Below are 53,208 nucleotides of genomic sequence, written 5' to 3'. Positions count from 1 at the left end.
GCGAAATCCGACCCCGAGACGGCGATGCCGCAGGCGATGCGCAGGGTGCGATAGGCGGTTTCGTCGCCTTCGCTCCAACCATCGACATCCGCTTGATCGCCGATCCCCCGGGTGAGCGCAACGCCGGCCTTGGCAAATCGGGCATCCTTGGCGCCCGCGCCTGCATCCCCATCCCAGCTGACCGTGACACCCGGGCTCTCGACGGCGGCAATCCCCACAGGTGACCGAAGCCGGTACATGATGAGCCGCTTCAACAGACCCTCGGCCTGTTCCCTATCCGTCTCGACAAGAAATCCGTCGTGGTCCTGCCAGATCATGAAATCGAACAGGATCTTGCCCTGGGGCGTCAGGAGGGCGCCGGGGCGGGCTTCATCTATAGCAAGAGCGCTGAGATCGGTGGTGATCAGGTTCTGCAGAAACGGCGAAGCATCTGCTCCGCTCACCCGCAGGAGCAATCGGTCTTTGAGAAAGAGTTTGGGCATGGAAAACCTGTACCGTTGGTCAATGGACCACAGGTAAGTCGTTCAGGCGCAAACCGCAAGATTTCGCGATGTCGCGGAGGTTAGGCGGACTTATTCGCCGGGGGAGAAGAATTTCCATTTTCCGTCCGGCGTGATGCCGACGCGATAGAAATTATAGCCGCCGAACTCAAGCATGTCGGCATAGTCGCCGGCCGTCACGAGGCGCATCAGATCGACTTTTTCCGGCGCGGTGAGCGTCTTGATGTCCTTCTGGGCGAAGTAGGGCCAGACGTACATCTCGTCCGGCGTTCCCTGGCCGACATGGGCGAAGCCCGATGAAAGCACGTCGAGGAGGATCGAGAGAACCTCGATACCGTCGGGGTCACCGGAGAGATCGTGAAGCGATTTTATCGGATCTTCGCTCGGATCGTCAGCGCTGACCTGTGTCTGGTTGGGGCCAACGTTCATCAGCGGACGCAAGCGTTCCAAGTCGCCGGAAGCGGCGGCTTCGACGATCGCCTCTCGCAGCTTGCGCACCGGTTCCGGCGCCTTGCTGATGTCGAAAAGCATTTCGGCTTTGCCTGCACCGCTTGCCGGTGCCGAACTGCCGCTTGTTCCCGCCTGGTTGTTCACCAGCGGGTCGGGCATGGGAATACTCTTGGAGGGCGCCTCGAGCGCCTGCTCGACGGGCTTGCCAGCTTCACCAGGAAGCGACTGCGCCGGAGCAACGGGCCGAATGGACTCGCTCGAGAAAGCAAGGGCTGGAAGTGGCGAGACGATGCTGCCAACGAGCATTGAAGCGGCCAGGAGCGAGGCGATCGAACGTCGCAGGTCGTTGCCCGAATCGGTAAACATCGGAGGTCTCGTGCGGTTATTGCAGGGTGCGACTCGGAGAAAATTCACCTGCAAGCATGCGGTCACGCAATGATTCGAGCAAGGCTTCAGCGCCTTGTTCTCCCATGATGCGGATAGTTTCGCGAATAGCATGGGCAATTGCAGCATCGGCAATGATTTCGGGCTCGATACCGTCGGCCATGCCGTCGGCCCAAGCTTCGTTCTGGTATTCCAGAGCGGCCTGCATCTTTTCGTGGACGATCATGTCGTCGATGTCGTTGAGGCTTGGTTGCATTGTTTCCTTCCTCGAAACGTCCATGTCCTTACCGCTCCCTTAACATCTTTAACAGCCTTTTCCCTAAACAACACGGTTGGCTGTGGAAAGGGGTTAATTATCCGCTAATTTCCGAAGCGGGCGGTAATTTCCGTGGCGAGTGTTGCACCTTCGTTACGGTATCGCTCTTCCGCCACCACGGCCTGCGGCGTGCAGCCGGTATAGACCGAGGCGAATGATCGATACCCACGGTTGAACGCTGCGGTCAGCTTCTCCTTTCGTTTCGTTTCATCTTTTGCTTCCGCATCCAGCAGTTGCTGCATGTTGGAGCGCCAGGCATCCTCCTTGCCGGGATTGCATAAATTACGCAGGTAATGGACGGAGCCGAGGATTTCGGCGAGCCGCAATAGCTGGTCGTCGTAAGGGGCCTTGGTTTCAGTCACAGGCGGCGGCGCGACCGGCGTTGGGTCGGCCTTAGGCTGCGCCTGAAGAGGTTGGACGAGGCTCGCGAGGATCATCGGCAATGCCACCCAGATGCCGCGGCCTGGAGGCGAAAAGACAGCGGATCCCCTGCCGCCACACGCGGATAACGCGCGCGCGCGATCGAGTAACAGCTTGATCTTGCCCCTCATTTCTTCCCGCGACTCCCTTCCCACCCCAAGGGTTAGTCGGCCCAAGTGGCGGGAACAAGGCACTGTTAACGTTTTCAACGCTTATCTGAGCGCCCCTAAGATGCCAGGGCGTCGCCAGCCTTTCCTAAGACCTGCTGCGCTCGAGGCGCTCGATGCATTCGAGAACGCTCGCAGGCACCGGCAGCAGGCGGATCTCATCCGGGCTAAACCAGCCGATTTCTGCCGCGTCGTCGGCGGCCTCTGCGATCGTATCCTCATCGGCATCGACGAGAAAGACGGACAGGAAGAAGTGGCTGGTGAGGGTCCCATCCTTGGCGTGGGTCGGCAGGTCGTAGGTCTCGAAGAGGCGGGGATTGCGCGCGAGGATTCCTGTTTCTTCGGCAAGTTCGCGCAATGCCGTATCCGCCGCACTTTCGCCGGGCTCGGCGCGTCCGCCTGGAAACGCATACATATCCGCTGAGGGCGGATTGCGGCGCAGCACCAGAAGAAAGCGACCGTTGCGCTCGAGGATGGCTGAGGAGGCGGCACGGGGAAGGGATGTCATGGGGGGCTTTTATTCATCGGAGCGTTTTGCTTAAGGTGGCATGCAAGCGTGAAAGTTTCCAGATCGTGTGTTGTGCTTTCGCTTCTGTCTCGGGCTCGCCGGCCCACAAGGTAAAAGCGATCAGCGCCCGCTAACGCAGCCATGGATACACGATGACCTACGGACTTTACGCCTTGGCGGCGATCGCGGAAATTGCCGGATGCTTTGCGTTCTGGGCGTGGATGCGGCTTGGCAAGCCGGTCTGGTGGCTGGCGCCGGGCATGGTTTCGCTGGTGCTCTTCGCATGGCTGCTGGCGCTTGTACCGAGCCAAGCGGCGGGGCGAACGTTTGCCGCGTATGGCGGCATCTATGTCGCAGCCTCGGTGCTCTGGCTCTGGTGGATCGAGGGCCGGGTGCCCGACCGGTGGGACGTTTCGGGCGCGGCGATCTGTATTGCGGGAACTGCTGTCATTCTGCTCGGTCCCCGCGCGTGATCTCCTATCCTTGACCCGGACGGTTCCAGATGCCAGACAAGGGCATGTGCGGACGATTTGCATTGCAGGCATTGCCCAACGACGTGCGCGAAGCGCTCGGGCTTATGGAGCTCGACGCTTTCCCGGCGCGCTACAACATCGTCCCGACGCAGCCGATCCTCGTCGTCATCGCCGGAGACCGCCAGGAGCCGGGCAGCAACCGCCCGGACCGCCGCGCGCTCCTGGTGCGCTGGGGGCTGACACCGTCATGGGTGAAGGATCCGAAAGAGTTTCCGCTGCTGATCAACGCGCGCGCCGAATCGGCGATCGGCAAGGCCTCTTTTCGCGCGGCGATGCGCCATCGGCGCATCCTCGTGCCGGCGTCGGGCTTCTACGAGTGGCATCGTCCCTCGAAGGAGAGCAAAGGCAAGTCACAGGCCTATTGGATCCGCCCGCGCCAAGGGGGCGTCATCGCGTTTGCTGGGTTGATGGAGACCTGGTCCTCGGCCGACGGCTCAGAGGTGGACACCGGGGCGATCCTCACCGTGCCGGCCAACCAGGCGATCGCGCCGATTCACGACCGCATGCCTGTGGTCATTGCGCCCGAGGATTTTTCCCGCTGGCTCGACTGCCGGAGCCAGGAGCCGCAGCAGGTGGCCGACCTCATGAGGCCGGCGCAGGAGGATTTCTTCGAGGCGATCCCGATTTCCGACCGCGTGAACAAGGTGGCCAACATGGGCGCCGATCTCCAGACCCCTGTCGTCCCCGAGCCGTTGGCGCAACCGGCGAAAAAGCCAAAACCGGATGACGGCCAGCTCAGCCTCCTCTGATCAGCGTCCTCTTTCCCGCCCCCATTCTTTCCTCCCCGGACCCTCTCCATGCCCATTTTGACCGCCGCCATCGCCGGCTTTTTTCTCGGCGCCTCGTTGATTATCGCCATCGGTGCGCAGAATGCCTTCATCCTTCGCCAGGGGCTCCTGCGCTCGCACGTGTTCGTGCTTTGCCTGATCTGTGCTGCTGCCGACGCGGTGCTGATCGCCGCCGGCGTTGCCGGGCTCGGCACGCTCGTGTCGCGTTCGCCGATGCTGATCACCATTGTAACGCTCGGCGGCGCGGTCTTTTTGGCGGCCTACGGCTTCAAGGCATTCCGCCGGGCGATGCAGCCGCATTCCCTCGTGGAAAATCGTGAGAACGCCATGCCGCTGAAGGCGGCGATCGCCACCTGCCTCGCCTTCACCTTCCTGAATCCGCACGTCTATCTCGATACGGTGCTTCTGCTCGGCAGCCTTTCGGCCGCATACGAGGGCTGGGCGCGGGTCGCCTATGGCGCAGGCGCGGCGATTGCTTCGTTCGTGTGGTTTTTTGCGCTTGGTTATGGAGCGCGTCTGCTCCAGCCGGTCTTTGCCAAACCCGCGGCTTGGCGGGTTCTGGATCTCATTATCGGCATCGTCATGAGCCTGCTCGCGCTCAGCTTGCTCATGCATTTCGTCAACGGCGGCTGAGGCGAGTTCAGGAAACCTGTGACGCCATTTCCCCGCCGGAACTGCGTATGAAAAACGCTAGGCCGCCGTTGTGCTCGGCTTGCTCTTCTTGAGCATCAGATGCGCGGCAAGAACAGCCTTGAGGGCGAGGGGTCGATAGTTGGCGAGGAGGTCGGTTTTCGCCTCTCGCTTGGCCGTATTTTCCTTCTTGGACGTCATGATCGTTCTCCTTCCTAAAAGTTGTCGAAGGACAACATGGTTATCGGAAAACGTGACGAAAGAGCGGCATTTTGATATCAGCTTTTGTAAACATGCATCATAATCCGGGAGGAGGGCAGCTATCCTCGCGGTATGGTTAAAGAAAAGTTACGGCAGATGTGGCCGCGGATATCGTCGTTTGCGTCGTCGACAGCAGGCTAAAATCCAAACCTAATGTATCAGCGAAGCCTTGATGGTCGACCAATTGTTAAGAATCAAGATCACAACAGCGACCACGCTAAGCAGCGCGGTCATTCTTGCCATCGTGGGCAAACTGTCGACGCGGCCCTTCAATTCCCCAAAGTCTTTAGAGGACGGGATCGTCTCGACGCGTCCTTTGAGGAACGAGATGTCGGCACGGGTTGAGGAAAGTTCGCCAAGGATTTTGTCGAGCTTTCCGTCTATCTTTTCGAATTGTTTTTCGAGCGCAGTGACACGTACTTCCATGCCGTCAAATGTGCCACCGCCACCGCCAGTTTGCAACGGTGCCTCCGACGCGACATTTTCCAATGCGCCTGTAGACGCCGGCCCATTGCGCGTCCCTCTAGGTGAGGCCATGCGTGCCGATAAAAGCAGGATTATACGATCAAATATGCCGGCCGATGTCGTCGTTCGCGTCGTCGACCGTGGGATCCGCCGGGCCGTTGATCGTAAAGGTGCCGTATTTGCGCTGCCAGGAGCGGGCGCCGAAGGGGAGCGACAGAAGGTAGACGCCGACCGTCACCACCATGACTTCCCAGGTATAGCTCATCAGAAGCGCGACGTAGACGACCACGGCCAGCATCGCCGGCAGGACCAGATCGCGGCGGATACGGCTTCCCTCGGTCTTTCCTGACCAGACGGGCAGGCGGCTCACCAGCAGGAAGGCAATGAGTACGGTGTAGGCCGCCGCAAAATACGCAAATGTCCTAGTTGGAGCGATGCCGAGAAAGCCGACATAGACAGGCAGCAACACCAGCATGGCCCCGGCCGGCGCGGGAACGCCGACGAAATACTCCGACTGCCAGGACGCCTTGTTCTCGCGCTCGGCCATGACGTTGAAGCGCGCGAGCCGGAGACCGGCGGCGATCGCATAGATCAGCGCCGCGATCCAGCCGAGCGAGCGGGCCTGGTCGAGAACAAAGACGTAGATGACGAGGGCAGGGGCGACGCCGAAATTGACGATGTCGGCAAGCGAATCCATCTGGGCGCCGAACTTGGAGGTCGCCTTCATCAGCCGCGCCACGCGTCCGTCGATACCGTCGAGGAAGGCGGCGAGCAACACCATCATAACGGCGAGCTCATAGCGGTTTTCGAAGGCGAGCCGGATACCGGTCAAGCCCGCGCAGATCGCCAGAACCGTGATCAGGTTCGGCACCATCAGCCTGAGCGGGATTTCCCTCAACCGCGGGCCGCGTGCCTCCTCGTTCGGACCGTATGGCTCGAAGGGCGGAAAGGGCGTCTTCATGTCGCTCTCCTTGCCTTCTTCAGTCGCGCCGGCTGGTCGTCGGGCCCTTGGCGGAGCCGAATTCGGCAATCACCGTCTCGCCGGCGACGGCGGTCTGGCCGAGCGTTACCCGCGCCACGGCGCCCGCCGGCAGGAATACGTCAAGGCGCGAGCCGAAGCGGATGAGGCCGAAACGTTCACCGGCTTGCAAGGGCTCGTTCGGCTGAGCGAAGCAGAGGATGCGGCGCGCCACGAAGCCGGCGATCTGCACGACGCCGATCGCGCCATGCGCGCTCTCGATGACGAGGCCGTTGCGCTCGTTGTGCTCGCTTGCCTTGTCGAGCTCGGCGTTGAGAAAGCTGCCGCTGCGATAGGCGATCGTCTGGATGCGGCCGCGCATCGGGGCGCGGTTCACATGGCAGTTGAAGACATTCATGAAGACGGAGATGCGCAGCATCGGCTCGTCGCCGAGATTGAGCTCGGATGGCGGCACCACCATCTGCACGCTCGAAACCTTGCCGTCCGCCGGCGAGATGACGAGGTCGTCGTCCTGCGGCGTCATCCGCTCGGGATCGCGGAAGAAATAGGCGCACCAGAGCGTCAAGATCAGCCCGATCCAGAAGAGCGGCGCAAACAGCCAGCCCAAGATCAGCGACGCTGCAAGGAAGGCTGCTATGAAGGGATAGCCTTCTTTGTGCACCGGCACGATCGTGTTGCGGATGGTGTTGTACAAGCTCATCGACGACGGGCTCCTTCAATTGAACGTTGACGCTGAGTACAGGCAAACGGGGCAGGGAGCAATGCCGGGCGGGCGCTGGCCCCAGGCGATCGCACCTTGTCCGTGTCAGGTCGCTGGCGCCAGGCGGTCGATGACGCCGAGGTCGTCGCTTTCGCGGACCTGCTTCAAGTGTTCCGCAGCCTCCGTCGCCTCGCGCTGGCGGTTCCACATGGAGGCATAGAGCCCGTTTTGCGCGAGAAGTCCCGCATGCGTGCCGCGCTCGGCGATCTCGCCGCTCTTCAGCACGATGATCTCGTCGGCGCCGATTACCGTCGACAGACGGTGGGCGATGACCAAGGTCGTGCGGTTCTTGGAGACCACGTCGAGGGCTGCCTGGATCTCGCGCTCGGTCGTCGTGTCCAGCGCGGAGGTCGCCTCGTCGAGGATAAGCACCGGCGGCGCTTTCAGAACGGTGCGGGCGATCGCCACGCGCTGTTTCTCGCCGCCGGAAAGCTTCAATCCGCGCTCGCCGACCCTTGTCTCGAAACCTTCCGGCAGCTGCCGGATGAAGCCGCCGATCTGGGCGATGTCGGCGGCGGCCAGCACCTCGGCATCGCTTGCACCCGGGCGGCCGTAGCGGACGTTGTACGCGATGGTGTCGTTGAAGAGCACCGTGTCCTGGGGAACCATGCCGATCGCCGATCGCAGGCTTTTCTGCGTGATCGAACGCACGTCCTGCCCGTCGATGGTAATGGCGCCGCTTTGCACGTCGTAGAAGCGATAGAGCAGCCGTGACAGCGTCGACTTGCCGGCGCCGGACGGACCGACCACCGCCACGGTCTTGCCGGCGGGCACCTCGAAGGAGATACCCTTGAGGATCGGGCGCGCGGCGTCGTATGCAAAGTGTACGTCGCGAAAAGCGATCGCGCCCTGGTGGATGGTGAGCGGCCGCGCGTCCGGCGCGTCGACCACTTCCGGCTGGACTTCGAGGAGGTCGAACATCTCTTCGATATCAGTCAGCCCCTGGCGGATTTCGCGGTAGACGAAGCCGATGAAGTTTAGCGGCACGGAAAGCTGCAGCAGCACCGAATTGATGAAGACAAAATCGCCGACGCTCTGCTTGCCTGAAATCACGGCGAGCGCCGAGAGTACCAACATCACAGTCGTGCCGAGGCCGAAGATCACGCCCTGGCCGAAGTTCAGCCAGCCGAGCGAGGTCCAGACGTCGGTCGCAGCCTTCTCGTAGCGTGCCATCGACTGATCGAAGCGCCGTGCCTCCATCTCCTCGTTGCCGAAATACTTGACGGTCTCGAAGTTGAGCAGCGAGTCGATCGCCTTGGTATTGGCGTCGGTGTCGCTGTCGTTCATGTTGCGGCGGATGGCGATGCGCCAATCGCTGGCCCTGACCGTGAACCAGATGTAGAGCCAGACGGTCAGTGCCGTGACCGTGAGGTAGGAAAATCCATAGCCCCACCAGAAGATGACGGCCGTCAACAGGAACTCGACGAAGGTCGGAACGGTGTTGAGGATGGTGAAGCGGACGATCGTCTCGATGCCCTTGGTGCCGCGCTCGATGATGCGCGAAAGGCCGCCGGTCTTGCGCTCGAGGTGGAAACGCAGCGACAGCTGGTGCATGTGCACGAAGGTGCGGAAGGCGAGCTGGCGCACGGCGTGTTGTCCGACGCTCGCAAACAGCGCGTCCCGCAGCTGGTTGAGGGCGAGCTGGATCAGGCGCGTGACGTTATAGGCGATGACGAGGGCCACCGCGCCGAGCATGAATGTCGGCAGCACGCCCGCCATGTCGATCTTGCCGTTCAGCGCGTCGATCGACCACTTGAAGAAATAGGGGACCAACAGCAGCACGAACTTCGAGATCAGCAGGTAGACGCTGGCCCATACCACCCGCATCTTCAGATCCGGTCGCCCCGCCGGCCACATGTAGGGCCAGAGATTGATCAGGGTATACAGCGGGTTGCTGCTGTCTGCCGATATGGTTTTCTTGCGGTCGGCCATTCGCGTCTCCGGCGATATGTATTGGCGGTCGGGCACTGACGCCGATGTCGCGCGGGCCTGACCGTTCAGAGGCTCGCGCTGGTGCAACGGGCCTTAAGTTGGCGGCACGCTTATCCTATTTCCGCGCACCGGAAAAGAAGCGGCCGGGCATTAAGGCCCGGCCGTTCATGCACTTTCGATGCGGGTGTCACGCCTACAGCGATTTCTTCCACGGCCGCTTGCGGTGAAGTTCCTCGGCGTTCGGCAGCGCGTCTTTCGGCAGGCCGAACACCTGGCCAGGCAGGATGCGATCGGGATTGCTGATCTTTTCCTGGTTGGCCAGATAGATCGTCGTGTAGCGGACGCCCTGTCCGTAGATGCGGCGCGAAATTTGCCAGAGCGTGTCGCCGTGACGGATGATGACCGCCCCCGGGCTTTCGGCAAGCGGCGCCTGCTGGAAGGTCTTCGGCTCTCCGCCGTTCGAGGCCGCCTCGACGGACGTCTGCGCATCCGGAGCCTTGGCGACTGGCTTGGTGACCGCTGCGATCATCTGGTCGAGATTGATAAGCGCGTCGCCCACCGATTTCGCATCCTTCGGCAGCGCCTGCAGGACGGCCAGCGCCTTGGCGGCGGCTGTCGAGGCGTTCGCGGAAGCGGTCTTCAGATCGGTGGTGGCGTCGATCGCGGGGCGGAACTCGCCAAGAGCCTTGAGCGCGATTTCCGTCGCGGAGCGGGCGGCCGCCAGTTCCTCTGGCCCCGGAACCTTGCCCTCGGCAAAGAGGCCCTTCAGCAGGCCGAAGGCCTTGCCGGTATCGGCCTTGAGCTTGCCGAGTTCGCCTTCCTCGAGAGGCACCAGCGCTGCCGGCGAGGCCGCGCCGGGCGTCGCGCCCGGCTGGGCGGCAACCGTCACCTGGTTGCCTTCCGGCCGGTTGAAGTCAACGCTCGTGCGCACGGTGACATTTCCGGCGGTATCGACGATGTCGACGCGGATCTTGTGATCGCCGACTGCAAGCGGCATGACGCCGTCGACGACGAAATGGCCGTCGCCGCCGGCGGTGATTTCGCCGATCAGCTTTTCATCGGCATAGGCGCGAACCTTCGCGTTCGGCCGCGCAGTGCCCGCGACAAAGATATGATCGTTCTCGATTTCGACGGCGTTCACGACGACAGCCGCCTGGCCGCCCGTCGCTTCAGGGGCAGAAGGCGTGGCAGCCGGCAGCATCTTCGCGGGCTCCGCTGCTGCAACGGTCGCGCCGTCCGCAGGTGCTTCCGCCGCGCCGGCATCGGTTGCCTGAGGCGACGGCTCGCCGTTTGCAACACGCGATTGCTTGGCTGTAGGCGCCGTGATGATGCGGCTTGCCTTCCCCGGCTTGGACACCATGGCGAGCAGCTGGCTCTTGTCGTTCTTGGGTACGGACACGGTCGCGACTTCTTCTGAAGCAACCGCGTTGCCGTCCTTGCCGATCGACTTGAGGACCAGTTCGTGGTCACCGGCGGCGAGCGGATTGTCGAGGACGGCGGCGAAATCGCCGGTCGGTCCGACTTCCACGGTGGTGACGACGGTGTCTCCATCCATGATCTGCAGCTTGGAGCCGGGCTCGGCGGAGCCGGCAATGACGGTAGATCCGTCCGGCTCGACACGGAGCACGTCGAAGGCCGGGCGTACCGGACCGGCGTCCGCCTGCTGTACCGCCGGCGCCTTGCCGGAGAGCAGTGCGGCCGCCTGCTCGGTCGCGGCGAGCGCATCTGGAATATTTTCAGGCAGCGAGCGAATGACGACCAGCGCCTTGCCGGCGCCATCCCGGGCCTTGTCGGCGAGCATGGCGGCCGCCGGATCGGCGCCTGCCGGCGGAGCGAAGTCGACGATTGCCTGCAACGCATCCACGACCTTGGCCTTGGCGGCGGCAAAAACATCTGCCGCCGGCCCCTTGCCGTCAGCAAACAGTGCCTTAAGTTCGCTGATCGATGCGGCTGCCGCCGTGGTCAGGCTGCCAAGCTTCTGGGTGGTGTCGCTTGCCTGCTGCGTTGCGTCGGTTGGCTTTGCGGCATTGTCGGCGTTTGCGTTCTTGACCTCGGAGCTGGCCTGGTTGGCGGCATCACCGATCGGCTTTTCGTCCTTGCCAATTCGCGGCAACACGAAAAAGATCATCAGGATGGTTGCGACTACCAGCACAAACAGTGCCAGCAAGCTGGCGCGGTTTTTCATCATCATTCGACTCCAAGGCGACGCGTTCGTCGTTATCTTTAAAAGTGCTAACGATTCTCGTCGTGTTTACAAGCATTCGCCGGTGTTTTCAGGGAGCTCAAACACAGTTTTTCCCTCTAAATTCCTTGACTGAGCACCTGCAGCATAGTTGTTTGCACAGATGACCGACGATTCTGCGCCCATTCAATCCATCTGCGTCTACTGCGGCTCCCGCCCCGGACGCGACCCATCCTATATCGCCGCGGCCCGCGAACTGGGCAAAGCGATTGCCGAGAGCGGCTTGCGGCTCGTCTATGGCGGCGGAACGAAGGGCATCATGGGCGCCGTGGCAAGCGGCGTTCTATCGCATGGCGGTCAGGTCACGGGCATCATCCCGGAGTTCCTCGTCGACATGGAAGCGACGCGCCATTCTCTCGGCCAGCTGGACGAACTCATCATAACGCCGGACATGCATACGCGCAAACATCGCATGTTCGAGCGCTCCGACGCCTTCGTCGCTTTGCCTGGTGGCATCGGTACGCTCGAGGAGATCGTCGAGATCATGACCTGGGCGCAGCTGGGCCAGCACGAAAAGCCGATGGTCTTCGCCAACATCAACGGCTTCTGGAATCCGATGATGGAGCTCATCCGTCACATGACGGAAGCCGGGTTCGTGCATACGGCGCACCGCGTGCAGCCCCTGGTTATCGACGCGGTGAGCGACATCGTTCCCGCCATCCGCAAGCATGCGGCTGAAAGCCGGGGAAGCCGCAGCGGCGAAGATGCCGTGATCTCCAAGCTCTAACGCAATTCCAGGAAAAGTTGACGCGGTTTTCCGTACGGAATTGCGCAGAAACACACGAGCCGCTCAGATCTTTGGAAAACGCGCATCGCGCCGTCGCGTGTCAGCGCGCGCGGCTTTGCTGCAGCATCGACCAGGTGTAGAGGACGAGCCCCGCCCATATCAGCGGAAAGGCGATCATCCGTGCCGTCGTCATCTGCTCCCCGAAAATGAAGATAGCGATGATGAAGATCATGGTCGGCGCGATGTACTGCATGATGCCGATGGTCGAGAGCTTCAGGAGCTTGGCGCCGTTGGCATAGATCATCAGCGGCACGGCGGTGACGAAGCCGCAGCCGATCAGAAGCGCGGTGTCTGAAGGTCCGGCTTTTAAGAAGTGGCCGCCGCCGCTGGCTTGCAGATAAATTATGTAAAGCAGGGCGGGGATTCCGAGGATCAGGACTTCGAGGAAGAATCCCTGGTTCGGTCCGAGCGGCAGAGTCTTGCGAAAGAAGGCATAGAAGCCCCAGGATATGGCAAGCGTCAGCGCCACCCACGGCACGCCGCCGCCGTTGACGGCGAGAACGATCACGGCAACACCCGCAAGCGCGATGGCGGCGATCTGCAAGGGCGCGAGCTTCTCCTTCAAGAGGACGGCGCCGAGGAAGATGCTGAACAGCGGATTGATGAAATACCCCATCGCCGCATCGAGCGAGTGCCCGCTGCCGATCGCCCAGACGTAGGTGCCCCAATTGACGGTGATCAGCGCCGCCGTCAGTCCGCCCATCGCCATCATCCGCGGCGTGCGCAGCGCGGTGGCGATGTCGCCCATCCGCCCGCGCAGCAGGAGCACCAAGCCGGCAAGCGGCAGCGACCAGACGATCCGGTGTGCGATGACCTCCGCCGGCGAAATATGCGCAACCGCCTTCATGTAGAAGGGCAGGAACCCCCAGAGCAGATAGGCGACGAGTGCAAAGGCAAAACCGCTCGGCGTGTCTTCGTTCTTGGCTACCGGAACCGTTGCATCGACAGACATCGGAGCTTTCCTTGTTTGTTCCGGAGCGCTTCGGCTTCTCGTCGAAGCGCGGAAACTCTTTATGTGTTTGTTTTCGCGCAATTCCGACCGAAAGACGGCGTCAGGCCATCGTGGAATTGCTAAGACTACCGGTCGCGATAACTTAAGCGGCGTGAATAGGCCAATTCATTTCATTGAACCGACGTGAACATAGATTGAACATGCCAGAGCAGTTCCAGGAAAAGTGTGAAACGGTTTTCCGTCCGGAATTGCGTGAAAACAAAAAGATAGAGCGGATCTGCGATTCAAAGAAAAGCAGATCTGCTCTCGCGTCGCGCGTCATTCGCGACGCGTTATGGCGCTGAAACATTTTGATTTTCGCGCAACTATTCACTCGGCGGCGATGCGTCCGGCCATGTGGCGGTTCTTCATCAGTTTGTAGACGACGGAATCCATCAGCGCCTGGAAAGAGGCGTCGATGATGTTTTCCGATACGCCCACAGTCCACCAGCGCACGCCGTCGCCATCGGTGGATTCGATGAGGACGCGTGTGATCGCCTCCGTGCCGCCGTTCAGGATGCGCACCTTGAAGTCGGCGAGCACCAGGTCGGCGATCTCTTCCTGGTATTTGCCGAAATCCTTGCGCAGCGCCAGATCGAGCGCGTTGACCGGCCCGTCGCCTTCGGCAACGGACATGACGGTATGGCCGTCGATGTTCAATTTCACCACGGCTTCCGAGACCGTCTTGACGCGGCCATGGCTGTCGAAGCGACGCTCGACCATGACGCGGAAGCCTTCGATCGAGAAGAATTCGGGGATCGTGCCGAGCGTCCGCCGGGCGAGCAGCTCGAAGCTGGCGTCGGCGGCCTCGTATGCGTAGCCCGAGGATTCGCGCTCCTTGACGATACCGATCAGCCGGTCGAGCCGGGGGTCGTCCTTGGCGACCTCGATACCGCGGCGCTTCAGGGCGTTGATGAAATTGGCCTTGCCGCCCTGATCGGAGACCATGACCTTGCGGAAATTGCCGACGCTCTCCGGTGGCACGTGTTCGTAGGTGCGCGGGTCTTTCAACAGCGCGGAGGCGTGAATGCCGGCCTTGGTCGCGAATGCGGACGCGCCGACATAGGGCGACTGGGGGTCGGGGGAGCGGTTGAGAAGCTCGTCGAAGGCGTGCGACAGGTCGGTGAGGCCGAAAAGCTTCTCGGCATCGATCGCCGTTTCGTAGAGCTCGGAATAGGCCGGCTTCAGCGCAAGGGTGGGAATCAGCGTGATCAGATTGGCGTTGCCGCAGCGTTCGCCGATCCCATTCAGCGTGCCCTGGATCTGCCGGACGCCGGCCTCGACCGCGGCGAGCGAGTTGGCGACGGCCTGACCGGTGTCGTTGTGGGCGTGGATGCCCAGCGCGTCGCCCGGCACGCCGGACGCGATCACCGCTTCGATGATGGCGCGGATTTCCGGCGGCTGCGTGCCGCCATTGGTGTCACAGAGGACCACCCAGCGCGCGCCAGCCTCATGCGCCGTCTTCGCGCAGGCAATCGCGTAGGCGGGATTGGCCTTGTAGCCGTCGAAAAAATGCTCGCAATCGACCAGCGCCTCCTTGCCGGCGGCAACGGCTGCCTTGACGCTTTCGGCGATGCAAGCGAGGTTTTCCTCGTTCGAACAGCCGAGTGCTACTTCGACATGATAGTCCCAGCTCTTGGCGACGAAACAGATCGCATCGCTCTTTGCCTGCAACAGGCTGGCAAGGCCCGGATCGTTGGAGGCCGACACCCCCGGGCGCTTGGTCATGCCGAAGGCGACGAAGGATGCATTCTGCGTGCGCTTGCTGTTGAAGAAGGCGGTGTCGGTCGGGTTCGCGCCCGGATAGCCGCCCTCGACATAGTCGAGGCCGAAATCGTCCAGCATCCCCGCAATCGCAATCTTGTCCTCGACCGAGAAGTCGATCCCGGGCGTCTGCTGCCCGTCGCGAAGCGTCGTGTCGAAGAGATAGATGCGTTCTTTCATGTCGTTTCCTCCCGGCAAGCGGGTGTGGTTGTCTTATCTTCATTGAGGGGCGCTGCCCCTCATCCGGTGCCGCCACCTTCTCCCCGTTTGACAGGGATAAGGGCTATGCAGCGCTTAGACCTTCCCGGCAAACCTGTCCGTCGCCCGGATCAGTTGGTCGAGAATGCCGGGCTCCGAAAAGGCGTGTCCGGCGCCCTCGATCAGATGAAAATCCGCCTTCGGCCAAGCCTTGTGCAGCGCCCAGGCATTCGTAGCGGGGCAGGGCATGTCGTAACGGCCGTGGATGATGACGCCCGGAATGTCCTTCAGCTTATAGGCATCGCGGATCAGCTGTCCCTCGTCGAGCCAGCCGGCGTTGACGAAGAAGTGGTTCTCGATGCGCGCGAACGCGTGAGCGAACGCGTCGTCGCCGAACTTGCCGCTGGTCGCAGGCTCCGGCAGAAGCGTGATCGTCTCGCCTTCCCATAGGCTCCAGGCGCGCGCCGCTTCCATCCGCACCGCCTTGTCGGCGTGCGTCAGCCGGCGGTGATAGGCGTGCATCATCTCGTGACGTTCGTTCTGTGGGATGGGCGCGAGAAAGCGCTCCCACTTGTCGGGGAACATTTCCGAGACTCCGAACTGATAGTACCAGTCGAGTTCCGCCTTGGTCAGCGTATAGATGCCGCGCAGGATCAGTTCGGACACGCGCTCGGGATGCTTTTGCGCATAGGCAAGCGCCAGCGTCGAACCCCAGGAGCCGCCGAAAACCTGCCATTTTTCGACCCCCGCCATCTCGCGCAGCCGCTCGATATCGGCCACGAGATGCCAGGTCGTGTTGGCGTTGAGGTCGGCATGCGGCGTGGACTTGCCGCAGCCACGCTGGTCGAACAGGGTGACGTCGTAGAGCGCTGGATCGAAGACGCGCCGATGCGCCGCCGAAAAGCCGCCGCCCGGTCCGCCGTGCAGAAAGACCGCTGGCTTGGCGCCCGGCGTGCCGGAGCGCTCCCAATAGATGACATGGCCGTCGCCGACGTCGAGATGGCCCGAGGCATAGGGTTCGATCGCGGGATAGAGGGTGCGCAGGGTGTCTGTCATATCTTCAAACCTTCGGAAGGCCAGTTTTCGGTGTCATGGTCGGGATGCTGGAACGAGATGATCTGTTCCTGGCGGGCGATATCGTCCACCTCGGCGCGCTTCGGCTGGTCGAATATCTGCTCGACCCAGCTGATGCGCGATCCGTTGTTCACCTGGATCCGCGGCATCAGGTCGGAGCGGTCGTCGAACGCGCCGATCGCAAGTTCGATCCCATTTGGATGGCGGTAGGTGAGCGGCGTGCCGCAATTGCGACAGAAGCCTCGTTCGATATTGATGGACGACTGGAAATAGCTCGGCTCGCCGCGCATCCACTCCAGCCGTTCGGTCGGCACGGTGACCAGCGGCCCGAAGAAGCCCCCGAACGCCTTCTGGCACATGCGGCAATGGCAGATGGAGGCACGGCCCAATTCGCCGCGGGTGCGAAAGCGTACGGCGCCGCATTGGCAGCCGCCTGTCCGCGTGGCTTCAGTCATCGATATTCCTCCGGTGGCCATGTTTGGGTGTCGTGGTCGGGGTGTTGATAGGAAACGATGTCATGGACGAAGGATGCCGCGTCGGCATCTTCCTCGGTCCGATGGCCTGGAAGGGTGTGCAGGCCATCGACGAAATTGATCTTCGCCTCGATGCCGAACTGCTCGGTGGGCGGAAGTGCGGAGGGATCGTCGAAGGTACCCGCCGCGATTGCAACGCCGTCCGGCGCCTCATAGGTCAGCGGCGTGCCGCAATCGCCGCAGAAGCCGCGTTCGGCGAAATTGGAGGATCTGAACTTTTTCAGTTTGCCGCGGGTCCAGGTGAGTTCGGCGCCCCGCGTCGAAACCAGCGGCGCGTAGTAGGCGCCAAACGCCTTCTGGCACATGCGGCAATGGCAGATCGAGGAATTCGGCAATCGCCCGCGTACCCGAAAGCGGACCGCGCCGCACTGACAGCCGCCGGTGTAGGTGTGGGTCATGAGCTATGCCTTCCTACGGTTCGAAGGATGTGCAGGCAAACATTGTCGAGGTCGTGGAGAACGTCGTCGTTCCAGAACCGCAGCACGGTCCAGCCGTCATGTTGCAGGCGCAAAGTCCGGGTCGCGTCGTAGATGAGTGCGCGGCCATCGCCATGCTGCGTGCCATCCAGTTCGACGATCAACTGTTCGGAAGGGCAGGCGAAATCAACGATGTAGCCGGCAATCGGCATCTGGCGGCGGAAGCCGAGGCCCATGAGGCGGTGCGCCCGCAGCTCGTTCCAGAGTTTCAGTTCCGCGTCGGTCAATGCTTTCCGCATGCGCCGGGCGTTGGCGCGAACCTTCGGCGAAACCGGCGAGTGCGGGGTGGCTGAGTTCACCGCTTCAACTCCCACGTCGTGACACGCTCACCCGTTGCCGGATCCTTGCCGTCCTTGAGCTGGACCCCCTTGGCGGCGAGATCCTCGCGGATCTTGTCGGCTTCTGGGAAATTTTTCGCTTTCAGCATTTCGAGCCGCATGGCCACCAGCGCGTCGACCGCCGAGGCAACCGCTTCGTCGATTTCAACCGTCTTCGGCAGGACGCCCAGGAGTGCCGCGCTCGCCGCAAAGACGGGAAGGGCGGCGGGATCGGCGTTGGCGGTCTGCGCCAGCGCATGCAGCGCCTGGATTGCGGCGACCGTGTTAAGATCGTCCGCCAGCGCCTCGATGACCGCGGCATCGGGCTCAGCCTCGGCTGCCTCGCCGGCCGGCCATTTCGCGAGAAGCCGCTCGGCTTCCTCGAGCCGCTTCACGGAAAAATCGATCGGCTCACGGTAGTGCGTCATCAGCATCGCAAGCCTCAGCACGTCGCCCGGCCATTTGCGGCCGCCGAATTTCTCGGTGTGCAAGAGTTCGTAGATGGTGACGAAGTTGCCCTCGGATTTCGACATCTTGCGGCTTTCGACCTGCAAGAAGCCGTTGTGCATCCAGACATTCGCCATCACGTCCGTGCCGTGTGCGCAGCGCGACTGGGCGATTTCGTTCTCATGATGCGGGAAGATCAGGTCGAGGCCGCCGCCGTGAATATCGAAGACCTCGCCGAGATAACGGCCGCTCATAGCCGAGCATTCGATGTGCCAGCCGGGGCGTCCACGGCCCCAGGGGCTTTCCCAGCCGGGCTCGCTCCCTGTCGACAACTTCCACAGCACGAAATCGCCCGGGCTTTTCTTGTGAGCGTCGACGGCGACACGCGCGCCGGCCTGCTGTTCATCGAGGTTGCGCTTCGAAAGCTGACCGTAGTCGGCCATGGATTTCGTGTCGAACAGCACTTCGCCCGCCGCCTGATAGGCATGGCCGTTGGCGATCAGCCTTTCGATGAGGTCGATCATCTCAGGAATGTTGTCGGTCGCGCGCGGCTGGACGGTCGGCTTGAGGCAGCCGAGGGCCTCGGCATCGTCCAGAAATTGCGTCTCGGTCTTTTCGGTGACAGCGCGGATGGCGTCGTTGAGCGGCAGGCCGGGATAGTCGCGCAAGGCGCGTGCGTTGATCTTGTCGTCAACGTCGGTGATATTTCGCGCGTAGATGACGCTCTTTGCGCCATAGACATGATTGAGCAGCCGGAAGAGCACGTCAAAGACGATGATCGGCCGCGCGTTGCCGATATGGGCAAAATCGTAGACGGTCGGGCCGCAGACATACATGCGGACGTTCTTCGGATCGATCGGCGTAAAGTCGACCTTTTCGCGCGTCAGCGTGTTGTAAAGCTTGAGCGTAGTGCCCATTCAAAGTCTCCCAAACGAATGTGCGGCCCGGGCCGGGTCGTTTGTCTGCTCAAGACTTTTCAGGAGACGAAAACGGCCAGGCCAGCGGGAATGCTAGCGAATAATCTTCCGGCAATTAATGCAGACGACCGTTTTCATGGCGCGTTTTATGGCGCGGTTGCGAAGATTGGTCAAGGGGGAGCAAGCCAGGCTCCCGCCCGAAATCACTCCGGTTCGCGGTAGTCGACGAACTTGCCTTCACGCACAAGATAAAGCTTGCCGGTCTCGGCAACCTCGTCGGAGACGAGAGGTATGAGCTTGGCGGCGACCTCGGAGGGGTGCGGAAGCGTTACCGGGTCTTCGCCCGGGACGGCCAGCGCCCGCATCGCGGTGCGAGTCGGGCCTGGATTGACGCTGTTGACGCGGAGCGTCGTACGCTGCGTCTCGCCGGCCCAGATACGAACCAGCACTTCGACAGCAGCCTTCGACGCGGCATAGGGTCCCCAGAACGGGCGACAGCTGTGGGCGACGCCGGAGGAAAGCACGATGGCGCGGCCGGCCTCGGAGCGCATCAGCAACGGTTCGACCGAGCGGATAAGACGCCACGTCGCCGTGACGTTGACGTTCATCACCTTCTCGAAAACCTTCGCCTCGACGTGGCCGATCGGCGAGATCGTACCGAGCATGCCGGCGTTGGCGACGAGGATGTCAAGCTTGCCCCAGCGCTCGAATATCGAGGCGCCGAGGCGGTCGATCGCGGCCATGTCGGCAAGGTCGAAGGGCACCAGCGTCGCCGAGCCTCCGGCGGCCTTGATCGCATCGTCGAGATCCTCGAGCCCGCCGACCGTACGGGCGCAGGCAATGACATGCGCGCCGGCCTTGGCAAGTTCGAGGGCCGTGAAATAGCCGATGCCGCGCGAGGCGCCGGTGACCAGTGCTATCTTGTCCTTCAGGTTGACGCTCATGCCAGTATTCCGTGATCGCGGTGAAAGGGAAGGGCGATGGCACGGCCCATAACAGGGAACGGCCGGGCTCTCAACCGCCCATGGCATAATTCCCTGAGCGCTGCGTCGATGCCTCTAGAACAACTAACCCCTCGAACCGGGTAAGCATCAAGCGGCCACGCATGCGGTCGCTTTGTTGGCCCGGATATCAGCCGTTGCTCGCCATGACGGCAAGCTTGCGCACATTGCCGGCGCTCTCCTGGTCGAGGAGCCGGGTCGGATAGTCGCCGGTGAAGTAGTGATCGGTAAACTGGGGCGATTTCGGATCGCGCGACTGTCCGCCGACGGCACGATAAAGCCCGTCGATCGACAGGAAGCTCAGCGAATCCGCGCCGATGTGGCGAGCCATCGCATCGACGTCGGCATACTGGTTGGCGAGCAGGTTGTCGCGGTCCGGCGTGTCGATACCGTAAAAGTCCGGGTGAAAGATCATCGGGCTCGCGACACGGATATGCACCTCGGTCGCGCCGGCTTCGCGGATCATCTGCACGATCTTGACGGAGGTCGTACCGCGCACGATGGAGTCGTCGACCAGCACCACGCGCTTGCCGGCAATCATCGCCCGGTTGGCGGAATGCTTGAGCTTCACGCCGAAGGCGCGGATCTGCTGCGTCGGCTCGATGAAGGTGCGGCCGACATAGTGGTTACGGATGATGCCGTATTCGAAGGGAATGCCGCTTGCCTGGGCATAGCCGAGCGCTGCCGGCGTGCCGCCGTCAGGCACGGGAACCACGACGTCGGCTTCAACAGGCGCTTCGGCGGCAAGGTTCATGCCCATGTTCTTGCGCGCCACATAGACGCTGCGGCCGCCGACCACGGAATCGGGACGCGCGAAATAGACGTATTCGAAAAGGCAGAGACGCTCAGGCCTGGTGACGTCGGGCTTGCGGGCGTCGATGGTGACCGAGCCGTCCGGCTGGATCTCGCAGATGACGACTTCGCCGTTTTCAACGTCGCGCACATATTTTGCGCCGATGATTTCGAGCGCGCAGGTCTCCGAACAGAAGATCGGCTTGCCGTCGAGTTCGCCCATGACCAGCGGACGGATGCCGATCGGGTCGCGTGCGGCGATCAGCTTGGTGCGGGTCATGGCGAGCATCGAGTAGCCGCCTTCCATCTGGCGGATGGCGTCGATGAAGCGGTCGGAGGATGAGGCCTGCTTGGAGCGGGCGATGAGATGCAGCACGACCTCGGTGTCCGAAGTCGACTGACAGATCGCGCCGTCGGCGATCAACTGCCGGCGCAGCGTCAGGCCGTTGGTGAAGTTGCCGTTATGGGCGATCGCGATGCCGCCGACTTCGAGTTCGGCAAAGAGCGGCTGAACGTTGCGAAGCGCCACCTCGCCGGTCGTCGAATAGCGTGTGTGGCCGATCGAGATATAACCGGGGAGCTTCGCCAGGGTCGCGGGGTCCGTATAGTGGTCGCCGACGAGGCCCATGCGCTTTTCGGTGTGAAACTGCTTGCCGTCGAAGGTGACGATGCCGGCCGCTTCCTGACCGCGATGCTGGAGCGCATGCAGCCCGAGCGCGGTCAGCGCCGCCGCATCCGGGTGCCCCAGGATGCCGAACACCCCGCATTCCTCATGTAGCGTATCGCCGTCGAGTTCATCCTGGAATGAAGCGGAATGGGGGAGGATCATGGCAGCGGGCCTTTTCTCTCACTTTGGGATCGGTCCGCGCAGCATCGCGGCTCTCGCATCAAAAATAACGGAAAATCCGGCCGGAAAGAATGCCGGCCGGATGTCTGTCGTTTCGTCCCGCTCAAATGGCGATTGTTGCGCCGCCGGTCAAGCGTTGAATCGGATCAATTGCTCGTCTGCGGCGCTGGCGCCGCTGGTGCGTCGTCTGAAGGCGGTGCCTCGCTCGTCGCGCCTTCGCCTTCCTCGTCCTGCGATGGCTGCCCCGGAACGATCTTCTCGACCTTGGAGCGGACAACCTGCGCGATCTGCTCGGGCAGGGCGGATTCCAGCTTCACGACCATGGAGTCGAGAAACGGTTTGGACTTGGCGTTGTTGACCCAATCCGGGCGATGCGGCTGATCGACCAGCCAATTCCAGAAGGCGACGGCCACGACCAGGAGAAGCACGCCGCGCGCGGCGCCGAAAAGGAAGCCGAGGGTGCGGTCGAGCGCGCCGATGCGGCTGTCGATGATGAAATCGGCGACCTTCATCGTGATGAAGGAGATGAGGATCAGCGCGATGAGAAAGACCACGGCGGCGGAGCCGACGATGGCGATGCTATCGCTATCAGTGTAGCGCTTCGCATAGGGCAGGAGCGTCGGATAGAGGTAATAGGCGGCCGCAGCCGAGCCACCCCAGCTGACGATCGAGAGAATTTCGCGGGAAAAGCCACGGACCATGGCCAGTACGGCCGAAAAGAGAACGACGCCGATAACAATGCCGTCGAAAATCGTAATGGGCATTTACATTTTACTCCAAGACTTGCCGCAACCGCGGCTGCCATCCGCCACAACGCATATCATGCCGGCATCGCGGTTGCGACGAGGCAAATCAGTCTTCATCCTGCGCTTGTCGAAGCGCTCCCTTCGATCCGGCGATGCGCGCAACCAGATCCGGCAGGCTTTCGATCTCGGTCCACCGTCCGCCCGAGCCTTTCGGCAGATCGGCGGTGGCGACGGGAAGAAGCGCTGCAGAAAATCCCAGCTTCTCGGCTTCCTTGAGGCGCTGGGGGGTGTGCGCAACCGGCCGGATTGCACCCGACAGGCTGACTTCGCCGAAATAGACGCAATCGGCAGGCAGGGCAAGACCGGCCAGCGATGAAACCAGCGCTGATGCGACCGCAAGGTCGGCCGCCGGTTCGCTGATACGATAGCCGCCCGCGATGTTGAGATAAACATCATGGCTGCCGAGCCGCACGCCGCAATGGGCTTCGAGCACAGCGAGAATCATCGATAGCCGCGCCGAATCCCAGCCGACGACGGCGCGGCGCGGCGTGCCGAGGGAGGTGGGGGCGACGAGCGCCTGAACCTCGACCAGGATCGGGCGCGTGCCTTCCATGCCGGCAAAGACCGCGGCCCCCGGCGCCTTGGCGTTGCGTTCGCCGAGAAAGAGTTCGGAAGGGTTGGCGACTTCCCTAAGGCCCATGTCGGACATTTCGAATACGCCGATTTCGTCGGTGGGGCCAAAGCGGTTCTTGACCGTGCGCAGGATGCGGTAGTGATGGCCCCGGTCGCCCTCGAAATAGAGAACCGCATCGACCATGTGCTCGACCACGCGCGGCCCGGCGATCTGGCCGTCCTTGGTAACGTGGCCGACAAGCACCATGGCCGCACCGGTCTGCTTGGCGAATCGGATCATCGCCTGCACGCCGGTGCGCACCTGCGTAACCGTTCCCGGCGCGGACTCGGCAAGCTCGCTCCACAGCGTCTGGATGGAATCGATGATCACGAGATCCGGACGTTTGCCTTCGGCAAGCGTGGCCAGGATATCCTCGACATTCGTCTCGGCGGCAAGCATCACGTCGGTGTCGGCGACATTCAGCCGCTGCGCCCGCAGCCGCACCTGGGCCACCGCCTCCTCGCCGGAGACGTAGACGATCTTGTGGCCGCGCCGCGATAGGGCCGCGGCGGCCTGCATCAAAAGCGTCGATTTGCCGATGCCCGGATCGCCGCCGACCAACACCGCCGAGCCGCGCACGAAGCCGCCGCCGGTTGCCCGGTCGAGCTCCGAGATGCCGGTGTGGATGCGCGGTGCTTCCTCGATCTCGCCCGATAGCGAGGTCAGCGCCGCGGGCCGGCCTTTTTTAGGCACCTTGGTCGGGCCGCCGCCGATGCCGCCCATCGGGTCTTCTTCGACGATCGTGTTCCATTCGCCGCAGCCGTCGCATTTGCCAGCCCAGCGGTTGTGAACCGTGCCGCAGTTCTGGCAGATGAATTGGGTGCGGGCTTTCGCCATCAAGTCTGCTTTCGAAGTCAAAGGCTTCGCCGGACGGGCGAATCATCGGTGAATGCTAGATAATGGCTTTCCGCGTCCATCAAAACTAATGATTTTCGCATCAACGCCGCCTGTGTCACCATGTTTCGCTTGAAGTTTTTCAATCGATGGTGGGCGGAATGTTCGACTATACGCTTGCGCACTGGCTGACGTTTCTGTCCGCCGCGGTGCTGCTCAACCTGTCTCCCGGGCCGGATATCGCCTTCATTCTCGGCCACACGATCAGCAGCGGAACGCGCTCGGGCTTTGCGGCATTGTTCGGCATATGGAGCGGCGCGTGCATTCACGTCGGCATGGCCGCCGCCGGCCTTTCGGCGATCCTGGCGACTTCTGCACTCGCCTTTTCCTTGGTGAAATGGGTGGGCGCCGCCTATCTGATCTGGCTCGGCATCCAGGCCCTGCGGTCGAAGGGCGAGAGCGCCTGGATCAAGGAGGCCGGTGCACCCTTGCCTTGGGCGAGGCTCTATCGGCAGGGCGTCATGGTCTCGCTGCTCAATCCGAAGGTCGCCATTTTCTTCCTCGCCTTCCTGCCGCAGTTCGTGGTCCACGGCGCGGGGCCGGCATGGGCGCAGCTGCTTCTGCACGGCAGCCTGATCATCGTGGTCGCAGCCTTCATCGAACCGCCGCTTATCCTCGTCGGCGGCCGGCTTGCCTCATCGCTCCGCAACAACCGGCGTCTCGGCCTCTGGCTCGACCGCGGCCTGGGTACGATCTTCGTGGCGCTGGGATTGCGTCTGGCGACGAGTTCGCAATAAGGACGAAGCATTCGTCGAATGCATCAGAGACCAGCGTCTGCGAAATCGTCCGGAGCAATGTCCTGACGGCCATGCACGACGCGGACGACCAGCAGCGACCTCTCCGTCACTCGGAAGTAGAAGCATCGATCTTTATAGGCGAATGCCCGTAGACCGGGCGCGAGCACGCTCCTGTCGACACCGGTCAGGCCAAGCTCGGCCACAGATCGGGCCTTACGGTCGAGATCGGTGATGAATTGGTCGGCGGCGGCCGGATTTTCCGCCGCAATGTGGCGATAGATGGCGCGGAGATCGGCCCGCGCCGCGCGGGACCATTGAAGTTGCCGCTCTTTAATGGTTCGGCTCCAGCTTGCGAATGTCGGCCAGCAGAGCCTCCGCACTATCGTACGAATAGACCCGCCTCGCGGCGATGTCGTCATCGCCTTCTTTGATGAGCGCGCGCAGTTCAGTGACCCTTGCCTGTCGGCTTCGCAATAGGGTCAAGCTGGCACGAACCACGTCGTCCGCGTCGCGAAAGGTCCCTGCTTCGACCTGCTCGTCTATGAAGGCCTTGTCCGCGTCGCTGAGATGTATCGTCGCCATCGCTGTCTCCTTCTCTCCGATATAACATCGCAGAGCGACGTTTTCTATTCCTCCGCAACATAGTGCCGCTGGTGGCGCAGCCCCATGCTCGTCAGCATCTCGTAGCCGATGGTGCCGGCGGCTCGTGCGGCGTCATCGACCAGGATGTTGCTGCCGAAGAGTTCGATATAGTCGCCGGCCTTGACCAGCTTTTCCGGCACGTCCGTCACGTCGAAGATTGTAAGATCCATGGTGATGCGGCCGGCGACCGGAACGCGGTGGCCGGCAATGAAGCCCATGCCACCCTGCGGCACCGCTTGGCGCAGCGGTACGCCGCCGCTCGACTGGCTGCGCATATAGCCGTCGGCGTAGCCGGCGGACACGACGGCAAGCCGGCTGTCGCGGTCAAGACGCAGCGCGCGGCCGTAGCCCACGGTCTCGCCGGCCTTGACGTTGCGGGTCTGGATGACGCGCGCCTCGGCGGTCGCGACCGGCCGCATCGGGTTTGCCATGCCGTTGACGGCCTCCGCGCCATAAAGCGCGATCCCGGGACGGGTGAGGTCGAAATGGTACTCCGGTCCGAGGAAGATACCGGCGGATGCGGCAAGGCTTGATTCGATACCTTCGAAAGCAGCGGTAACCTGCCGGAAGGATTCGAGTTGTTGCCGGTTCATCGGATTGGCGGGATCGTCGCCGCAGGCAAGATGGCTCATGACGAGAACAGGCGCGAAGCTCGCCGGGCGCGAGACATCATCGGCAAGGGCAATCGCGTCCTCCATCGGCAGGCCGAGCCGGTTGAAGCCGGTGTCGACCTGCAGTGCGCAGGGATATTCGCCGTAGTCGGCAAGCACCGCCATCCAGAAGCTCAGCTGCTCTTCGGAGACGATCACCGGCACCAGATCGTTCTCGAAGATCCGCCGCTCCATGCCGGGCCAGATGCCGGAAAGCACGAAGATGCGCGCCTCCGGCGCATAGAGCCGCAATATCACGCCTTCATCCACGGTCGCCACGAAGAAGTCGCAGGCACCGGAGAGATAGAGCGCTTCGCCGACATCCTCGATCCCCAACCCATAGGCGTCCGCCTTGACAACGGCGGCCGTGCGGGCACGGCCGGAACGCAGCGCCATGTCGCGCCAGTTTTCGACGAGCGCGGTGAGATCGACCGTCAGCCGTAGACCTGCCGAGGCGAAATTGTCGTCGTCGTCGAAGGGGAGCTCTGTCATGGTTCGCCTTAAGGAACGGTGGCCAAAGGAATGTCCGCCGTCAGTCTAAGGACCGATGCCGCAAAGAGGAAGAGCGCGGGCGCTCATTGCCTCTCTACGATCACTTTTGTTCAAGACTGTTCGCCGCGCCTGCGCTAGGGTCGCGACATGCAGAACGTATCGCAGAAACAGGCGGCGGAGGCGATGCCGCTTGCCGGCGTGGATACGGCCCGCTTTTGGCGGGACCGTCGCTTCCGCGACATGGAATGCCTGAGCGCCAGTTTCCTGACCCACGAATATGCGCCGCACGCGCACGATACCTTCAGCATAGGCGCAATCGAAAGCGGCAGCCAGATCGCCACGCTGTTCGGGACGCGCGAGGAGACCGGCCCGGGCAACCTGTATCTGATCGATCCCGGCGTCGTGCATGACGGCATGCCCGGCGGCGCCGGCTATCGCTATCGGATGGTCTATCCCATTTAAATTACCGGCAAGGCGCTGATTTGGCTGGATTTGGTATCTGGGGCAGGCGAGCGAACCACAAGACTGCCCACAAGGCCGCCTGCCGGGGCTGGAGCGCGAAACGGGGTCTGGGCGGCATCATTGGCCGTCGGACCGCAAACGCTCGCTAGCGCGGATGTCAGGCCGGCACAGAACGCAGGCAACCGCCGGTCACTTGCAGAGTGACCATACAACGATGCCGACATGCACCGAGACATTGCCGGAGGAGCTGTACAGGCTTGCGTGCCTTTCTTCGCCGTTAACAGACCAAACAAACTCCACGCTCGAAAAGAGACCGCCCTTTCCGTAGCTCGATGACACCTTCACCTGCGGAGGCCCATACTGCGAGATCATGTCCTTCGATGTGGAGGCAAAGGCATCGACGCCACCCGAAACCGACTTGCTCACTCCGAACAAGCGTCCCTCGCAGAACGATGCGTTCATCTCGAGATCGGTCAGGTAGATGTTGTCGCCGTCCGGGTCCGGGCGCAGGTTGGGCCCCATACGTCGGGCGACAGCCTTGAATTCCTCAACGCTCATGCCGGAGCGAAATCCGTCCTGCTCGAAGGCGATCGCAGAAGCCGGCATGCAGGCAAGTGTTGCCAGTGCCATGATGAAGCGCACGCAGATCCCGGTCATAACGATAAGCCCCCCTTGTCGATGCCGTGCCGAGGCAACCTCGTCCTCGTCATCTAGAATGCCCGCGTCTTGCAGAATTTGTCGTTCATGTACTTCACTGCGGCCTGAATGCGAGACAGTTCACGGTCTATGCCCGGTCTGTCCGTCTCGGTGTTGCACTTGGTTGAGCCATCTTCTTGGATCGAACACCAAGCTCCGGGATACCAGCGGGGCTGATAAACGCCTCTGTACGGACCGCTTTCGACAACTGTCGGTGGATAGAACGTTTTGCTGAAGTCTAGGACATCAACCGACACGTCCAGCACATTTGACGTCTCGGTATAGTACTTGGACGTGAGACGAAAACGGCATCCATCGATCTGCTCAAACGTGGTGTCCTTGATAATTTGGCCTTTCGCCTTGTCGAGCCATTCGCGGAAAGTGAGCGGTTGTTCAGAAATCCGCTCCTCGTTCGGGTTCTCATCATTTGCTACAACGCCTGAATAGAGGAATGCTGCGGTCTCCTCAGCGGATTGGGCAAAGGCAGTCGATGAGGCGACGCTGGCTAGGACGAGGGCAGCGCAAAAGGTCGCGCCATTGATCTTAGTCATCTCACCACTCCTCGCACTCTCACACAAAGTCTGACCGATACCCTTCGGCAAGTACAGGACTTCACAGCCCTACTTGTGGTTACCACTTCCCATGAGCAACGCACGTAACTTGCGCCTAGATGCCAATTGCTTGCTTGTCGCTGCCATGTCTCACCGCTTTTCCAGTTGCTGGCCTTATGCGCCTTGCAGTTTGCCGCAAGCGTACAGATACTGGACAGTGTGGTGCAACAGCCGGGGCATCGACAATCTCCCCGGTTGCACCAGCCCTTTGAGACCTGGAACAACAAAAAAGCGAGCCGAGAATGTCTGGCGACGACGAAACCCGAACTGCATCCGAAGCTGACCTGGCGGGCGTGCTGGCAAAGGCTTTGGTAGACGTTCCGCTGGCAAAGGTCTTAGGCCAATTGCTTGCGGATATCACCGAGATCAAGGTTCGCATGGAGGGAGAGATCATTTCAGGAGAGCGGATAGACGCGATCCTTCGGGCTCTTTACCCTCATTTGCCCGAAGAAATACGCCGCATGACGGATGATGGCCCCACAATGGCCGTTTATGGCGCACTGAGGGCTGGCGGCCTGCGCCTCGAAGAGCAGCGACATGGTTGCTTCTTTGATCATCGCCCGATTGCGTGGATGTCACGATCATTGAAAGATGACCAAACGAGACCTCCGGATTTCACCAGCGATCCCACTGTAGAAGCAAGATGGCGTGATGAAGATCGAATTATCACACCGCTGTTTCCAGGACCAAATGAAGGGAGGAGGCGCTAGTAAAGAAACAGATACCTTCTCAACTATCCCCAAGGAAACCGACGGGGAAGACCTTCTCGTAGTCTGAAGCCACATGCGGGCACACCGAAAATGTTCAAACAAACCGGCGCAGCTCTCATCCGCTCTGCTACGCACCGCATGATGTCGCGCTGTCTTATGCTGGTAAGTTGGACAATGTCGTCCGCCAAATGGGGCAAAATGCAAGCTGCCATCGTGTTGATGGCGCTGGTTTGTTATCTCCTCACTTACAGATTGCGGGCCAAGCATTATAGGAAACAAGAACGTCCATCTGTCCCGAATAGCTTTTCAGGCTGATGCGCTTTGTCTCTCCGGTATCAACGGACCACGAAAGATCCACGTCCGAAAACAGACCCTGCTTTTCGTAATTCGATGACGCTGACACTTGCGGAGGCCCATACTGCGAGATCATGTCTTTTACTTCAGAAGCGAAACCATCAACGCCACCTGTAATTTTCTTGTTCATGGCGAACAAACGATCCTTGCAATACGAAAGGACGAAGCCAGTATCGGTTATGTAATTGCCGCCATCCTTGCTGCTATCCCATGGAACTGGAGTAAGTTTGTAAGCTCCACCTTGCAGGGCAACGGCTTTAAAGTCGGCGACACTCATGCCGGAGCGAAATCCGTCCGTATCAAAAGCATTCGCCGAGCCAGCGAGCGCCAATGCCATGGCGACCGCGGCGAGCCTGATAGTAGTTGTCATTTCGTTGTCTCCGTGTTGAAAGGGTTGCCGTTCTTCGCCACCCAGCCATGCAGCTGGATTAGATCGATCTGGTACTCGCAGCGGGGATAGCTCTTCTGGCGTCTCTCGATGATGCTCATGGTATCGGAGAAAGTGTCGCCGCCGCCGCCGCCCTTCCACCAACAAAAAAGCCCCAGTCTGGGCAACCGGAGGGGGCTGTTGAGGCGCATCTCAGCACCCTGCATCGGCGGTGCACATGCGGCTGCGGACTTCGCGGGTATCCTTGTTTTGCCATACGCAACCCATGATGTAGCCAGCGTTGTCCTTTTTGAGGGTGAGCAGTTGCCAAGAGCCGCTCGCATCTTCGTAGTCGCTGCAAGCGATCAGGTGGTCAGCCGGTTTGCAGGCGGACAGCAGAGCAGCGACAGCCAATATGCCGATCAGTTTTTTCATTGGTTTGGGGCCTTTCAGGAGTTGAGCAGGTAGCCGACGGCGCAGTAGATGCCGACGGCGACGAGGCCGAGGCCCCAGATGGCGATGCGGCTGCCGTCGAACATGCCGAAGGCGACCGCGACGAGGACGGCTGCGACCATGGGCAGGCCGAAGACGGCGAAGATGGCGACGGTGTCGTGCCATTGCTGGTGGGTCATGTGTGGTTCACTTCCTTGAGTTGGGTCCACTAGGCCTGCCAGATCGAATTGTCGCAGCCGGGGTGCTGTTTCTGGTGGAGGCTGATGACATCGTCCGCAGGCAGCGATGTCCTTGCCGCAGCAAATTCGGCCACCCTGATGTGGATGGTGCGTTGCAACCCCTCAACAGGTGCGCTTGAGTTTGGCGTCTGGAAGCAAAAAATTGGCCGCAAAGCACAAATCGGGCCGTGCCTTGGAGCAACAGAACCAAAATCGGGGGTGTTTTCCAAAAGCAACTGGCTCACCGCCTTTGCACCACAATGGCGTCTGACAGCAAACCATTGGCAGCCAGAAGCAAGCGACGCTGCATAGAGTTTCCTAGTTACGGGTGACGCGACGTGGCCCACGCGCTTAGCGCAGTCGAAAACGAGGATGGAAATGCGAGATCAATACGCCGGGGATGTCAGTGATCTCCTAAAGTTCGGCTTTCTGCGCGCTCTGGCGGGCATAGACAGAACGCTAGGTGTCGCGTGGTATTACGCACCGGGAGACGACGGCGGGCCGGACGGGCGGCATCTTGAATGGCGTGACGAAGCCGCTTGGCGGCACGTGGACGCTGACCTCCATGCGGGCCTCTCTACTCTGCCAACGCGCAGCATCGCGGCACTTGAACAGGCAGCGATCTGGCCAAATGGGGCGTTGTTTCATCGAGAACCCATGCCGCCACGCGCAGAACGCAATGTTTGGGGTAAGCGCAAACGAGAGGCCTTGGACGCGGCCGACATCGTCTTTCTCGATCCAGACAACGGCGTTGGTGCGGGATCACCAAAGCACGCGACCTTTGCAGAGGTACGGCTGCTTCGAAAGCCCGGCCGCGCCGTCGTGTTCATTACCTTTCCCAGCAAAGGCAAAAAGCATGACGAGCAACTACACCAGTTGCATGAGCGTTTGCGGGCTGAGACCGGCGCTAGCGAAATCGCCACGCTGCGAACAAATGTATCGGTGCCGCGTGGTGATGGATCAGCTTATGTCGTGCAGCGGCAACGATGGTTCACAGTCGTCGACTACAGCGCCGAACTCATTGCTCGCGCACAAGCATTCGTTCTCGCGGTGTCAACCGTTCCGCGCGTCCGTGCGCGGCTGGACGTGTAACGGATCGTCCCTGTCGGTCATAAGGCAATCTCAAATGAAAAAGATTATGATTGCGGCATGTCTCTTGACGGACACGCCGATCGATATGCCCTATGACCAGGAGAATTGATTTTGAGAAAACCTGAAGCGATTGGCCAAATAACAGCGGAACACCGAATTGCGCTTGACTGGTTCCGTAAGAATGCCGGTAGGGCAGTTTCGTGGGCAGAAATGCAGGCGTATGCGGACACAGGGGCGCGTCTGGTAAATCAGGCAAAGGGTATCTACAAGCCCGCCTACACAGACTATGCTCTTAGTGTGCGGCAAACCCTCAATGGTCCTTACGCCGATCGCCCTGTGACACCTATGGAAAATGGCGCTTGGGAGTACCGTTATTTTCAAGAAGGCGCGTTACCTAAAGACCGCGACCAGGCAGCGACAAACCGCGGCCTAGTGCGCTGTATGGAGGATGGTGTTCCGGTGGGAGTGTTGCTTCAGCGAAAACCGAAGCCGGGTGTCACGTATGACGTACTTGGTCTCGCGACCGTCGTCGAATGGTCCGATGGTTATTTCATACTTCGCAGCGTTGCCCACGGCGAGGAAGGACGGCGCGCTGAAGAGACGAAGGCTTCACTAGTTCGCACAGCGGTAGAAGCCGCACAGCCGGAATTTGTCCCAGATACTCCCGACACTCGGGAGAGAACAATGGCAGAAGTCGTTCGGCGGCGCGGGCAAGGGGCATTTCGCCAGAAGCTTATCCTTGCCTATGACCGGAAATGCGCGATTACAGATTGTGATGCCGTCGAGGCGTTGGACGCAGCGCACATAACACCTTACCTGGGTGTTGAAACGAATGACCCGAGGAATGGGCTACTACTACGGGCTGATTTGCACAATCTGTTCGATCTTGGCTTGTTGGCCGTGGATGTCGTTACAATGAGCGTTGTTGTTGCCGAGAGCCTTAGATCAACAGTTTATGGCGACCTTCACGGCAAGGCGCTTAGGTCACCGTCTGACACGCGATTGGGACCAAGTCGTGGCGCGCTCCTAGCTCATAGAAATTGGGCAGAGATCTAGGATCATTGTTTGCTTTTCTTCCAACATCAGGTTTCCCATCAAGTGATGTGCGGCTAGGTGGGCATTGGCTAGTGTTGTTTGAGATGGGAAGACCCGCAAAGATTGGCGGCGTACGTCACTATGCCAAATTCTGGCTGCTGGTTCTGGCCCGCCTGCGCCGGTGGTCAGGGATGACTTCAGTGGGGGAAGGGTGGGCGCACGGCTGAATACGCCGATCGCCGCGGCAACGAGGTCCTCGCAGAGGCAGCCCTGGAACAAGCTGGAAGGGCAGCCATGGAAAGTAATGTCTATTGGGACGTGAGACTGGTTGGCACTCTCTTTACGGCTCGTGATTTATTGGTCGGGCGATTTACGACGGCAAAAGCGAGCTGCGCCGCCGAACGCAATGCGAGGCTGCGATATTGAGTAGACTGCAACAACGGGTATTGCTTGGACTGATCACGAACCCATTCGGGACGACATTTCGGGCAATGGAGCTTTACGGAGATCACCTGCGGCTTACGCGTCGCGGATTGACCTCGTCCGTGCACCTTGAAGCGATATCTGCTGCCCCACTGGTGCGGAAGGGGGCGGTTGGTGCCACCATGACCGTCACGACGGCAGAGCGCAACTTCGTTATGCGTGGTCTCCGATATCCTGACGGGTGCATGTTCGCTGAAGAAGTCAAAAGCGCCTGGATCGGGTTCAATCTTTTGGCGCTGGAGCGTGAAGCAGATCGCTTACTGCGAGTTCATTGCGCGGTTGCTGAACTGGCCAAGCCAGCTCGTTATCCTGCTGCCTGCGAACTCGGGCCTCTTTTGAGCGATGCCAGGGCCCTTGAGACCTCGCTGCTATCGAAACTCCAGCCAGACGCCATCGGAGCCGAGCAAGCCGAGCGTGTTGCACTTGTCAGAAGTTTCACCGCAGATCCTGGCACGATGAGAACGAGCGCCCTCGCGACTTTTGTTCCTGCCGAGCTCGAACGCTGGAAGGACTTCTTCGATACGATCGAAAGCAAGCCTCTGACGCCGGAACAGCGCCTGTCTGTCGTGGTGGACGAGGACGCAACGCTCGTGCTAGCTGGTGCCGGATCCGGAAAGACCAGCGTCATCACTGCCAAGGCCGCCTATCTCGTCAAGGCCGGTATCCGCCGCCCGGACGAAATACTGCTGCTGGCATTTGCAAAGAACGCCGCCGAAGAAATGTCGGAGCGGGTTGAGGCCCGTTCCGGCGTTCCGATCGTGGCGCGGACGTTTCACGCGCTTGCCTACGACATAATCGGAACGGTCGAGGGATCGAAACCTGCGCTTGCCAAACACGCCACCGATGATGTGGCATTCACCAACACCATCAAAGAGATTTTGATGGATCTTGTTCGGACACATCCGGAAGTGTCCAAGGCGATCATCAAGTGGTTCGCTCACTTTTTGATCGAGCCGAAGACCGAGTGGGACTTCAAGACCAAGCACGATTTTTACACCCATATTGAAAAGCAGGATCTGCGCACTCTGCAGGGGGAGAAGGTCAAGAGTTACGAAGAATTGCAGATCGCCAATTGGCTTTATGAAAACGGCGTTGAGTACGAGTATGAGCCGAACTACGAACACAAGATCCGGGAGACCGGACGCCGCGACTATTGCCCGGATTTTCGTCTGACCGAAAATGGTGTCTACATCGAGCATTTCGGTGTGCGGCTTCAGAAAATGCCGGATGGCAGCGAGCGGCAGATCACCGCGCCTTTCGTCAATCGCGACGAGTATCTGGCGGGTATGGAATGGAAGCGCGAGGTTCACGCGGCCTATGAAACCACACTTATCGAGACATATAGCTTCGAGCGGCAGGAGGGGCGTCTTCTCAGCGCGTTGGCTGAAAAGCTCGCACCGCATGTGACGCTAAAACCTCGCCCCGCTGAGACGATCTTCGACCGCGTAATAGAGTTGAAGCAGGTCGATGCGTTTTCACAACTGCTCGGCACTTTCCTGCGCAAGTTCAAGAGCGGAGGCTACAGCGTCCCTGACTGCGAGACGAAGTCAGAACGACTTAACTTGGGTAGTCGCGCCAAAGCGTTCCTCGACGTCTTCGTGCCAGTTTTCACGGAATATCAGAAGCGGCTTGCTGGGAGGATCGATTTCGAAGATATGATCCTGCGAGCCGCTCACTATGCTGAAACTGGACGGTATGTCAGCCCGTTCCGCCACATCCTCGTCGACGAATTCCAAGATATCTCACAGAGCCGTGCCAGGTTGGTGAAGGCACTGAAAATCCAGCACCCGGACGTCCGCGTCTTTGCTGTTGGCGACGACTGGCAATCGATCTTCCGCTTTGCGGGATCTGACATCCACCTAATGCGTCACTTCGGCGATGAATTTGGTGGCAGCTTCAACGGAGAGACCGGCGTCCATCGGACTGTAGATCTTGGTCGCACCTTCCGATCGATAGACCAGATCGCATACGCGGCCAGAACATTCGTGCTGAAAAACCCGGCCCAGATCTCCAAGCAGATCGTTCCGGCAGGGAATGCAACCGAACCGGCCATCGGGATCGTGATGACGCCGAGGGGCGAGGAGGAAAAAAAGCTCGGCGAAGTTCTGGCAGGAATGTCCGCCAGGATTGAGCCCACGAACACGGCAAGCGTATTGCTGCTGGGACGGTATCGCTTTCTCGCGCCGGACATCATTGATCTGAAACGGCGTTTCCCCCGGCTGCACATTAGCTTCAAGACAATCCATGCATCAAAGGGCCTCGAAGCCGATCATGTGATACTTCTGAGCGCGGACAGCGGCCGAATGGGCTTCCCCTCCGAGATCGTCGACGATCCCTTGCTTGCGTTGGTATCGCCGGAGGAGGAGTTGTTCGAAAACGCCGAAGAGCGGCGGGTCATGTATGTTGCAATGACCCGGGCCCGCCACACCATGACGATCCTCGCCTCGAACTCGAGACCATCGTCCTTTGTGACCGAACTCAACAAGGACCCCGAATATGGCATTTTACGGGGAGCTGGCGCCGGACAGACGGCGCACGAGTGTGGAGAGTGTGGCGGAAGGTTACTGGACGTGCGGGGCCAGGATGGTCGAACCTGGTATCGCTGCGAGCACGTGCAACATTGCGGAAATTTGCTACCCGCTTGCTCGTCCTGTGGTGTTGGACTTCCAAGATATCGAGACGGATCAACGGAGGTCGAGTGTAATTGCGCAGCGACCTATCCATCATGCCAAGCGTGCAAGGATGGATGGCTGATCGAACGATCCGGGCGTTACGGTGCCTTCCTGAGCTGCGTGCGATATCCTGTCTGCACCGGAAAGGCTAAGATTTTGACCAACATGGCGGGTGTCGGGGCTACAAAGTCAAAGCTTTAGGCCACGCCCCCGAGCGGCCTCGGCCGATGATACGGCGTGGCCGTTATGTCCTTTGAAAAGGATAGCCGCTGGTTTAAATTGGGGGCATGACACACACGCTCCTTTCCCCCGAAGAAGAAGAAGACTTCAACGATTTCCTCTCGAGCCAATTCGATGAGGTCATGCAGAAAAGCGGTCGCTGGTTCGACGCCAAAGGCCGGTACAGTGAGACCGACCGCGAATGGGGTATTCAGGAGTGCCGCAGGCAGTTCATTGCCGAACGCACCGAACGCGAAAACATGAACCTCGCCGACCTCCTGTTCTGGGAGGGCGGCGAGATCATGGAAGGGCTCGGCATGAAACAAGACGCCAATTTCCAGTGGTCGCCCGCAGACTTCGACTGGGTCTGGGAGCGGGCCATCGAGCACGGCGTCGCGTGGCTGTATACTGACGAGGCGAAGAAATCATATGCCTCCTTTGCTACATCTTGAGACGCTGTGGTTGCCCCCGCTGCTGGCTCGTGAACTCCTTGGCCTGCGGGACTGATAGCAGCCCGGCGGCGACCGCGCCCATGATACCGCGTTTCTTGCCCTCCTCGGTGCTAAGATAATTCATGACGCCCTCAGGCTACTTCTGGTGCGTCTCCTGCGCCAGGAGGGCGCGCTCCAGCGCAAAGATCTCGTTCTGCGTCGTGACGCTGGGCTTTCCGGCTTTCGAGCAAGGAGTTCTCCACAGCCATCTGGGGTTGCTCGATCCACTGTGAGTTCGTCTTTTGGATGCGCATCAGGCTCCCTTTGCAATGCTGATGGGAAGCTTCAAATCGATCAGCCGGGCCTGCAACAGGGACAGGGTGAGGTGGTTGCGTGCGTCGACCCAGCGGCTGTCTTGATTGCTAAGATCACCCTCGCGGAACACCAGGTGCGACTGTTCGGTTGAACGCTTGAGAGTAGGACCGAGATCGAGCTTCCTCAAAAGATGATAGGCTTTGGCAGTCGGGCCAGTCTTAAGGTCGAACCGGGTCTCCCACCACAATCCATCAACCTGCTCATCGTAGTCCGCCGGTTCAATGTTGTGCTCCGTCCATATGCGGTCCGCGTCCGGCTCCGTCCCGTGCGGTACGCCTTCGCTGACAAAGAATTCGCGCCACGTTGGTGGTGGTGGGCAGACATCCCACTCGCCGATCGTCAGCATCAAGCCCTGTTCATCATTGTCATACCAGAACAAGGTTTGGGCAATTTGCGGGGGCGTGACCAGCAGCGGCTGGTCGTTCCGAAGCACAAATGACTGCGCATCGTTGACGAACGCCGCCGTGAGCAGACCACCCGTTCCAACCAGAAAACCACGTCGTGAAAGCATAAAAACCTCCAGAGTTGCACACGCATCTGGAGGGCTGACGACCAATTGTTGCCCGTTGGGCCACATCGTCGTACCACCGTTGCCGGTCAAGGCTGGTTGGCGGGGCCGAAGCCCTCTCTGGATGCAAAAAGACAGTGGGGTGTGGACAACGGCAATGTCAATGGCGGCCCCGAGTAGCCCGATAGTCATGGCGGCGATGCGCAAGATTTTGGCATCGAAACACAAGTGATCGGACTTTAGTCAGAAGGAATATCCATCGGAGATGACGTTGACTTGCGCGACCGGCGTGGCGTCCTTGGCTTCTTCGGTAAGGCGTCCGAGGAGAACCATTTGGCTGGGTTGAGAGGTTCCCACCAAAATTGGCAGCTGATAGCAAGAGATTGGCGTCGCTAATCAAGCAGCGCCTCAGCTTTCATCCCATGTGTTAGGCGGCAGGGAATTGTCCGTGCCGAATAGGGGTGTGAAGACAACATGAAGAAGATGATTTTGGCAACGGGTCTCTCGCTGCTCGCAACGGCAGCGTTCGCTGATACGACGTTCGACCACAACACCAACGCGAAGTCGAACGGCTCGACTATTGGTCAGCTGTCGTCGCAGTGGAAACACAACGGCGACGTTGTTGCCGGTAAGCAGGTAGCCGTAATGTGCTTTAAGACCGGCGAGCGAACGAGTGGCATGAACAAAATCTGCTACTACGATTGCTTGGGTTCTGCCGCAGCAATCACTATCGGCGCGGTGGAGCTTTGCCCGCTGTCTATCAACGACTAATTCGGTTGAGAGCCTCTCGGCGGAGGCAAGTCATTAATCGGACCTCTGCCAGAGCGTCTTTGTTGGCCTTCGTATGGCTTTCAGAACGCAATTTGCTCAGGTCCTAGTGCCTGCCTTGGCCTACTGTAGGCATGGGTATTCACCAGGGTTGACGACGCCCTCGATCACCGTCAGTCGGATTTGGTGAGCGTGATGTTGCTGCCAGACTAGACTGCGGAGGCTTTCCTTGGCGGCATCAGAGATCGAGCCGCTTTGGCCTTGGCACGATCCTGCCTGTTCGGTTCCCGAGGCATGCCTTGATCCTTTCAGGCCAAGCCCTCTGGCAATGTCCATCGTCATTCTCCCGCCTCTGCGGCATGCCGCTTGCCTGCCACGCCACCGCCATATACGCCGCCGCCGCCTCGGCGGCGCTATCGAAGCGGCCCAGAAAATGCCGCTTGCCGTCGATCATGATGCGCGCCACCCAATAGCCGGGCTGGCGGTTGACGCGCTTTGAACCGGCCCGGGCTTGCGGGATGCCCAAGCGCAGGCGGGCGTCCTCGCTGGCTTGGATCGCGTCCGCCTTGTCGGGGTAGTGCCCGAGCCAGAACCGTTGCTTGCGATGGCGGAACGTCGAGCGCCATTTCGACGGGACCCATGTGACGCCCTTCGGTCGGGTGGTGTTGTTGCGTGCCACTGCTGGTGCTGCTGCCATATCAAGCCCTCCTGACGGTGCGCTTCGGCGTCGGAAGCTTCGGCACGGAAATGGTGGCGGGCTTGCGGATAGCGGACGGGCCGGCGGGTTCGGGCTGGCCAGCGGCGGCGGCATCGGGGTCGAAGTCGGGCTCGTCCCAGCCGCCGACGCGCAGCCGCTCGGCATCGGTAAGGGCTGCATGCACTGGCGCTGCCTCCAACCCCAACTGCTGACGGCAGGCAATGCACAAATGCTGATGGACGACGACCGTCTGCACCACCCCGATTGGCGTGACGTCCTTGGCCTCGTCGGCGAGGCGTCCGAGCAGCAGGTCGACGACCCGGGAGCTGGCCTGAACGGCGGCACCTGCATTGTTCTGGTAGAGCGCGCTCTGGCGGTCGAACATCAGCATCTGTACGAGGTCAGCCCTTAGCTCGCTGCTGTCCTTGGCCATCAGGGTTCACCCCCGGCCTGTCGTGCGGCGTGCTCGGCCTTGGCGCTCTCGACGGCCTCCCGAACCATCCGCAGCTCGGCGGCCTCACGCTCGGCCTTCTTCTTTGCCGCCGTTTCGCGCATGCGCCGTGCGGCCTCGGCCTGTTCGGGCGTTCCGCGCAGTACGCGCCCACGGGCATCTCGCTTAACTGGCTCGGCGTCCGGGACAGGCTGATCCGGCACGATGTCGACCGTCTCGCCAGCGTCGATGACGGCGCTGACATATTTCCGCAAATCGGGAGCAAAAACTTTCAGGTGCGGGTTGAGGCCAATCGATTGGAGAAGCCTGTGAAGGCTATTCACCGCCGTGGAATAGACCACGGGATCGAAGGGCGGGCCTTCTTGGACCTCAACCAATTTGCTTTCTTCGGCTTCGGCCCAGACGATTAAAGCGCAGGCACGGCGCATGATGTGCTCTCTCACGGCGCTGATGTGGGCTGCACCACCAAGGTGCTCGGCGAGGTCGGCGCAAAGGTCGCGATAACGCCTCGCCGCCCGGGATCGATGATCGACAGCTTCAAGAAACTGAGCGGCACCGGTAGCGACGCCAACCCTGTTGGACAGCCGTGCGTGCCCGTTCGTCGCCTTCTTCTTGGCCGTGCGCTCTTTCGTCTGCTTCTTGGCCGCGTGGCCGTTCGGCTTGGCTGTAGCTTCCATGAATTAGTCTCGACCTCTACCCAAAATTCAATGCCTTCAGGATGAAAATGTGAGCCCAACTGTGGGTAGACGTCAATCGCGATTTTATAGCGTTTATTTACAATCACTTAGATCGTAGGGTACCGGAGGATATATCCGATAGCGCCATCTGAAAGCCTTTATGACCGTCGCTCGGCGACGCGGCGCGGGCCGACAGGTGATTTCAGGCAACGGACCATTGAGCCGGGCGCGGGAGCCCGGCGGGTTTCGCCCAAGGTTTTACATCTTGCTGTCGCTGAAGCGACCAACTCCGCATAAAGCATGCGGACCTCATCCACCGGCATGGCGGCAAAACGCCTGCGAAACTTGGCTGCGACCTTCATGAGCTTCCGCCACTGCTTGGGCCTCCTGTAAACAGCCCAGAACTTGGCCAGTGCTTCCTTGTAGGTTTCCGGCAGGCCATCGACTTGTACAGCCGCGCGAGCCGCCGAGAGCAGGTCCATGTCCTCGCCAGTCGGCGTCCTGAAAGGTGCCCATTCCTGCAATGCCTGCAACATCACCGGGTCGTTCCCGTCAAAAGCGCCGAGCAGTAGCCGGTCACGGCAGTCGTAGACGCGGCAGGCGCGAGGGCGGCGTTCATAGATCGAGCACTTGCCTTCGATCAGGTAGGTACACGATCCGTCCTCACGCTTCGGCAGCACCATGCCGCCGACGACATCGCTATGGACGGCGTCGGGAAACCGCCCGCACTCTTCCGCGTCGAGGTCTGCGAACAGGTACGCCGAGCGGCAGCAGCCCGTGCATCCCCCGCAAGGTACTCGCGCCGGATCGGCCCGCCGTGTCATGCTGCGAATGAAGTTTGAAGCGGTACCGGGATCACGCGCACCGGCTTGATAGGCAGCTATTTTCGTAGTCGTCGTCATGGTTCATTTATCCCCTGTTTGATCGGTTGGTCTCGACGCTGCGATGGCCATCGCGCAGTCGCCGGTTGCATTGCGCGATTGCGCGATTGGTCGCGCAACGCCCACTATGCGCGATTAGCGAGCGCCCCTGCGCGAGTGCTGCGCGATTGCGCAAGCACGTAGTGGACGAATGGGTTAATCGCGCACTCGATTTGCGCGATCGATGCGCGATTAGAATGGGGTAATCGCGCAGTATCAGAAGTTGCAATCACGCTTCGTCCTCCGCGCCGTCGCTCGTGTGGCCGGGCACGCCCGACAAGTCGATCTTCATGTGCCTGAACGGTCCGGTGACGAGGCCCTTCACCTTCTTCCGGTCACCGTTCTCGTAGATATCCTCACGCAGCAATCCGCCCTTGATAAACTCCTTGACGATCAGCCGGGCGTCCGCTTTCGACTGCGTGGCGTCGTGCTTCGCGAAGGCGTTCGACACGCATCGTTTCCCGACGTTCGCCGCGATGCTGTACTTCTCGCCGTCGTCCATGCCCTTCTCGATCTCGGAGAGGATGCGTTCCTGCATGCTGGCATCGAGCCCCAGCCACAGGCTCGGCGGTTGCCATCGCTCGGCGACGACGATGTTGTCGCTGCGCCCGTAGCTGGCCGTGGCATTGGCGAGTGCGACACCCGTGAGCTTGAACCATGTCGCCTCTCGTGAGGGCGGGACGAGATTGAGCTTCGCCGTGTCGGTGCGGACATAGAGCTTGCGTACGCCCTCGCTGATGGCGAATTGCTGCGCCTCTTTCGGGGTCATCTTCATCAGCGTCTTGACGAAGCGCATCGCATCGACGGTCGAGCTTGCGCCACGCGCCTGATCGGCGCTCCCGGCCTCGGCAGCGTCCTTCGACATGTTTTTGCGCGCGTGCTGCGGCGCGTCGATTGCGACGTCCATCTCAATCGCGATGTCGGCGAGGACGCCGATCACCTCGTCCATGCCCGTGTTGTCGTTCTCTCCGACGCCGTGCAGCTTCTTCAGCGGATCGAGGCAGATGAATTCAGCGCCCGTTTCCGCAATCGCCTTTTCGAGATATTCCTTGAGCGCGCCGACGCGTGGCCGCCCCTTTAGATCGGCCTCGACCAGCTTGCCGGACTTCCGACCGGGCACCGCGTAGAGCAAGCGCCCCCGCACGTCCTCGTCCTTGATCCCGTAGTGCCGCATCGCCGCGCCGATGCGCTTCTTCAACTGGTCGATACTGTCCTCGAAGCAGACGAAGAGCACTTTGCATTGCAGGAACAACTCCTCGCCGGTCAGCGGCTTGCCGGTCACGATGGAGAGCGCCTGTGCGATCCTGACTGCCGTCTTGCCTGTACCGCCGGTCGCGATGATGGATGAGACGTACCCTTTCGCGAAATTGTCGCCGAGAATGAACTGCGTCGGCGGCAGCTTGTCGATGTCGCCGATGTCAGCCGCGTCGAAAAGCACCAGCGGCTCGGTCTTCTCTTCCGGCTCGGCCTGACCGCCGCCGTAATGCGCGCCGCCGCTGCCGTTCAGGCCCGCCTTGGCGGCGCGACCGAGCTTGTCGATCAGGTCGTCTATCTCCTCCTTGCGCGCCTTGAAACCGCCGTCCGTGCTATCCATTGCGCACCACCTTCTTCAAATGCCCGATTTCGTTCGCGATCATGCCGTGGGCTATATCGAAGAGGGCTTTGAATGCCTCCTCTGCCTCCAGCACTGCCTTGAGCCGCAGACGCCAGTAGCGGCCTCCATGCTCGAAGCTGTGCAGCCAAGGCCCTTCCGGCTTACCTGTCGCGGGGTCTGGGGCGCTTCGGTAGGGCCAGACCATAGTCACGCCCGGGCGCGGCCTGTCCTCGTCCAGTGACGGCCCCTTCTTGGATTTGAAGCGGTCTGGATCGCTGAGGATCTCGAGCACGGTCGCGCTCGTTCCGTCATCGAAGTCGATCACGAAGTCGTCGGTCAGGACGCCGGCGTCGTAAGCCTGCGCCTCCCTCTGGGCGATCACCCGCGCCTCTGGGCGCGTCTTCTTCTCGACCACGGCCAGTTCGTCCACACGGCCTTCGATCCACTTCGCCCGCGCCGCCTCGCAAAGCGGCGCTGCGGCCTCCTCGGCTGCGGCCCAGTTCGCGGCGATGATGCCGTCGTCGCGCACGTTCGCGGCCATCAGGTCGCGCATGATCTCGTCGGCAACGAGCACACGCTCGCCCTCGATGACGATGTCACGCATGACAGGCTCGACGCCGGGGCCGAGCATTGGATCAGCCTCGAAAATCAGTCGCTCTGGACTGCTTGCGACAGCGTCGACCAGCGCCCGGCGCAGACGTGCCCCGCGCTTCGACGGCAGCACGACGGCGTGACCCATCGCGGCGAGGCGATTGAAAAGCAGCTTGCAGATCGGCTCGATATACCTGCCATCATCGATGACGAAATAGACGTGGTAGCCGCTTGGCAGCGGTGCCTCGCCGCCGATCAGCTTCGCCCCTGCGGAGACCGAAGGTCTGACCAGCAGCGCCGTGTGCGCGAAGCCGGGCCAAGCCGGGACCAGTATGCGGTCGATGAGTGCTCCGGCGTGAGGCAGCTCAACGCGTCCCTGTGGTGGCAGGTCGAAATCGAGGGCTCCGATTGCCAGTCCCGTGACCGGGCCGAAGTTCGCCTTGGTGCGCGCCAGTGTTCCGGGGGCACCCTCGTTCTCCTTCGTGCACAGCCGCCAGTGCCTGTCGCCGGGAGCCATCGCAGAAGGCAGCGTCGAGAGCAGGATCACCTCCCTCGGGCTCAGGTCTTCGAGCGCGTCGGCGAAGAGTTGCAGGAGGCCCTGCGCATCCTCGGCCTCGTAGGCGCAGTCGATGAGACTGCCGCTGGCGGGTGTTACGGCGGCCTGCTTCATGAGCTTGCCGTCCGCGTCCAGCTCGATCAGCTTGGTCATGCGGCTCGATGCGCGGACAATCGTGTGCCGGGTTCGCAGCGTCATCACAGCCTCCCGCCGACATACGCGCCGGGCCAGACCTTCTGGAAATAGTCGGCATATTCCTGCGCCAGCGCCTCGTCGCTGCGCGCACTGGCGCAGCGCCTGCAAACGCCCGTGGCGACGGTCGTCTCGTCGGACTTGACGGGTGCCAGCAGCACGACGGCGTCGCAAGGGTTGCCGACGCCGAGATAGTCGTCGCAGCACAAACATTGAAAACCTTGGCCGGGCTCGTATCGGTCGCACTCAGCGCCATAGCGTGCGGCGGCGCGGATGATCCATGTCGCCTCCATGCCTCGCTCGCCACCTGCGGCGGCGGCCTCCAGCATGGCTAGCGCGTTTTCCGGCCTGAAGACCGCCAGCCGCGCCGACTTGGGGCCGCCCGGGAACCAGCGTGCGTCGTCGTTGAATTTGTCGAGCTTGGCATTGCGTTTGGCGACCATCGCCGCCCAGCGACGGCGCTGCTGCCGGGTGGAGAACTGGCTCGACTTGGAAATTGGTCGTGATTGTGACATTCTCTCAACGCTCCCTCGGCGCTATCGGTGTGTGGTCGGCCCCGATTTTCATGCGATTTGCGTTCGCGGCGGGTATGTTGTTGATCTCTCAGAGATGGCCGCCGTCGGGACTGCTTGCCCGACGGCGGATTTCATTTTTGCCGTGCCGGTTTGTTCCGATCCCCATCAGAAGCGAATTGTCCGTAGATCGCCCGCGCCGCCGCCAGATAGGCGACCCGGGGCGCGGGCATCCATCAGGCTGCCTGCCTTCTGCTCTTGCCCTTGGTGGCTGATGTCTTGGCCGTGACGTCTTCGACGATGGTCGCCGCTTTGCCGGTGTCTTCGGCCTTTGCCCGCGCCTTCAGTTTCGCGTCGATAGCGGCATCGCGTTCGGCGATCATGCGACGCTGTCGGGCTAGCAGTTCGCTCAGTAACCAGCCGACTGCGCGCCTGTCGACCTTGATCGGTCGCGGAACCTCGCCCCTTGCCATTGCGTCGTAGAAGGCCGGAACACTGGTGTGTCCGGTGATCCTCATCGCCTCAGTCCGGCGAACTACTACGTCGGCATTGTTCAACTCATCATTCGACTTCTGCATTCCTTTGTGCCCCCTACGCTAAAGTACTTTGAGGAACACGATAGAACTGCCTTGTACGCGAAGATGCACTGCCAGAACTCGGGGAGTTCTGGCAGTAAATGGCCTAACAGATTGTAATTACGAGCAAATGTTTAATCGAGGTCTAGGCGTTCTTTCGACCGGGCCATCATGTCGCGGATCCTTTCCGCGCTGGCTGCCAGTTGCGGGAATTCATCCTCGATGATGATTTCCACCGAGCGATCCTTCATCTCCTCGCTTGCACCATGGTCCTTGACTGCCCACGTCCGGTTCCACTCCTTCCACAGGTTGTAGAACCTGCGCGCATATCTTGCCGCCACCTGCACAGCGTCATCGGGCGGGCGTCCGGGCCGCACCGGCAGGGAGACCGGTTCCTGCCGCATGAAAACCTCAAGCACCAACGCCAAGCAATTTGCGACGTGGTCGTCTATTGGCTCACCTGAGCGCAAGAACTCGATCATCGGCGAAAAGTCGCGTTCATACGTAATGCGATCCAGAGAACACCGATGATTGAATGCTTTCCACGCCGGACCCGGGTTTGGCGGGTCCCGCAGCGTGGAGGTTTCCTCCAAACACTGCTGCATATAGGCGCGCAGAAATTCACCTACCTTACGCCAGTCGTCCGTTGGCGGCAGGTGGTGGTCCCACGGGTTCATCGTACACCACCCTTCAGCGGGATCACCTTGCCGCTACTGTCTGCCCCTGCCGTCGATGCGAGAAAAGTCGCCCATGCCTCCATCAGCTTGCGGCGCTTGTCGATGACGTCGCCGCGCTTGTAGGAGCGTTCCACGACATTGCCGGTCGCATGCGCCAGCGCCACCTCGGCCAGTTCGCCGGGAAACGCCGTGCACTCGCTGACCCAATCACGGAACGCCGAGCGGAAGCCGTGAACGGTGACACCGTCGCCGCCTGCGGTGCGCATGGCGTCGAGCATCGCGATCCTCCGCAATGGCCCACCCCGGCCACCCGTGAAGACCGGCGCTTCCGGCCCTTTCCCCTGTGGCAGGCCGCGCAGCAGTTTGACCGCCGCGTCGGGCAGCGGCACCCGGTGTTCCTTGCCCGCCTTCATGCGCTCCTTCGGGACGATCCACAGGCCGTTGTCGAGGTCTATCTCTGCCCATGTCGCACCGAACGTCTCGCCGCTGCGGGCGGCGGTCAGGATGGTGAATTCCAGCGCCCGGGCGGCGTTGCCGTCCGTGGCCCGCAGGCGCTGCATGAAGACCGGAAGCTCGGCATACGGCATCGCCGCAAGGTTCTCCTTCTCGGCGACCTTGCTGATTTTCGGAAGCAGCTTGTCGAGATGCCCCCGCCAGACTGCCGGATTTTCACCGCTGCGGTGGCCGCTCGACTTCGCCCAGTCGAGTACGAGTTCGATGCGGTTGCGGCAGCGGTCAGCCGTCACGGTCTTTTTCACCCACAGCGGCTGGATCACCTTCATCACGAGGCCGACGTCGATGGCCGCGACGTCGAGGTCGCCGAGCAGCGGAAAGACGTATGTCTCCAAGCTCGTCTCCCATTGCCGCGTGTGCGCGTCGCTCCAGCCCGCCCTGTGCGAGGACATGTAGCCCTCGGCGGCCTGCCTGAACGTCATCCGCGACGCCGCCGACTTGGCGGTGGCGGCCTTCTTGGCTGCCTTTTCGGCGAGTGGATCGATGCCGTCGGCGAGGAGCTGGCGGGCGATGCGGGCGCGTTCACGTGCCTCCTTGAGCGTGAAGGCGTCGACGCTGCCCAAGCCCATGGCGCGGGCCTTGCCGTTGATCGTGTAGCGGAAGATCCACGACTTGGTGATCCGCTTCGCGACCTGCGAAACTTGGAGATACAGGTTGCCGCCATCGGCATAAAGGCCGGGCTCATCGAGCTTGGCCACCTTGGCGGCGGATAGCTTGTTGATCGCTGCCATGGTCAGTTCCCCTGTCCAGCAATCGCTTGCCACAGGCGCGTCCACAGTCCGTTGCCGGCGGTTTCCACTTTCGGCTCGCACCAGTAGCTGACACTGACGCCCGGTTGGCTACGGAACAGCGACGCTGCGGTCTGGCAGTTCTCGCTGTTGTACGCCGCGTCGGAACCGTAGCCGCCGCTCCAATTCTGCACCGCATCGAATGACGCCACATGTATGCGAAGGTCCGGCAGGCCCACACCTGACCGATAAAGCACAAAGGAGCCGGCTGCCGATGCGGCACCGGCTGAGCCTGCCAGCATTGCCACAGCGGCCACGGCGACGAGGATGATCCCGGTGCCTTTCCGGCGTCTGGGTTTTGGTTCTGTGTTATTCAGGAAATCGGTCATTGATGGCTCCTCTCATGAGCTGTCGTTGGCAAGTGCCGACCGGTCGTTACCAGCGTCCGGTCGGTGCGCTTTGGGGGTAGGGGCTGGGGTTCCTACCCACAAGCCTACTCTACGTCCGTTTGCAGAATGTAGGAGAACTTCCAAGAACAATCAAGAGGAGCCGTGTCGATCAGGATCGCCGAAAAGCCCTGCAATACAAGGGGGATTGATGGGGAACGGCTTTGATATTCAAGGGCTTTCTGAGCGTGGTGCTATCGGATGGTCTATCCCGATACCAAGCTCTTCATCGACGTCTTGGAGGACGTGACCGGCAAGGCCTTCAATGCCACGCCCTCCTTCGGAGGCCAGTTGCCGTGCGATCCGCAGCTTGCCGGAGCCTTCCACGGCGCCCACCGCGCGATGGAGGAGGGCGCCGGCGCGCTCGAATCAGAAGAGGGAATGTTCCGCGTGCTTGCGGCTCTTTTCGAACGATACGGCAGCGCGGTTATCGCACCTGTCGATACGAAGGAGCGCAGCGCGGTCGGCCGCGCTCGCGACTACCTCATGGACAATTTCGAGACCGACATCGGACTGGAGGAACTGGCGAAAGTTGCCGGCCTCAGCCGCGCGCATCTGATCCGCGCCTTCCGTCGCGAATATCACATCACGCCACACGCCTTCCTGACGGACAAGCGCGTGCTCGAAGCGCGCAAGCTGCTGCGCGCCGGGAGGGCACCGGCGGACGTGGCATTCGAATGCGGCTTTGCCGATCAGGCCCATTTCACCCGCCACTTCAAGGCGCGCACGGGCGTCACACCCGGCCAGTTCCGCGCCGGCTGACCACGTCGGCAACGGTTCTGCGAAAACTATTCGACTAGGGCCGGTTCGCGGATTTTTTCGGACGGCCGCCCTTGGCGCCGTTCGCGCGACTTGCAGCAGTTTTTGCAGGCGAACGGGATTGTCCGCCGCGGCGCCGAGCGTCCATGAATGCCTTGGTGCCGAATACACCGTTCATGACGCCGGAAATCGTGTAGTCGGCGTCGAGGCTTTCCCAGTGAAGACCGGTCTCTCCGAGAAGTTCGACTTCGGCCAGCTGATCGGCTTTCGCGTCTTCCAATCCTTGAAGAGAACGGGCCGGAAACATGAAGGACGCCCCGTTGGTGAATTCAACGATGATCCGTTCAGACAGGTGGTCAAAGCGCACCGAAGCCGGGATCGGCCTTTCGGCTCGCTCAGCCTCCCAACGCAGCTTTGCCTGCGCAAGTTCTGAATCGGTGACCTCAACCATGATATTTTCTCCAGGTGTCGAGAAACAATTGCCGATTCGTTTCTATGAGATCCACCGCTCTGCGAATGTCTCTATCGGACATCCCGCCTTGGGTGATGACAGTCAGGTCGACGATGTCGATGCGTGCTTCGCCTTCGCCGATAACATGAGCATGAGGCGGCTCGTGATCGGCGGTGTAGATGACGAAACGCATTCCATACTGGCGAAGGACGGTGACCACAGCAAACAATAACCTAACAACTTGGGTTATTCAAGCTACCGATCCGTTTTCGTCGTAGCCATGCGCGGTGGCGAGCACTTTCGTTCAATACGGCCGCCATCGGCTCGCATAGACATCCCCCGTACTCAAGGGAGATTGCCATGCAGCAGCAAAGTCGTCCGGCCGTCGAGTTTCTGGAGGGGACGCGGGCCATCCTGCCGCTCGTCGTCGCTGTCATTCCGATCGGCCTGGTCTTCGGCGCCGTGTCGGTCACGAAGGGCCTCTCCGCGCTGGAGGCGACGCTGATGAGCGCGCTGGTATTCGCGGGAGGTTCGCAGTTCGTCGCGATGGATATCTGGACCCATCCCGCGAGTTGGAGGGCGCTCGCGCTTGCCGCACTTCTCGTGAACGTGCGGCACATGCTCATGGGCGCCTCGATCGCAACGAAGATGACGTCCTTCCGGGGTGTCCGCAAATACGTGGCCATGCTCTTCCTAGCCGACGAGATCTGGGCGGTCGCCGAGTTCAAGGCGGGAAGGTCGAAGCTGACGCCTGTCTGGTTTGCCGGCGTCGCAGCGCCTTTCTATGCAGTGTGGGTCGGCTCCACGCTCGCGGGAGCCCTGCTCGGCGCGTTTCTCGGAGACCCGGTGGTAATCGGTCTCGACTTCGCCTTCCCGGCGGTCTTCGTAGTGCTGGTCATGGGGTTCTGGAAGGGGCGGGAGACCGGCCTGGTACTGATTGCAAGCGGTGCGACGGCCGTGCTCGTCGAGCATTTCGTTCCCGGCGTCTGGTATATCGCCGCAGGCGCGCTCGCCGGTCTTGTGACAGCGCTCTGGTCGGGTAGAGCAAGGATGGTGACGGTATGACGCTCGATCTTCATACCCTTCTTGCCATCCTCGCGATGGCCGCCGCTACCGTGTTCACCCGTCTGAGCGGCCTTGCTCTCATCCGCTATGTCGGCATGGACGAGCGTAGCAAGACGGCGATCGAGGCGATCCCGCCGGCGGTCCTCATGGCCGTGATCGCACCGACCGCTTTTGCAACCGGATGGGCGGAAACGATCGCCTGCCTCCTGACCGCGCTTGCAGCTCGCCGCCTCCCCATGCTCGCTAGCGTGGCGCTCGGCGTTGTGAGCGTGGCGGTGCTGAGAGCGATGGGGCTCTAAGCAATTCCAGGAAAAGTGTGACGCGGTTTTCCGTCGGAATTGCGTAAAAACAAACAGATAGACCGTTTCCGTGTTTCGAAGAAAGACGGAAACGGTCAATTCCAGGAAAAGTGCAGCGCGGTTTTCCGTCCGGAATTGCGTAGAGACAAACACTGGCGCGAGCGTGTCGCGTCAGTGCTCCTCATACTGCGTGAAGGAGGGGTCCGCGAGGTCGGCGAAGCGGGTGAATTCCGCCTGGAAGGCGAGTTTCACGGTGCCGGTAGGTCCGTGACGCTGCTTGGCGATGATGACATCAGCCGTGCCCTTGACCTTGTCCATCAAGATTTCCCATTCGGGATATTTCGGGTCCGCGATGTCGCGCGGCTCGCTGTTCTTAACGTAGTATTCCTCACGGAACACGAACAGCACGACGTCGGCGTCCTGTTCGATCGAGCCCGATTCGCGAAGGTCGGAAAGCTGCGGGCGCTTGTCTTCGCGGCTTTCGACAGCACGCGACAGCTGGGAGAGCGCGATGATCGGGACGTTGAGTTCCTTGCCGAGCGCCTTGAGACCGGTGGTGATCTGGGTGATCTCCTGCACGCGGTTCTCGTTGGACTTGCCCGAACCGGTCATCAGCTGAACGTAGTCGACCACCAGCACATCGAGGCCGCGCTGACGCTTCAGGCGGCGGGCGCGGGCGGAAAGCTGGGCGATCGAGATGCCACCGGTCTGGTCGATATAGAGCGGCACCTTCTGCATCATCATCGAGCAGGCGACGAGCTTCTCGAAGTCGGCATCGTTGATGTCGCCGCGGCGGATCTTCGAGGAGGACACTTCCGTCTGCTCGGAGATGATACGGGTCGCCAGCTGTTCGGACGACATTTCGAGCGAGTAGAAGCCGACGACGCCGCCGTTCTTGGCTTTCATCGAGCCGTCCGACTGCACCTCGCCTTCGTAGGAGGCGGCAATGTTATAGGCGATGTTGGTGGCAAGCGAGGTCTTGCCCATGCCGGGACGTCCCGCCAGCACGATCAAGTCCGACCGCTGCAGGCCGCCCATCTTGCTGTCGAGCGAGTGAATGCCGGTGGAGATGCCCGAGAGGCCGCCGTCACGCTCCTTGGCGACCGCTGCCATGTCGATGGCGAGCGCCACCGCATCGTTGAACGATTGGAAGCCGCCGTCGTAGCGGCCGTTTTCGGCAAGTTCGAACAGCCGCCGTTCGGTATCCTCGATCTGTACCTGCGGCGGCATGTCGAGCGGCGCGTCATAGGCGATGTTGACGACGTCCTCGCCGATGGAGATCAGCGCGCGCCGCAAAGCCAGGTCATAAATGGCGCGGCCGTAGTCCTCGGCGTTGATGATCGAGACGGCCTCGGCTGCCAGGCGCGCCAGATACTGCGCGACCGTCAGGTCACCCACCTTGTCGTCAGCGGGCAGGAAGGTCTTGATCGTCACCGGATTGGCGGTCTTGCCCATGCGGATGATGTCGCCGGCGACCTCGAAGATCTTGCGGTGCAGAGGCTCATAGAGGTGGGCGGGCTTCAGGAAGTCGGAGACACGGTAATAGGCGTCGTTGTTGACGAGAATGGCGCCAAGGAGAGCCTGTTCCGCCTCGATGTTGTTCGGGGCTTCGCGGTAGTGCTGCTCGGCAGCAGCAACCGCCGTGAGCTTTCTTGCGGCGTCGTTCATCGTCTGTCGTCTCTTTCATTTTCGGAATTGCAAAGTCTTGCGACCGGCGGAGCTTGGGGTCAACCATGCCCCTGCGAACCCAGACGGTGCGACGCCATTTCATCGCGGCTATGCACGATGTTCCACTCATCCACAGGGCAGAAACAACGATGAAAAAAAGCGCTTGTCGCTTGAAGGTCACGAATCACCGATACGCGGCCGGACGCGGCGACTGTATCGCAAACGCGGACCGACCGCACGCACGTCGCCAACTTGAGACGCCCTGTTGCGGCGATGAAAAGATACACGGTCAAAATTCGAGATAGACTTCCTCAACCGATTTCGGGTTAAGGTCCAAGTCCGATCCRACGAAATGCGAGCGATGTCCAGAGCCCCAACCAGCCGTGAACTGTTCGACGAGCTTTCCGCCTTCCACAGGAAGCTCAGGGCAAGCTTCGATGCCCTGGTGCGCGAGCGCGGCATGACGCTGGCGCGGGCAAGGGTATTCTTTGCCCTGTCGAAGCGAGATGGCATAAACCAGCGGGAGCTCGCGGACGAACTCGAACTCGAGACGCCGACGCTGGTTCGCATTCTGGATGCGATGGAAGGGCAGAGCTTTATCGAGCGGCGCAGCACCCAGGCGGATCGCCGCGCCAAGCAGATCCACATCACCGAGCCGGGAAGAGTGGTTGCCGCCGAGATCGACGCACTTGCCACGGATGTGCGCGCCTCTATCGTAAAGGATATTTCCGATAAGGAGCTTGCCGTGGCTCTCAAGGTTATCCGCGCCATGGCGGCGAATTTGCAGACGGTGGTCAAGGGATGAGGTAGCGCATGGGCGCGGAGCAAGCTCGGGCCGGGGAGCGTTTGGCACAGGAGCCGGATGACTATTTACCGCCCGAGGAGATGCCTGCCGCCGCGCCGGCCGAGCCGCCACAGCTGCCCATGCCCTGGTGGAAGGTGCTCCTCTACTATTTTAGCGCGCTGCTGTTTGCCCTGACGCAGGGGCTCGGCATGAACCTCGCTTTTGCCAATCTCACCCAGATCCAGGGATCGATAGCCGCGACCACTACCGAAGCCGCGTGGTTGTCGGCCGCCTACATGGCGCCAAACGTCAGCCTTGCGATCGGGCTCGTGAAGATCCGCATGCAATACGGGCTGCGCAATTTTGCCGAAGTCAGCATCATCGGCTTTCTGATTGCTTCGTTGCTCAATCTCTTCGTGTCCGATCTGCAGTCGGCGATCGTCGTCCGTTTCCTGAGCGGGATCGCGGCGGCGCCGCTGTCGACGCTTGCCTTTCTCTACATGTTGGAGGCGATGCCGCCGGCGAAAAAGATGACGATCGGCGTTAGCCTCGCGATGATGAACACGGCGCTTGCGGCCCCGGTCACGCGCCTGGTCTCGCCAACCCTTCTCGATTTCGGCGAATGGCGGGGACTTTATACGCTGGAAATGGCGCTGGTGCTCATGGTGATGCCGATCATCTATCTGCTGCCGCTGACGCCGCCGCCGCGCATGAAAGTGATCGTCGCGGGCGACGTCGCCGTCTATCTGATGATCGCCGTCGGTTTCGGTTGCCTGGCCGTGGTGCTCTCTCTCGGCAGGGTGGATTGGTGGCTGGAAGCGCCCTGGCTCGGCGTGGTGCTCTCGGTCTCGATCGTGTCGCTGGTTTCCGCGACCTTGATAGAACTCAACCGTCGGACGCCGCTGATCGACGTCCACTGGCTGCTGACCTGGCCGAATATCCACCTGACGGGCATTCTGCTCGTCTTCCGCCTGATCGTCGCAACCCAGTCTTACGTGGTGATGAGTTACTATCAGAGCGCGGCGGGGCTGCTCTATGATCAGCTCGCGACGCTTTACTGGATCATCCTCGTCTTCTCCATCGCCGGCGGGCTTGCCTGCGCGGCGCTGATGAACCGAGGGTATACCTGGCAAATCCACATGGCGGCGCTCGTCATGATGGCGGCGAGTGCGTTCATGGACAGCAACCTGACAAGCATGACGCGCCCGGAACAGATGTATCTGAGCCAGGCGCTGATGGCGGCGGGTGCCGGCCTGTTCCTGCCGCCCTCCATGGCCGATGGCCTG

The 53,208-nt window shown here is 61.2% G+C and carries 63 protein-coding genes, 2 pseudogenes and 1 riboswitch (2 of these 66 cut by a window edge); of the genes and pseudogenes, 18 read left to right on the top strand and 47 right to left on the bottom strand.

Annotated features, from left to right (window positions below):
• The 5 genes from ygfZ to AB4048_RS12755 all read right to left on the bottom strand — a co-directional run.
• Positions 1-482, bottom strand: the 5' portion of a protein-coding gene (gene ygfZ, locus AB4048_RS12775; protein ID WP_442202332.1) for a CAF17-like 4Fe-4S cluster assembly/insertion protein YgfZ. The gene continues 376 nt to the left of window position 1, outside the view; the window shows 482 of its 858 coding nt (coding positions 1-482); it begins with the start codon at positions 480-482; the stop codon falls past the left edge of the window.
• A gap of 90 nt (positions 483-572) precedes the next feature.
• Positions 573-1,316: a hypothetical protein gene (locus AB4048_RS12770; protein ID WP_442202331.1), complete on the bottom strand. Its 744-nt coding sequence runs from the start codon at positions 1,314-1,316 to the stop codon at positions 573-575.
• Between the two features lie 16 nt (positions 1,317-1,332).
• Entirely contained in the window at positions 1,333-1,590 is a 258-nt protein-coding gene (locus AB4048_RS12765) for a hypothetical protein (protein ID WP_442202330.1), read from the bottom strand.
• A gap of 104 nt (positions 1,591-1,694) precedes the next feature.
• A complete protein-coding gene (locus AB4048_RS12760; protein WP_442202344.1) occupies positions 1,695-2,087 on the bottom strand; it encodes a TIGR02301 family protein in 393 nt (130 codons plus the stop codon).
• Positions 2,088-2,325: 238 nt separating this feature from the next.
• A complete protein-coding gene (locus AB4048_RS12755) occupies positions 2,326-2,745 on the bottom strand; it encodes an NUDIX hydrolase (RefSeq protein ID WP_442202329.1) in 420 nt (139 codons plus the stop codon).
• 152 nt (positions 2,746-2,897) lie between these two features.
• Between AB4048_RS12755 and AB4048_RS12750 the strand changes: the two genes are divergently transcribed.
• The 3 genes from AB4048_RS12750 to AB4048_RS12740 are packed head-to-tail and all read left to right on the top strand — an operon-like array spanning position 2,898 to position 4,699.
• A complete protein-coding gene (locus AB4048_RS12750; RefSeq protein WP_442202328.1) occupies positions 2,898-3,218 on the top strand; it encodes a YnfA family protein in 321 nt (106 codons plus the stop codon).
• A gap of 44 nt (positions 3,219-3,262) precedes the next feature.
• On the top strand, positions 3,263-4,027 hold the full coding sequence (locus AB4048_RS12745) for an SOS response-associated peptidase (protein ID WP_442202343.1): 765 nt from the start codon (positions 3,263-3,265) through the stop codon (positions 4,025-4,027).
• A 54-nt stretch (positions 4,028-4,081) separates the two neighbouring features.
• Entirely contained in the window at positions 4,082-4,699 is a 618-nt protein-coding gene (locus tag AB4048_RS12740) for a LysE/ArgO family amino acid transporter (RefSeq protein ID WP_442202342.1), read from the top strand.
• 57 nt (positions 4,700-4,756) lie between these two features.
• Here the strand turns inward: AB4048_RS12740 and AB4048_RS12735 are convergent, their stop codons facing one another.
• From AB4048_RS12735 to AB4048_RS12710, 6 genes are all read right to left on the bottom strand, one after another.
• Positions 4,757-4,897 (bottom strand): hypothetical protein, encoded by a 141-nt coding sequence (locus AB4048_RS12735; RefSeq protein ID WP_442202327.1) that lies wholly within the window; start codon positions 4,895-4,897, stop codon positions 4,757-4,759.
• A gap of 210 nt (positions 4,898-5,107) precedes the next feature.
• Positions 5,108-5,419, bottom strand: coding sequence for a hypothetical protein (locus tag AB4048_RS12730; RefSeq protein WP_442202326.1), 312 nt, complete (start codon positions 5,417-5,419; stop codon positions 5,108-5,110).
• Positions 5,420-5,522: 103 nt separating this feature from the next.
• Positions 5,523-6,383: a CDP-diacylglycerol--serine O-phosphatidyltransferase gene (gene pssA / locus AB4048_RS12725; RefSeq protein WP_442202325.1), complete on the bottom strand. Its 861-nt coding sequence runs from the start codon at positions 6,381-6,383 to the stop codon at positions 5,523-5,525.
• Positions 6,384-6,402: 19 nt separating this feature from the next.
• Positions 6,403-7,101, bottom strand: coding sequence for a phosphatidylserine decarboxylase (locus AB4048_RS12720; protein WP_442202324.1), 699 nt, complete (start codon positions 7,099-7,101; stop codon positions 6,403-6,405).
• Between the two features lie 105 nt (positions 7,102-7,206).
• Entirely contained in the window at positions 7,207-9,093 is a 1,887-nt protein-coding gene (locus tag AB4048_RS12715; protein WP_442202323.1) for an ABCB family ABC transporter ATP-binding protein/permease, read from the bottom strand.
• 193 nt (positions 9,094-9,286) lie between these two features.
• Complete coding sequence (locus tag AB4048_RS12710) at positions 9,287-11,281, bottom strand: LysM peptidoglycan-binding domain-containing protein (RefSeq protein ID WP_442202341.1); 1,995 nt, start codon at positions 11,279-11,281, stop codon at positions 9,287-9,289.
• Positions 11,282-11,438: 157 nt separating this feature from the next.
• On the opposite strand from AB4048_RS12710, the gene AB4048_RS12705 reads away from it, so the two are divergent.
• On the top strand, positions 11,439-12,062 hold the full coding sequence (locus AB4048_RS12705; RefSeq protein WP_442202322.1) for a TIGR00730 family Rossman fold protein: 624 nt from the start codon (positions 11,439-11,441) through the stop codon (positions 12,060-12,062).
• A gap of 100 nt (positions 12,063-12,162) precedes the next feature.
• Here AB4048_RS12705 and rarD read toward each other — a convergent pair whose 3' ends face one another.
• From rarD to radA, 11 genes are all read right to left on the bottom strand, one after another.
• A complete protein-coding gene (rarD, locus tag AB4048_RS12700; RefSeq protein WP_442202321.1) occupies positions 12,163-13,074 on the bottom strand; it encodes an EamA family transporter RarD in 912 nt (303 codons plus the stop codon).
• A gap of 369 nt (positions 13,075-13,443) precedes the next feature.
• A complete protein-coding gene (cimA, locus tag AB4048_RS12695) occupies positions 13,444-15,057 on the bottom strand; it encodes a citramalate synthase (RefSeq protein WP_442202320.1) in 1,614 nt (537 codons plus the stop codon).
• 114 nt (positions 15,058-15,171) lie between these two features.
• Positions 15,172-16,131 carry a prolyl aminopeptidase gene (pip, locus tag AB4048_RS12690; protein WP_442202319.1) on the bottom strand — a complete coding sequence of 320 codons (960 nt, stop codon included), beginning with the start codon at positions 16,129-16,131 and terminating at the stop codon, positions 15,172-15,174.
• Entirely contained in the window at positions 16,128-16,604 is a 477-nt protein-coding gene (locus AB4048_RS12685; RefSeq protein ID WP_442202318.1) for a GFA family protein, read from the bottom strand. The genes pip and AB4048_RS12685 overlap by 4 nt, the downstream gene beginning before the upstream one ends.
• Entirely contained in the window at positions 16,601-17,080 is a 480-nt protein-coding gene (locus AB4048_RS12680) for a GFA family protein (RefSeq protein WP_442202317.1), read from the bottom strand. Before AB4048_RS12680 ends, AB4048_RS12685 begins: the two co-directional genes overlap by 4 nt.
• Positions 17,077-17,457, bottom strand: a complete 381-nt coding sequence (locus tag AB4048_RS12675; RefSeq protein ID WP_442202316.1) for an endonuclease domain-containing protein — start codon at positions 17,455-17,457, stop codon at positions 17,077-17,079. Before AB4048_RS12675 ends, AB4048_RS12680 begins: the two co-directional genes overlap by 4 nt.
• Positions 17,454-18,839, bottom strand: a complete 1,386-nt coding sequence (cysS, locus tag AB4048_RS12670) for a cysteine--tRNA ligase (protein WP_442202315.1) — start codon at positions 18,837-18,839, stop codon at positions 17,454-17,456. Before cysS ends, AB4048_RS12675 begins: the two co-directional genes overlap by 4 nt.
• Before the next feature lie 203 nt (positions 18,840-19,042).
• A complete protein-coding gene (locus AB4048_RS12665) occupies positions 19,043-19,783 on the bottom strand; it encodes an SDR family NAD(P)-dependent oxidoreductase (protein WP_442202314.1) in 741 nt (246 codons plus the stop codon).
• 187 nt (positions 19,784-19,970) lie between these two features.
• Positions 19,971-21,461: an amidophosphoribosyltransferase gene (gene purF / locus AB4048_RS12660; RefSeq protein ID WP_442202313.1), complete on the bottom strand. Its 1,491-nt coding sequence runs from the start codon at positions 21,459-21,461 to the stop codon at positions 19,971-19,973.
• 164 nt (positions 21,462-21,625) lie between these two features.
• On the bottom strand, positions 21,626-22,243 hold the full coding sequence (locus AB4048_RS12655; protein ID WP_442202312.1) for a CvpA family protein: 618 nt from the start codon (positions 22,241-22,243) through the stop codon (positions 21,626-21,628).
• A gap of 88 nt (positions 22,244-22,331) precedes the next feature.
• Positions 22,332-23,735 carry a DNA repair protein RadA gene (gene radA, locus AB4048_RS12650; protein WP_442202311.1) on the bottom strand — a complete coding sequence of 468 codons (1,404 nt, stop codon included), beginning with the start codon at positions 23,733-23,735 and terminating at the stop codon, positions 22,332-22,334.
• 158 nt (positions 23,736-23,893) lie between these two features.
• On the opposite strand from radA, the gene AB4048_RS12645 reads away from it, so the two are divergent.
• Positions 23,894-24,529: a LysE family translocator gene (locus AB4048_RS12645; RefSeq protein ID WP_442202310.1), complete on the top strand. Its 636-nt coding sequence runs from the start codon at positions 23,894-23,896 to the stop codon at positions 24,527-24,529.
• A gap of 23 nt (positions 24,530-24,552) precedes the next feature.
• Here the strand turns inward: AB4048_RS12645 and AB4048_RS12640 are convergent, their stop codons facing one another.
• Genes AB4048_RS12640 through alr form a run of 3 tightly spaced genes read right to left on the bottom strand, consistent with a single transcriptional unit; the run spans position 24,553 to position 26,313 of the window.
• Positions 24,553-24,948 (bottom strand): type II toxin-antitoxin system RelE/ParE family toxin, encoded by a 396-nt coding sequence (locus AB4048_RS12640; RefSeq protein WP_442202309.1) that lies wholly within the window; start codon positions 24,946-24,948, stop codon positions 24,553-24,555.
• Positions 24,860-25,111, bottom strand: coding sequence for a type II toxin-antitoxin system ParD family antitoxin (locus AB4048_RS12635; protein ID WP_442202308.1), 252 nt, complete (start codon positions 25,109-25,111; stop codon positions 24,860-24,862). The genes AB4048_RS12640 and AB4048_RS12635 overlap by 89 nt, the downstream gene beginning before the upstream one ends.
• A 44-nt stretch (positions 25,112-25,155) precedes the next feature.
• Positions 25,156-26,313, bottom strand: coding sequence for an alanine racemase (gene alr, locus AB4048_RS12630; protein ID WP_442202307.1), 1,158 nt, complete (start codon positions 26,311-26,313; stop codon positions 25,156-25,158).
• A gap of 183 nt (positions 26,314-26,496) precedes the next feature.
• Here alr and AB4048_RS12625 point away from each other — a divergent pair.
• A pseudogene (locus tag AB4048_RS12625) lies at positions 26,497-26,769 on the top strand (AraC family ligand binding domain-containing protein); the annotation flags it as partial.
• A gap of 195 nt (positions 26,770-26,964) precedes the next feature.
• Here AB4048_RS12625 and AB4048_RS12620 read toward each other — a convergent pair.
• Positions 26,965-27,432: a hypothetical protein gene (locus AB4048_RS12620; protein WP_442202306.1), complete on the bottom strand. Its 468-nt coding sequence runs from the start codon at positions 27,430-27,432 to the stop codon at positions 26,965-26,967.
• Positions 27,433-27,485: 53 nt separating this feature from the next.
• Positions 27,486-28,022: a hypothetical protein gene (locus AB4048_RS12615; RefSeq protein ID WP_442202305.1), complete on the bottom strand. Its 537-nt coding sequence runs from the start codon at positions 28,020-28,022 to the stop codon at positions 27,486-27,488.
• A 302-nt stretch (positions 28,023-28,324) separates the two neighbouring features.
• Here AB4048_RS12615 and AB4048_RS12610 point away from each other — a divergent pair, with 302 nt between their 5' ends.
• Positions 28,325-28,792 (top strand): hypothetical protein, encoded by a 468-nt coding sequence (locus AB4048_RS12610; RefSeq protein ID WP_442202304.1) that lies wholly within the window; start codon positions 28,325-28,327, stop codon positions 28,790-28,792.
• Positions 28,793-29,033: 241 nt separating this feature from the next.
• Here AB4048_RS12610 and AB4048_RS12605 read toward each other — a convergent pair whose 3' ends face one another.
• The 4 genes from AB4048_RS12605 to AB4048_RS12590 are packed head-to-tail and all read right to left on the bottom strand — an operon-like array spanning position 29,034 to position 30,145.
• On the bottom strand, positions 29,034-29,516 hold the full coding sequence (locus AB4048_RS12605) for a hypothetical protein (RefSeq protein WP_442202303.1): 483 nt from the start codon (positions 29,514-29,516) through the stop codon (positions 29,034-29,036).
• The gene (locus AB4048_RS12600; protein WP_442202302.1) at positions 29,513-29,725 is read right to left on the bottom strand and encodes a hypothetical protein; all 213 of its coding nucleotides are present in this window, start codon (positions 29,723-29,725) and stop codon (positions 29,513-29,515) included. Before AB4048_RS12600 ends, AB4048_RS12605 begins: the two co-directional genes overlap by 4 nt.
• A 1-nt stretch (position 29,726) precedes the next feature.
• Entirely contained in the window at positions 29,727-29,948 is a 222-nt protein-coding gene (locus AB4048_RS12595; protein WP_442202301.1) for a hypothetical protein, read from the bottom strand.
• A gap of 14 nt (positions 29,949-29,962) precedes the next feature.
• Positions 29,963-30,145, bottom strand: a complete 183-nt coding sequence (locus tag AB4048_RS12590; protein ID WP_442202300.1) for a hypothetical protein — start codon at positions 30,143-30,145, stop codon at positions 29,963-29,965.
• 84 nt (positions 30,146-30,229) lie between these two features.
• Between AB4048_RS12590 and AB4048_RS12585 the strand changes: the two genes are divergently transcribed.
• The 5 genes from AB4048_RS12585 to AB4048_RS12565 all read left to right on the top strand — a co-directional run bounded on the left by AB4048_RS12585 (position 30,230) and on the right by AB4048_RS12565 (position 36,137).
• Positions 30,230-30,496: a hypothetical protein gene (locus AB4048_RS12585; RefSeq protein ID WP_442202299.1), complete on the top strand. Its 267-nt coding sequence runs from the start codon at positions 30,230-30,232 to the stop codon at positions 30,494-30,496.
• A 66-nt stretch (positions 30,497-30,562) separates the two neighbouring features.
• Entirely contained in the window at positions 30,563-31,276 is a 714-nt protein-coding gene (locus AB4048_RS12580; RefSeq protein ID WP_442202298.1) for a hypothetical protein, read from the top strand.
• A gap of 111 nt (positions 31,277-31,387) precedes the next feature.
• A complete protein-coding gene (locus AB4048_RS12575; RefSeq protein ID WP_442202297.1) occupies positions 31,388-32,332 on the top strand; it encodes an HNH endonuclease in 945 nt (314 codons plus the stop codon).
• A gap of 584 nt (positions 32,333-32,916) precedes the next feature.
• Entirely contained in the window at positions 32,917-35,667 is a 2,751-nt protein-coding gene (locus AB4048_RS12570) for a UvrD-helicase domain-containing protein (RefSeq protein WP_442202296.1), read from the top strand.
• A gap of 161 nt (positions 35,668-35,828) precedes the next feature.
• Entirely contained in the window at positions 35,829-36,137 is a 309-nt protein-coding gene (locus tag AB4048_RS12565; RefSeq protein WP_442202295.1) for a hypothetical protein, read from the top strand.
• Here the strand turns inward: AB4048_RS12565 and AB4048_RS12560 are convergent.
• Together AB4048_RS12560 and AB4048_RS12555 are read right to left on the bottom strand one after the other, a co-directional pair.
• A complete protein-coding gene (locus AB4048_RS12560; protein ID WP_442202294.1) occupies positions 36,127-36,261 on the bottom strand; it encodes a hypothetical protein in 135 nt (44 codons plus the stop codon). The two genes, AB4048_RS12565 and AB4048_RS12560, sit on opposite strands and share 11 nt — an antisense overlap.
• A 168-nt stretch (positions 36,262-36,429) precedes the next feature.
• On the bottom strand, positions 36,430-37,002 hold the full coding sequence (locus AB4048_RS12555; RefSeq protein WP_442202293.1) for a hypothetical protein: 573 nt from the start codon (positions 37,000-37,002) through the stop codon (positions 36,430-36,432).
• 34 nt (positions 37,003-37,036) lie between these two features.
• Positions 37,037-37,132: riboswitch (SAM-I-IV-variant riboswitch) on the bottom strand.
• A gap of 341 nt (positions 37,133-37,473) precedes the next feature.
• Here AB4048_RS12555 and AB4048_RS12550 point away from each other — a divergent pair.
• Positions 37,474-37,770: a hypothetical protein gene (locus AB4048_RS12550; RefSeq protein WP_442202292.1), complete on the top strand. Its 297-nt coding sequence runs from the start codon at positions 37,474-37,476 to the stop codon at positions 37,768-37,770.
• Positions 37,771-38,005: 235 nt separating this feature from the next.
• Here AB4048_RS12550 and AB4048_RS12545 read toward each other — a convergent pair whose 3' ends face one another.
• The 11 genes from AB4048_RS12545 to AB4048_RS12495 all read right to left on the bottom strand — a co-directional run bounded on the left by AB4048_RS12545 (position 38,006) and on the right by AB4048_RS12495 (position 46,839).
• Positions 38,006-38,464, bottom strand: coding sequence for a hypothetical protein (locus AB4048_RS12545; protein WP_442202291.1), 459 nt, complete (start codon positions 38,462-38,464; stop codon positions 38,006-38,008).
• A 1-nt stretch (position 38,465) separates the two neighbouring features.
• A complete protein-coding gene (locus AB4048_RS12540) occupies positions 38,466-38,897 on the bottom strand; it encodes a hypothetical protein (protein ID WP_442202290.1) in 432 nt (143 codons plus the stop codon).
• Positions 38,897-39,592: a hypothetical protein gene (locus tag AB4048_RS12535; protein WP_442202289.1), complete on the bottom strand. Its 696-nt coding sequence runs from the start codon at positions 39,590-39,592 to the stop codon at positions 38,897-38,899. The genes AB4048_RS12540 and AB4048_RS12535 overlap by 1 nt, the downstream gene beginning before the upstream one ends.
• Before the next feature lie 158 nt (positions 39,593-39,750).
• A complete protein-coding gene (locus AB4048_RS12530) occupies positions 39,751-40,494 on the bottom strand; it encodes a YkgJ family cysteine cluster protein (protein WP_442202288.1) in 744 nt (247 codons plus the stop codon).
• 247 nt (positions 40,495-40,741) lie between these two features.
• Positions 40,742-42,106 (bottom strand): AAA family ATPase, encoded by a 1,365-nt coding sequence (locus tag AB4048_RS12525; RefSeq protein WP_442202287.1) that lies wholly within the window; start codon positions 42,104-42,106, stop codon positions 40,742-40,744.
• Complete coding sequence (locus AB4048_RS12520; RefSeq protein WP_442202286.1) at positions 42,099-43,451, bottom strand: hypothetical protein; 1,353 nt, start codon at positions 43,449-43,451, stop codon at positions 42,099-42,101. Before AB4048_RS12520 ends, AB4048_RS12525 begins: the two co-directional genes overlap by 8 nt.
• A complete protein-coding gene (locus tag AB4048_RS12515; RefSeq protein WP_442202285.1) occupies positions 43,451-43,960 on the bottom strand; it encodes a hypothetical protein in 510 nt (169 codons plus the stop codon). Before AB4048_RS12515 ends, AB4048_RS12520 begins: the two co-directional genes overlap by 1 nt.
• Before the next feature lie 233 nt (positions 43,961-44,193).
• A complete protein-coding gene (locus AB4048_RS12510; protein ID WP_442202284.1) occupies positions 44,194-44,535 on the bottom strand; it encodes a helix-turn-helix transcriptional regulator in 342 nt (113 codons plus the stop codon).
• A gap of 131 nt (positions 44,536-44,666) precedes the next feature.
• Positions 44,667-45,209, bottom strand: a complete 543-nt coding sequence (locus tag AB4048_RS12505; RefSeq protein WP_442202283.1) for a hypothetical protein — start codon at positions 45,207-45,209, stop codon at positions 44,667-44,669.
• Positions 45,206-46,453: a tyrosine-type recombinase/integrase gene (locus AB4048_RS12500; RefSeq protein ID WP_442202282.1), complete on the bottom strand. Its 1,248-nt coding sequence runs from the start codon at positions 46,451-46,453 to the stop codon at positions 45,206-45,208. Before AB4048_RS12500 ends, AB4048_RS12505 begins: the two co-directional genes overlap by 4 nt.
• Before the next feature lie 2 nt (positions 46,454-46,455).
• Entirely contained in the window at positions 46,456-46,839 is a 384-nt protein-coding gene (locus tag AB4048_RS12495) for a hypothetical protein (RefSeq protein WP_442202281.1), read from the bottom strand.
• Positions 46,840-47,091: 252 nt separating this feature from the next.
• Between AB4048_RS12495 and AB4048_RS12490 the strand changes: the two are divergent.
• Positions 47,092-47,658 (top strand): annotated as a pseudogene (locus AB4048_RS12490) (helix-turn-helix transcriptional regulator); the annotation flags it as partial.
• 34 nt (positions 47,659-47,692) lie between these two features.
• On the opposite strand, the gene AB4048_RS12485 reads toward AB4048_RS12490, so the two are convergent.
• On the bottom strand, positions 47,693-48,106 hold the full coding sequence (locus tag AB4048_RS12485) for a DUF2442 domain-containing protein (protein WP_442202280.1): 414 nt from the start codon (positions 48,104-48,106) through the stop codon (positions 47,693-47,695).
• A complete protein-coding gene (locus AB4048_RS12480) occupies positions 48,099-48,299 on the bottom strand; it encodes a DUF4160 domain-containing protein (protein ID WP_442202279.1) in 201 nt (66 codons plus the stop codon). The genes AB4048_RS12485 and AB4048_RS12480 overlap by 8 nt, the downstream gene beginning before the upstream one ends.
• Positions 48,300-48,466: 167 nt before the next feature.
• Between AB4048_RS12480 and AB4048_RS12475 the strand changes: the two genes are divergently transcribed.
• Positions 48,467-49,171, top strand: a complete 705-nt coding sequence (locus AB4048_RS12475; RefSeq protein ID WP_442202278.1) for an AzlC family ABC transporter permease — start codon at positions 48,467-48,469, stop codon at positions 49,169-49,171.
• Positions 49,168-49,470, top strand: a complete 303-nt coding sequence (locus AB4048_RS12470) for an AzlD family protein (protein ID WP_442202277.1) — start codon at positions 49,168-49,170, stop codon at positions 49,468-49,470. Before AB4048_RS12475 ends, AB4048_RS12470 begins: the two co-directional genes overlap by 4 nt.
• 171 nt (positions 49,471-49,641) lie before the next feature.
• Here AB4048_RS12470 and AB4048_RS12465 read toward each other — a convergent pair whose 3' ends face one another.
• Entirely contained in the window at positions 49,642-51,138 is a 1,497-nt protein-coding gene (locus AB4048_RS12465; RefSeq protein WP_442202276.1) for a replicative DNA helicase, read from the bottom strand.
• A 361-nt stretch (positions 51,139-51,499) separates the two neighbouring features.
• On the opposite strand from AB4048_RS12465, the gene AB4048_RS12460 reads away from it, so the two are divergent.
• Together AB4048_RS12460 and AB4048_RS12455 are read left to right on the top strand one after the other, a co-directional pair.
• Entirely contained in the window at positions 51,500-51,943 is a 444-nt protein-coding gene (locus AB4048_RS12460; protein WP_442202275.1) for a MarR family winged helix-turn-helix transcriptional regulator, read from the top strand.
• A gap of 119 nt (positions 51,944-52,062) precedes the next feature.
• Positions 52,063-53,208 carry the 5' portion of an MFS transporter gene (locus tag AB4048_RS12455; RefSeq protein ID WP_442202340.1) on the top strand. 438 nt of this gene lie beyond the right edge of the window, so the window shows 1,146 of its 1,584 coding nt (coding positions 1-1,146); it begins with the start codon at positions 52,063-52,065; its stop codon lies beyond the right edge, outside the window.

The sequence above is a fragment of the Rhizobium sp. RAF56 genome, from assembly GCF_052113965.1.
Classification (GTDB): domain Bacteria; phylum Pseudomonadota; class Alphaproteobacteria; order Rhizobiales; family Rhizobiaceae; genus Rhizobium.
This window is presented reverse-complemented; position numbering and strand designations above follow the sequence as displayed.

Coding starts and splice junctions, on each gene's coding strand:
- alr (WP_442202307.1), bottom strand. CDS start 26,313: ATGACAGAGCTCCCCTTCGACGACGACGACAATTTCGCCTCGGCAGGT.
- AB4048_RS12720 (WP_442202324.1), bottom strand. CDS start 7,101: ATGAGCTTGTACAACACCATCCGCAACACGATCGTGCCGGTGCACAAA.
- AB4048_RS12530 (WP_442202288.1), bottom strand. CDS start 40,494: ATGACGACGACTACGAAAATAGCTGCCTATCAAGCCGGTGCGCGTGAT.
- AB4048_RS12765 (WP_442202330.1), bottom strand. CDS start 1,590: ATGCAACCAAGCCTCAACGACATCGACGACATGATCGTCCACGAAAAG.
- AB4048_RS12470 (WP_442202277.1), top strand. CDS start 49,168: ATGACGCTCGATCTTCATACCCTTCTTGCCATCCTCGCGATGGCCGCC.
- AB4048_RS12615 (WP_442202305.1), bottom strand. CDS start 28,022: ATGACTAAGATCAATGGCGCGACCTTTTGCGCTGCCCTCGTCCTAGCC.
- AB4048_RS12510 (WP_442202284.1), bottom strand. CDS start 44,535: ATGCAGAAGTCGAATGATGAGTTGAACAATGCCGACGTAGTAGTTCGC.
- AB4048_RS12570 (WP_442202296.1), top strand. CDS start 32,917: ATGACCGTCACGACGGCAGAGCGCAACTTCGTTATGCGTGGTCTCCGA.
- AB4048_RS12715 (WP_442202323.1), bottom strand. CDS start 9,093: ATGGCCGACCGCAAGAAAACCATATCGGCAGACAGCAGCAACCCGCTG.
- AB4048_RS12515 (WP_442202285.1), bottom strand. CDS start 43,960: ATGTCACAATCACGACCAATTTCCAAGTCGAGCCAGTTCTCCACCCGG.
- AB4048_RS12755 (WP_442202329.1), bottom strand. CDS start 2,745: ATGACATCCCTTCCCCGTGCCGCCTCCTCAGCCATCCTCGAGCGCAAC.
- AB4048_RS12585 (WP_442202299.1), top strand. CDS start 30,230: ATGACATCGTCCGCAGGCAGCGATGTCCTTGCCGCAGCAAATTCGGCC.
- AB4048_RS12750 (WP_442202328.1), top strand. CDS start 2,898: ATGACCTACGGACTTTACGCCTTGGCGGCGATCGCGGAAATTGCCGGA.
- AB4048_RS12520 (WP_442202286.1), bottom strand. CDS start 43,451: ATGACGCTGCGAACCCGGCACACGATTGTCCGCGCATCGAGCCGCATG.
- AB4048_RS12665 (WP_442202314.1), bottom strand. CDS start 19,783: ATGAGCGTCAACCTGAAGGACAAGATAGCACTGGTCACCGGCGCCTCG.
- AB4048_RS12540 (WP_442202290.1), bottom strand. CDS start 38,897: ATGGCCAAGGACAGCAGCGAGCTAAGGGCTGACCTCGTACAGATGCTG.
- AB4048_RS12655 (WP_442202312.1), bottom strand. CDS start 22,243: ATGCCCATTACGATTTTCGACGGCATTGTTATCGGCGTCGTTCTCTTT.
- AB4048_RS12635 (WP_442202308.1), bottom strand. CDS start 25,111: ATGGCGACGATACATCTCAGCGACGCGGACAAGGCCTTCATAGACGAG.
- AB4048_RS12475 (WP_442202278.1), top strand. CDS start 48,467: ATGCAGCAGCAAAGTCGTCCGGCCGTCGAGTTTCTGGAGGGGACGCGG.
- AB4048_RS12605 (WP_442202303.1), bottom strand. CDS start 29,516: ATGACAACTACTATCAGGCTCGCCGCGGTCGCCATGGCATTGGCGCTC.
- AB4048_RS12735 (WP_442202327.1), bottom strand. CDS start 4,897: ATGACGTCCAAGAAGGAAAATACGGCCAAGCGAGAGGCGAAAACCGAC.
- AB4048_RS12680 (WP_442202317.1), bottom strand. CDS start 17,080: ATGACCCACACCTACACCGGCGGCTGTCAGTGCGGCGCGGTCCGCTTT.
- AB4048_RS12705 (WP_442202322.1), top strand. CDS start 11,439: ATGACCGACGATTCTGCGCCCATTCAATCCATCTGCGTCTACTGCGGC.
- cimA (WP_442202320.1), bottom strand. CDS start 15,057: ATGAAAGAACGCATCTATCTCTTCGACACGACGCTTCGCGACGGGCAG.
- AB4048_RS12460 (WP_442202275.1), top strand. CDS start 51,500: ATGTCCAGAGCCCCAACCAGCCGTGAACTGTTCGACGAGCTTTCCGCC.
- AB4048_RS12465 (WP_442202276.1), bottom strand. CDS start 51,138: ATGAACGACGCCGCAAGAAAGCTCACGGCGGTTGCTGCTGCCGAGCAG.
- pssA (WP_442202325.1), bottom strand. CDS start 6,383: ATGAAGACGCCCTTTCCGCCCTTCGAGCCATACGGTCCGAACGAGGAG.
- purF (WP_442202313.1), bottom strand. CDS start 21,461: ATGATCCTCCCCCATTCCGCTTCATTCCAGGATGAACTCGACGGCGAT.
- AB4048_RS12685 (WP_442202318.1), bottom strand. CDS start 16,604: ATGACTGAAGCCACGCGGACAGGCGGCTGCCAATGCGGCGCCGTACGC.
- AB4048_RS12600 (WP_442202302.1), bottom strand. CDS start 29,725: ATGCGCCTCAACAGCCCCCTCCGGTTGCCCAGACTGGGGCTTTTTTGT.
- AB4048_RS12480 (WP_442202279.1), bottom strand. CDS start 48,299: ATGCGTTTCGTCATCTACACCGCCGATCACGAGCCGCCTCATGCTCAT.
- AB4048_RS12710 (WP_442202341.1), bottom strand. CDS start 11,281: ATGATGAAAAACCGCGCCAGCTTGCTGGCACTGTTTGTGCTGGTAGTC.
- AB4048_RS12485 (WP_442202280.1), bottom strand. CDS start 48,106: ATGGTTGAGGTCACCGATTCAGAACTTGCGCAGGCAAAGCTGCGTTGG.
- AB4048_RS12640 (WP_442202309.1), bottom strand. CDS start 24,948: ATGACGACATCGCCGCGAGGCGGGTCTATTCGTACGATAGTGCGGAGG.
- AB4048_RS12495 (WP_442202281.1), bottom strand. CDS start 46,839: ATGACCGATTTCCTGAATAACACAGAACCAAAACCCAGACGCCGGAAA.
- AB4048_RS12770 (WP_442202331.1), bottom strand. CDS start 1,316: ATGTTTACCGATTCGGGCAACGACCTGCGACGTTCGATCGCCTCGCTC.
- AB4048_RS12580 (WP_442202298.1), top strand. CDS start 30,563: ATGCGAGATCAATACGCCGGGGATGTCAGTGATCTCCTAAAGTTCGGC.
- AB4048_RS12595 (WP_442202301.1), bottom strand. CDS start 29,948: ATGAAAAAACTGATCGGCATATTGGCTGTCGCTGCTCTGCTGTCCGCC.
- AB4048_RS12590 (WP_442202300.1), bottom strand. CDS start 30,145: ATGACCCACCAGCAATGGCACGACACCGTCGCCATCTTCGCCGTCTTC.
- AB4048_RS12505 (WP_442202283.1), bottom strand. CDS start 45,209: ATGAACCCGTGGGACCACCACCTGCCGCCAACGGACGACTGGCGTAAG.
- AB4048_RS12535 (WP_442202289.1), bottom strand. CDS start 39,592: ATGGAAGCTACAGCCAAGCCGAACGGCCACGCGGCCAAGAAGCAGACG.
- rarD (WP_442202321.1), bottom strand. CDS start 13,074: ATGTCTGTCGATGCAACGGTTCCGGTAGCCAAGAACGAAGACACGCCG.
- AB4048_RS12555 (WP_442202293.1), bottom strand. CDS start 37,002: ATGCTTTCACGACGTGGTTTTCTGGTTGGAACGGGTGGTCTGCTCACG.
- AB4048_RS12550 (WP_442202292.1), top strand. CDS start 37,474: ATGAAGAAGATGATTTTGGCAACGGGTCTCTCGCTGCTCGCAACGGCA.
- AB4048_RS12560 (WP_442202294.1), bottom strand. CDS start 36,261: ATGAATTATCTTAGCACCGAGGAGGGCAAGAAACGCGGTATCATGGGC.
- AB4048_RS12645 (WP_442202310.1), top strand. CDS start 23,894: ATGTTCGACTATACGCTTGCGCACTGGCTGACGTTTCTGTCCGCCGCG.
- AB4048_RS12620 (WP_442202306.1), bottom strand. CDS start 27,432: ATGACCGGGATCTGCGTGCGCTTCATCATGGCACTGGCAACACTTGCC.
- AB4048_RS12745 (WP_442202343.1), top strand. CDS start 3,263: ATGTGCGGACGATTTGCATTGCAGGCATTGCCCAACGACGTGCGCGAA.
- AB4048_RS12545 (WP_442202291.1), bottom strand. CDS start 38,464: ATGGCAGCAGCACCAGCAGTGGCACGCAACAACACCACCCGACCGAAG.
- cysS (WP_442202315.1), bottom strand. CDS start 18,839: ATGGGCACTACGCTCAAGCTTTACAACACGCTGACGCGCGAAAAGGTC.
- AB4048_RS12610 (WP_442202304.1), top strand. CDS start 28,325: ATGTCTGGCGACGACGAAACCCGAACTGCATCCGAAGCTGACCTGGCG.
- radA (WP_442202311.1), bottom strand. CDS start 23,735: ATGGCGAAAGCCCGCACCCAATTCATCTGCCAGAACTGCGGCACGGTT.
- AB4048_RS12760 (WP_442202344.1), bottom strand. CDS start 2,087: ATGATCCTCGCGAGCCTCGTCCAACCTCTTCAGGCGCAGCCTAAGGCC.
- AB4048_RS12565 (WP_442202295.1), top strand. CDS start 35,829: ATGCAGAAAAGCGGTCGCTGGTTCGACGCCAAAGGCCGGTACAGTGAG.
- AB4048_RS12500 (WP_442202282.1), bottom strand. CDS start 46,453: ATGGCAGCGATCAACAAGCTATCCGCCGCCAAGGTGGCCAAGCTCGAT.
- pip (WP_442202319.1), bottom strand. CDS start 16,131: ATGACAGACACCCTGCGCACCCTCTATCCCGCGATCGAACCCTATGCC.
- AB4048_RS12525 (WP_442202287.1), bottom strand. CDS start 42,106: ATGGATAGCACGGACGGCGGTTTCAAGGCGCGCAAGGAGGAGATAGAC.